The following is a 57,121-nucleotide window of genomic DNA, read 5'->3' on the forward strand; positions in this document are numbered from 1 at the left end:
AGGTTGGCTACATGATCCTCGGCATATCGGTCGGCACGGCAGCTGGCCTCAGTGCGGGCCTGTTCCATCTCCTGAACCATGCGATGATCAAGGGCGCGCTCTTTATGGCGGTTGCTGGTGTCGTGCTCACCTACAAGGGCACCAATATCCGTGACTTTGCCGGCCTTGGCCGCTCCGCTCCCTGGACGATGACGGCTTTCGCGATTGCTGGCCTCTCGCTCATCGGCGTGCCGTTGACAGCAGGCTTCCAGTCCAAGCTTCAGCTGGGCTACGCTCTCTTCGAGCATGGCTGGTGGTGGGCGGTGATCCTCGTCGTGTTCTCAAGCTTCCTGGCTGTGATTTATGTCGGCCGCATTCTTGAAGCGGTCTTTTTCCAGCCGCCGGTCAATCCGCGCAAGACGCATAAGGAAGCGCCCATCGTGCTGCTCGTGCCGCTCTGGATACTGGCGCTGGCCAACATCTATTTCGGTATCACGACCGAGATCCCGCTCGGCCTCGCCCGTGATGCAGCTGCGGCGGCCTTCGGACTGGAGGCGTTCCGATGAGCCCTGACATGCTGATCCTTGCTGCCCTTTGCCTTCCGCTGCTGATTGCTGCGGGCATTGCCGCCGCTGGGCGTTTCCCGAACGTGCGCGAGGGTGTGACCCTTATCGGCTCCGTGATCCTGCTGGGCGTGGTGATCGCGCTGGCCGTGGCCGTGTCGAATGGCGAGACGCCGTATCTTGATCTCGGTGCGGCGGCGCCGGGCCTGTCCTTCACGTTCAAGCTCGAACCGCTCGGCGCGCTCTTTGCGCTGGTCGCGAGCGGACTCTGGATCGTCAACTCGTTCTATTCGATCGGCTACATGCGCGGGAACCGCGAACGCAACCAGACGCGCTTCTACATCTGCTTTGCCTTCGCCATTTTCGGTGCGCTGGGCGTGGCAATGTCGGGCAACCTGTTCACGCTGTTCGTTTTCTATGAAGTACTGACGCTGTCGACGTATCCGCTGGTCGCGCACAAGGGCGATGCAGCGGCCAAGCGCGGCGGACGCATATACTTGCTGACGCTGCTCGGCACATCCATCGGCCTGTTCCTCACCGCCGTGATGTGGACATGGACGCTCGCCGGTCAGAACCTCGACTTCGTGCAAGGCGGCCTGCTGGCGGGCCTGAACATCAGCCCGGCCGTTTCGACGGCGCTGCTCCTGCTCTTTGCTTTCGGTATCGGCAAGGCGGCGCTCATGCCGGTGCATTTCTGGCTGCCCAACGCCATGGTTGCGCCAACGCCCGTATCGGCGCTGCTGCATGCCGTGGCCGTTGTGAAGGCTGGCGTGTTCACCGTGATGAAAGTGTCCATTTTCATCTTCGGCGAAGACCTGCTTCAGGCGACGCCGGGGCGCGAATTCATTCTTGGGGTCGCCTGCTTCACGATGATCGTCGGCTCGCTTGTCGCGATGACCAAGGACAACCTGAAGGCAAGGCTCGCCTATTCGACGATTGCCCAGCTCGCTTATGTGACGGCCGGAGCGATGATTGCCAACCAGGCCGGTTTCCTCGGTGGCAGCATCCAGATCGCGGCCCACGCTGCAGGCAAGATGACGCTCTTCATGTGTGCAGGCGCGATTTATGTCGCCACGGGCGCGACCAACATTTCCCAGATGCGCGGCCTTGGCCGCCGCATGCCGATGATCTTCATCGCCTTCTTCATCGCCTCGCTTTCGATCATCGGCATTCCGCCAATGGCTGGCGCCTGGGCGAAGTATGAGCTGATGCAGGGCGCCATCAATAGCGGCGACACCTATGTGCCGTGGATCCTGATCGGTTCTTCGCTGCTGAACATCGCCTATCTGCTGCCTATCCCGATCCTGGCGCTTATGCCGCCACCGGGCTCGCTTGAGCCGAAGGCGTTCAAGCGGCCCGGCGGTGCGCCTGCGCTGACCGTGGCGGCGCCGGTCTTCACCGCGGCGCTGTGCATCATCCTCTTCTTCCTCATGGGGCCGCTGGCTGATTTCCTCGCGCCCTCCGTTGGCGGCAGCGCTGCAGCCATCGTCACAGGAGTCCAGCCATGAGCAATGACACGCCTGAAACCCGCGACAAGTCCGGCCGTTTCCTCAGCCGTGCTGCCGAAAAGGCGCACGACCTGCACACCGTTTCCGACGAGGGTGTCCACCCGATGGCAAAGATCCTTTTTGGCTGGACCGAAGCCAAGAATATCGGCGCCATCATGTTCTGGGGCCTCGGCATTCTCGGCGCGGTCCTGATCGTCGCCGACGTTTTCGTGCACCGGCATGACTATTTCACCTTCGCCAATTCGACCGGTTTCTACGGTCTTTACGGCTTTGCCTGCTTCGCCTTTGTGGTGCTGATGGGCTGGCCACTGGGCAACCTGTTGCGACGTGGCGAGAATTATTATGGCGATGCTGGCGGCCCGCCCGCCGACGTTGACCCGGACAGGCCCCTGCCGTCTGAAAATGCACATCCGACTTATGAGGGAGACGACTGATGCCGGCCTTCCTGACCGCCCTGAACCCTGGCTGGCTGCTGATCCTTGCAGGCGTTGTGGCCATTTTCCTGCCCATGCGCCGCGCGCGTCAGGGCATTGCCATTGCCGCGCCGCTGATTGGCATCGCGCTCCTGGCCATGGCCGATCAGAATGTGAACCACCTGACGGCCAGCGTTATGGGCATGGACCTCGTGCTCTACCGCGTCGACGGCCTGAGCTTTGTGTTCGGCCTCGCCTTCCTGATCGCTGCGCTGCTGAACGCCATCTATGCCTGGCATACAGATGACCGCGTGCAGGATGGCATGGCACTGGCCTATGGGGGCGCGGCGGTTGCGGCGGCCTTCTGCGGCGACCTGATGACCCTGTTCATCTTCTGGGAGATCACGGCTGTAACCTCAGTCTTCATGGTGCTCGGGGCAGGGACGCGCGCGTCCTATTTCGCGTCAATGCGCTATCTTGGCGTCCAGATCCTGTCGGGCGTGCTGCTGCTGGCAGGCATCGCCTATGTCTACAAGGATACGGGCGGCATCAGCCTCAAAGTGTTCGAAAACCTGGCTGAGCCGGGCGCACTGCTCATCTTCATCGCTTTCGGTATCAAGGCGGCTTTCCCCTTCCTGCACAACTGGCTGCAGGATTCCTATCCGAAGGCCTCGGTTGTCGGCGCAGTTGTCCTGTCGGCCTTCACGACGAAACTTGCGGTCTATGCCTGTGCGCGCATGTTCCCCGGCCAGGATGCGCTGATCTGGATTGGCGCGATCATGACCTGTTTCCCGGTCTTCTTCGCCGTGCTCGAGAACGACCTGCGCAAGGTTCTGGCCTATTCGACGAACAACCAGATCGGCTTCATGATCTGCGCAATCGGCGTCGGTACACCATTGGCGCTTAATGGCGCCGTGGCCCACGCCTTTGCCGACATCATGTTCAAGGGCCTCCTGTTCATGTCCATGGGCGCCGTTCTTTACCGGACAGGCACGACCAAGGCCTCCGAGCTTGGCGGCCTTTACCGCTCCATGCCATGGACGACTGTGTTCTGCCTCGTCGGCGCCGTGTCGATTTCGGCCATGCCGCTCTTCTCTGCCTTCGTGACCAAATCGATGATCCTCAGCGCCGTGGCGCATGCCGGACTGCCGATCATCTGGCTGATGCTCATGTTCGCTTCCGCAGGTGTGCTTGAGCACTCGGGCATCAAGATCCCGTACTTTGCCTTCTTCGGGCATGACAGTGGACGCCGGGTGAAAGAGGCGCCGTTCAACATGTTGCTCGCGATGGGCATGGCGGCGTTCATCTGTATCGCCATCGGCATTCCGGCCATCGTTCCGGGCCTCGGCTATGAGTGGCTCTACAACCTGTTGCCATATCGCGAAGAGGCGATGTCGTACCAGCCGTTCACCTTCGAGCATATCCTGACGCAGATGCAGCTGCTCGTGCTCGCCACGTTCGCCTTTGTCGTGCTCAAGCGCTTCGGCCTCTACCCGCCCGAAAAGCCCGGCACGATCCTCGATACCGACTGGGCCTATCGCAAGGTCGGCTTCGGCATGGCCAAGTGGCTTGGCACGGTCTGGGGCAAGGTTGGTCCGGCCATGACGGCTGTGTTCTTCGGCATCACGGGACGGGCCTATAACCGGATCGAGGCAGCCTTCAGCCCACGCGGCGAACTGGCGCGTGGCGGCTTAACGGGTGCGATGGCGATCTGGACGGCAGCATTGCTGGGGCTTGTGCTTCTGCTTGCCTTTGTAACAGTCGGCTAGGTATCTATTGGCATCGCAAGTGCCTGTAGATAAATGCAAAGTTGTCTTTAGCCTGTCAGGGCTGCATTTTTAATATTTACTATTAGTGTTCTTCAGATACGCCAGAATATAGTCTGGCTGGGGAGATGCTGATGACTGATGCTCCAAAGAATACTGCACGGGATAGTGTGGTCATCGAACTTGCGAGCGAGATTGTGGCCGCTTTCGTTCGGAACAACTCGGTTTCGGCAGCCGAGCTGCCAGATCTTATCCGAAGCGTCCATGCGTCTCTTTCCGCACTCGGCACAACAGAAACCGACCAGAGCCGGCAGAAACCGGCTGTATCGGTGAAGCGCTCGCTCGGTGAGGATTTCCTTGTCTGCCTTGAGGACGGCAAGAAGTTCAAATCGCTGAAGCGCCACCTGCGGACCAAGTATGACATGTCGCCCGATGAATACCGGGAGAAATGGAACTTGCCACCAGACTATCCGATGGTCGCGCCAGGTTACTCCAAGCATCGTTCAATGCTGGCTAAAAAGATGGGCCTCGGAAAAGGCGAGAAAGCCTAGTTGTTGATCGCGAATACTGTTCGTTACGATACCGCAACGAAATAAATTTGTAAGACTGGTTAACAAATCCTGTAGTTGACTCTTGATCTGCGACTCCACTCGCGCGATAGGTGATTCTGTCGAATCACCTTGGGGGTGGCCCACGATGCCTAAAAAACCAGTATTCCAGGGCGTAACCATCGCCCAGCAAGCCTTGATAGATTACTGGAAGCAGCTGCGCGATGATGCCGGTTGCGTCCGGCGCGAGGCGATTGATCCCGGCGCGCTTCGCAGCATGCTAGCCAGTATTTCCATCGTCCAGTTTGACGAGTCCGGTGATGGACGGTTCCGGATCGCCGGTTCCCGTCTGCGGGACATTTTCGGCATGGAGGCGCGGGGTCGTCGGGTTGCCGATGTCATCGGCGAGCATGGCGATGCTTTCGCCCTCGGTCTGTCTGTCGCACTTGAACGGCGTGCGCCTGTTGGCGGTGTTATCGAGCAGTCCAACGGGATGCATGCGTGGCTGCGTTTGCCGCTCTTGGATTCCAACGGCGAGCTGACCATGGTGCTTTGCCATGACGAGATGTTGCCCAGCCGCCGCCTGATCCTGCCAAATAAGGACTCTGTCCACACTTCTTCCCCGCGCGCGGCCGCCTGAATCGCCTGCATTGCCTGATGTCGTCTTGATGACATAGGAAAGTTATCCTACACCTTCCGGAGCCGGGTAGTCTTCTGCCTGCCAACCAGAAGGAGACAGTGATGGCGAAATTCGATCCACAGAAAGACGAGGACCGCGCCTACCTGGCGGCGGCACTGACGGCCTTTGCGCTTGGCCTGAAGCTGGAGGCGGTGCTCTCGTCGGAGCGGGGCAGACCGATAGAAGCGCGCGCCAGGCATATCGCGATGTATCTCACGCACGTGGCGCTGGGCATGAGCCTCGCCCGGGTGGCGCGTGCCTTTGACCGCGACCGCTCAACCGTCGCCTATGCTTGCCACCTTGTGGAGGACAAGCGCGATGATGCGGATTTCGATGACTGGCTCGATCAGCTTTCGCTGGGCCTGTCGAGCGTTGTTCTACTGGGCATTGCGCCGCAACAGGCCTGTTCCGCTTCGCTCAGGCGGTGAGGGCCGCATGGGCGTCGTTGCGAATGCGCTCCAGCATGGAGGCGAGGCCGTTGGAGCGCTGGGCTGTCAGCGCGCCCGATACGCCGATCTCGTCGAGCAGGGCCTTGGCATCAAACGCCGCGGCCTCGGCAGGTTTGGCGCCGGAATAGAGTCTTATGAGCAGTGCGATCAGGCCGGAGACGATCATCGCATCGGATTCGGCCCGCACGATCAGCTGGCCATCTTCCATATGGGTGACCATCCAGACCTGCGAAGCGCACCCCCGCACAATCGTCTTTTCTGATTTTTCGTCAGGTGCGAGCGCCGGGTTGGCCTTGCCGAGATCGATAATGTGGGCGTAGCGCGCCTCCCAGTCTTCCAGCCAGGAAAACTCTTCGCGTATCTCTGCGGCAGCCGATTCAATGCTCATGTGCGTGAAATGGGGCATCGCGCGGCAAATGAAACCCCCCGGCGCCATGATGGCCACCGGGGGTCTGGTATTCTTGAGGGGTGTTCGGGCCTACTGGTAGACGCCGCCGATGCACTTGCCAACATCCGACAGGGCATGCTCGCCGATGCAGAACGGCACTTCATATTGCTGGTTCGCTGCGGCCACACATTGCTGAAGGTTCAGGTTTGCCATGTTGAGGCAACCCTTGGTCTCACGCTCTGCCATGGCTGAGTTGATCTGGCTTGAATTCGTCTCGGTGCTGGCACCTAGTACGCGATAGGCCGCCAGCGTGGCGATCTGGTCAGCAACAGGTTCCTTGCCGAACTTTACGCGCTTGCGGTTGCCGGTCAGGCCGGATGTGACAGCGGCCGGGAACTTGATGGCGCTGGCTGCGCCGGACACGTTATCCCACAGTGAAGGTGCGCCCGTGCTGCCAGCCTGAACGAGAACAGAGTCGAAGCTTGTGTCGTTCATGGCGGTCACGAGGCCCAGCTTGGCAGGAATGCCGGCCGACTGGCTCAGGTTCAGGCCGCGGGCCTTGGCGCCCGAATTACCGATCTTTGCCTTGGCCCAGCCAGAAGCCTGTAGGGAATAGGCTTGCTCCTTGACGTAAGCGGCCGCGCTGTTGAGGCGGCGGCTATCAGCTTCCGTAGCGGCCAGCGCAGAGCTGACGGCCGTGTCGCCGCCGCTGAGTGTGCGGGCATAACGCACGTCGTTACGCATGCCGCTTTCCAGCGCGTCACGTCCGTAGAAGCTTTCAATGTCGTGCACGGCGGCACGGTATTCCGGGTTTTGCGAAGCGATCAGCGCGGAATACGCGATCCAGCCTTTCGACAGCTGGTCGGGATTATGACCGCCCAGCGAAGTAAGGGCATGGTCGATGTCCCCAGCTGAAGACAGTGGTTTGTCTTTCACGTCTGTGACGTCCGACTGGTACGTGGCATAGACTGCGGCTGTATCCGAAATCGGATCGGTTGCCTGCGCACTTGCGCCTGCTGCCAGTCCCAATCCGACAAATGCCGCCCCGATCATTCTGATGGTTTTCATGGTCTCAACTCTCCCTCACGCGATACGCGATAGTCTTGCCCCATCTTCCCCACCGGGGGAACCTCACCTTGCCTGTCGAAAGCATTACAAATACAGCAAGGGATGGGAACCAGCTTCAGAATGCCTAATGAATCTCTATGGGATGTTAACGAGTCCCCCAGCATGACGCATCGCCGATTAAACTTGGTTAATGTTACATGGTTGGCGCTTATTGCGGCAGCTGCCCTGATTGCTGTGCTGCGCGGCGTGGGAATCATCCCGCTGCTAATCGGTTGCGCGATTGCGATTCTCCCAGCCTGCGTGGGCCTTGTCTTCCTCCGGCAGGGGCGGGAAGCATCCAGCTTTGCGCCGCCGCTCCTTGTAATCTGCTGGACGCTGCTCGCCGTGCTCGGCGTTGCGCTGACCGGCGGACCGTCCTCTCCTTTAACCATATTGTTCGCGCTGGCGCCGCTCGTCGCGCTTAACCTTTCAGACACGGACATGGCGGCTGAGGCGGCCATCTTTGGCGTCATTGCCTACTTCGCTGTGCTCATCATGGGGCGCTTCGGCCTCTTGCCGCCAGCCATGGCAGAGCACCTGCCGCTGACCGTTGCGATTGCCTTTGCGGGCCTTGCCCTGGCCGGGCTGCTCGTCTGGGTGCTCGTGCGGGACCGTTATGCGAATGGCGCAGCCGTGCAGGCGCAGCCAGAGGCTGAGGCCGTCGCGGAGACGCCGCCTGCGCCTCTGCCTGTCTTCCCCACAGCATCGGGCCTACTGCTGCTCGACATCGCCCCCGAAGGCCGCGTGCGCAATCTTTCGGGCGACCGCCTCGGACTTGCGACGCTGAAGACAGGCGCCGCGTTGAGCAGCCTGTTTGGCCCTGACGCCGACGTGGCCGCACTGCGCCCGGAAAGCGGCCTTGCGCAGGGCGAGATCGTGCTGGCCGATGGTCGCCTCGCGGCCTACACGGCAGAGGCGCATGATGGTGGCACGCACCTGCTGCTGCATGATATCAGTGCGGCGCAGCGTCAGAGCGACGAAGCCTCTCGCGCCCTCGAAACAGCTGCGGCCAAACTTCAGGACCGCACCGCCTTCTTTGCCTCGCTGGGCCATGACCTGAAAACACCCCTTAATGCCATCCTCGGTTATGCCGACATGATGCGCGCGCAGATCCGCGGTCCGCTACCGGATGCCTACAAGGACTATCCGGATATCATCCACGAAAGCGGACAGGACCTGCTCCTTCTGGTCGACGACATTCTCGATCTCGCCAAGGCCAATGCGGACCGCCAGCGCCTTGAGCCGGAACCGGTCGACCTCGTAGCCTCCGCTCAGTCCATCATCCGACAGCTCGACAACCAGGCTGAGCGCGCTGGCGTGAAGCTGAAGATGAAGGCCGACGCTGAAGTGTGGGCCGAAGCCGATGCCCGCGCCGTGCGCCAGATCTGGCAGAACCTGGTCTCCAACGCGATCAAGTATTCCGAGCGCGGCGGCACGGTGACTCTCGATGCCTTCGAGGCCGGTGGCGCGGCGGTGATCAGTGTCATCGACCGTGGCGCAGGCATGACGGAAGATGATCTAAAGAAAGTGACAGAGCCTTTCGCGCAGGGTGGCAATTCACGCGGCCGCGCGGGGACGGGCCTTGGCCTCGCCGTCGTACGGAGCTTTGCCGAGTTGCATGGCGGCCTGCTGAACCTCACATCGCGCCCCGGCAAGGGCACACGCGCCGAGGTGACACTGCCGCTGGCAGACCCGGCCGACATCGCGCCCCTTGAGGATGCCGCCCAATAGGCGCACCGTGGCGGCCTGCGGGCCAGCCGCACATCACAGAAAGGTCCGGGAATGGTCCGTCTGCCGTCAAAGCTCTGGGTCGAAGCCCTCATCCGAACCGTTGAGGTTGCCGGCTCCTCTGCGTTCGTCGTGCAGAAGGGCGACGCTGAACGGGGCGACACACTGATCAAGGTATCACGCCTCGATGGCACCGCCGTCGCCTACACGCCCAGTACCAATCTTGAAGGCGAGCGCGTCTTCCGCAATTTGCTCTCACAGGGTGTCGGCCCGGATGAGGCCAGCGTGGATGCCTATATCAGGCGTGCCCGCGACCGCGACAGCGACCTCTGGGTGGTCGAGATTGAAGACCGCGAGGGCCGTCATTTCCTCACCGAGGATATCGAAGACTAGTTTTGCCCCTTACACCGCGATTTCGCGGCAAGGCCGTTCAGGTAAACTCGCTGTTAACCCGTCCAAGGCAGCCTCGCCTCAAATCCACTGCCGGGGGCGTGCAGACCATGTTGTTCCTACTCAACGATACGATCGCCGAGATTGATATCCCGGAGATCCACCTGTCCAAACGCTGGAAAAGCCTCGGCTGCGGCGACCCGCACGGGATGCGGGCACGCGAGGCGCTGGAATTCGTCACCCGTGTCATCTCGGACCATGTGCGCGAGCACATGCCAATAGACGAAGTCCTGATCCAGGACCTTGGTTCACTGATCATCGCCAAGACCGGCGCCAACGCGGCGCTGTTCCCGGTGTTTGAGTCCAAAGTCAGCGAGCCCCGCCTGACCATCCTGCCGGAAGCCATCCTCAGGGCATTGAAGCAGCGTACCGAACAGGAAGGCACGCCGCCCAATATTACCGAGATCTGGCCGCTGGCGGCCTGACGGTTTATTTCACCGAAATGGATTTGGTCGTGATGACGGTGCGTCCGTTGCGCGCCTGCAATACGTAGCGAACCGTATAGGCGCCTGCCTTGTCCGGTGCCTCCAGCGTGATCGTCGGGCCCTCTGATGTGTAGCCGTAGGTCAGTTCCCCGCTTGTGTTCGTATAGCCTTCGGGCACCAGGTCGACATAGTCGCCCTGATTGGCTGGACCGGTCCATGAGACGTCGAAGCTCGTCCCCTTCTGAACGCTTGCAGGGATGTCCAGCGTCGCCTTGGCTGCAGTCAGCGTCAGTGGTGCGACTGCCTTCACGGAACGTCCCGTTGATGACTGCAACACATAACGAAGGTCATATTCGCCCGCTTCCCCTGGAGCCTGGATCGATAGCGGGTTTTCGGCTTGCACATAGGTGTAGGACTTCTCGCCACTCGTCTCCTTGTAGCCGCGCGGCACGATGTCGACATAGTCGCCCTGATTGGCGGGCCCGGCCCATGCGACCGAGAAGGTTTCGCCTACGGTCACACTTGCCTTGGATGGCGTCACGTCGAAGGGAATGTCCTTCAGCGTCAGCGGCACAGTTTTCAGTACCGTGCGCCCATCGGCCGATTGCAGCACGTAGCGCACGTCATACTCGCCCGCTTCGCCCGGCAGTTTCACCTCAATCGGATTGACGTCGGTGACGTAGGTGTAGGCCTTTTCACCGCTCGTCTGCTTGTAGCCGCGAGGGACGATGTCGACATAATCGCCTTTCGTTCCTGGCCCGGTCCAGTCGACAACAAGCGCCTTGCCGATAGCGACGGCAGGATTGAAGGCCAGCTCGACGCGGGTGTCGGTCACCTCCAGCGGCACGGTTTTCAATACTGTGCGACCATCGCTGGCCTTGGCGACATAGCGCAGCGCGTAGGCTCCCGGTGTGCCGGGCGCGCGTAGCGTCAGCGTTTCGCCGTCCTTGGTATAGGCATAGGCCTTCTCACCGCTCGTCAGTGTGTAGCCTTCCGGCACGAGGTCGACATAGTCGCCATCATTGTTGGGGCCGCGCCATTTGACCAAGACATTTTGGCCGATGCCGATAGAAGGTTCGGCCACAATCGCGACAGCCGCATCGACCACCTTGATGGTGGTGTTCGCGATCACGGTGCGGCCCTGCGGCGCGTTCCAGACATAGCGCAGTTCATAATCACCGGGCGTTCCCGGCGCGCGCATGGACACTGGGTTGCCATCCTCTGTGTAGCCATAGGACAGCTCGCCATGAGTCTTGGTGTAGCCCGGTGGCACGAGGTCGACATAGTCCTCCTTCCCGCCGGGGCCGTCCCAGGTCACTTCAAACATGGAGCCGATCTCGACACTTTCCGGGCCGGTGATCGTGGCCGTCGCGGTCGCCGCTTCCGGCGGGCCGGATTCGACAGCCTCGGCCACCGTGCTCAAGGCATCTGCCAGTTCGCCCGCGTTCGAGGCTTCTATATATTTGCCGCCCGTCTGTTCGGCGAGGCATGCGACCTGCCGGCCTTCATCCGCGCTGAGGCCAAAGCCGATCACATGGGCCGTAAAGTCCAACCCGCGCGCCTCCAGCGAGGCACCCGCCGCGCAGGGGTCTGCGTCACAGGTCTCGATGCCGTCGGTGACCAGGATGACGGTCGCCCGCGTCTCCTCGATCTTCATGGCATTGGCCGCCGTTTCCACGGCGGCCGTCAGCGGCGTCTTGCCGACCGGCACCAGCCTGTCGACCACGTCGGGCAGGGGTGTCGTGGCGCCGGGGCTGCGCAGCAGTTCGATGTCCTTGCAGTCGCCCTTGCGGCGGTGGCCATAGGCGATCAGGCCGGCCGATCCGATATCCGGATTGCTGGCAACCATTGTGCGCACGGCCTCGCGTGCGATATCACGCTTCGACTTGCCGTCGATCTGACCCCACATGGACCCTGAGGAATCCATGACGACCATGACTTTCATGGGGCCTTTGGGCGTTTCCACCACCGCATCTTCCGGTTTGGCGGGGGCTTCAAGGCTCACGGCGATGGGCTCGGCGCCGCTGTCGCTCTCAAGTGCGGTCTGTTCTGTAGCGATTGCGGGCTCTGAATCCGTGGCATTGGCGTCCGATGCCAGTGTTTGCGGCGCATCGGCGTCTGGTGCCTTGTCCTTGCTGCAGCATGTAAGCATCAGCGCTGCCGCAGCGCAGCTGGCGAGAATTATGTTTGAATAAGCCATGAAAAGCGTCCCCTTTATTCTGGCTGGTCTGTCCCCACGCACATCATACAACGCAATCGCGGCGTGCAAAGCCGCCTTCAACCCCTTCATTCCTGCATGCAAATCGGCTAGTGGCTGGCGGCTGAAACAGAATTGTCCGGAAATACCATGTCCCATATCGCCGAAGCCGCCCGCCGGCGCACCTTTGCCATCATCTCGCACCCCGATGCCGGCAAGACGACGCTGACCGAAAACCTGCTGCTTGCAGGCGGCGCCATCCGTGCGGCAGGCGAGGTTGCGGCGCGCGGTGCCCAGCGGCGTACGCGGTCTGACTGGATGAAGATCGAACGCGACCGAGGCATCTCGGTTTCGGCCTCGGTGATGACGTTCGAATACAGCGATCTCGTCTTCAACCTGCTTGATACGCCCGGCCACGAAGACTTTTCCGAAGACACCTACCGCACGCTGACGGCGGCCGACTGCGCCGTCATGGTGCTCGACGCCGCCAAGGGTATCGAGCCGCAGACGCTGAAACTGTTTGAAGTCTGCCGCATGCGCGACATTCCGATCATCACCTTCATCAACAAGATGGACCGTGAGGCGCTTGAGCCGATCGAACTGCTCGATGAGGTACAGGACAAGCTCCAGCTAGACACGGCGCCGCTCTACTGGCCTGCCGCCTCCGGTCAGCGTTTTGCCGGCATGAAAGATCTCACCACAGGCGAGTTCTGCCAGTTCGACCGCCGCCCGGGCGAGCCACCGCATATCGGCCCGGCCACACGCATTCCCGGCAGCGATGAGGACCTGCTCGGAAAGCTGGATGATCATGTCTATGCGGAGCTTGTCGAAGGTGTGGAGATGGTCACGGGCCTTCTGCCGAAATTTGATGAAGAGGCCTTTAATGCCGGCAATATGACGCCTGTCGTGTTCGGCTCAGCCCTGCGCCATTTCGGTGTCGCGGAACTCCTGAACACGCTTCGCGACTTCGCGCCGCCACCGCGCATCCAGAAGGCCGAGCGCAAAGGGCAGGTGATAAGTGTTCAGCCATCTGACAATGACGTCTCCGGTTTCGTCTTCAAGATTCAGGCGAACATGGATCCGAACCACCGCGACCGCGTGGCCTTCCTTCGCCTCTGCTCCGGCGAGTTCAAACGCGGCATGAAGCTGAAGAGCGCAACCGGCAAGCAGCTGAACATTCACAACCCGCTGATGTTCCTGGCGCAGGATCGCGAGATTGCCGAGACCGCCTATGCGGGCGACGTAATCGGCGTGCCAAACCATGGTCAGCTGCGCGTTGGCGACAGCCTCTCGGAAAGCGGCGACATCCAGTTTGCCGGTATCCCCAACTTCGCGCCGGAACTGCTGCGCCGCGCCCGCGTGAAAGACCCGATGAAGGCGAAACACCTGCGCAAGGCGCTCGAAAGCCTCGCCGAGGAAGGCGTCACCCAGCTGTTCAAGCCCGCCATCGGTTCCGACATGATCGTTGGCGCTGTCGGCCAGCTGCAATTTGAAGTCATGATCGAACGTGTGGCGGCTGAATACGGCCTCGAAGTCATGTTCGAAATGGCGCCTTATAACGTCGCGCGCTGGATGGCCTGCGATGATCCGGACAAGCTGGAAGAGTTCCTTGATCGGAACAAGTCAGCGTCCGGCACAGACCTTGATGGCGCGCCTGTCTATCTGGCGAAGAATGCCTGGGATGTCGGTTACGCGCAGGAAAAGAACCCGTCGATCCGCTTCACGGCTACGAAAGAGCGCTCGCTCTAGTGTCTTGGCGTATCGTCTTCCGGGGCTTCGCCCAGAAGATCATCCGTCGGCGTTTCGAGCACAGGCGCGAAGAAGGCCTCGTGCGTTGGTGAGAAGCCCGATGTCGCTGCCGGGTTGCGCTCCAGACGTCCGCCGCCGCGTTTCAGCTCGCAGCGCGCAGGCGTCTCGCCCACGATCGCGACAAAGCTCCACGCTTTGCACATGTCATTGTCGGCGCAGGCGCTCTGGCAGCTGAGCGCGTCTTCCGATGGCATCACGCTATAGGTCGCGCCAAAGCGGTAGAGGCCCTGTTCATAGCCGACGGGCGCCGGGGCGGCCACGGCATCGGCCTTCAGCGACATTGGCGCTTCGGCAAAGGCGGGCGCCACAAGGCAGGCGGCCAGTGCAAGCATTCGGATATGGCGCATCGGTCAAACTCCCAAGTCTCAGGCCTCGGAGGCTAGGCCTCGCCGGTTAAGGAAGCTTTTACGCTCAGCTGGTCAGCGCTTCGCGCTTTTCCTCGATTTCCAGCCATTCCATCTCGGCTGCCTCGGCCTCAGTTCGCGCCGCGCCGATACGTTCGGATTTGGCATTGAAGGCCTTCGGATCGCGCGAATAGAGGGCCGGGTCGGCGAGTTCTTTCTCGAGCTTCGCAATCTCCGCATGCAGTTTGGGGATCAGCGCGTCGATTTCTTTCTGGCGGTGCTCGTCTTTGAACGACAGTTTATTCTGCGGCTTGGGCTTGGGCGCCTCGGCTGGCTTGGCCTTGGCGGAGCGCGCGTCATCGTCGCCATTGCGGCGCACCTGCGCCAGCTGGTCCTGCGCGTCGGTCCAGCCGCCAGCGGTCTGCACCCATTTGCCTTCGCCCAGCGGGCAGAGGCAGCTCGTCACCGTAGAGTCGAGGAAGGCCCGGTCGTGGCTCACCAGCAGCAGTGTGCCCTCATAGGCCAGCAGCATGTCTTCGAGCAGGTCCAGCGTCTGCAGGTCGAGATCGTTGGTCGGTTCATCCATCACCAGCAGGGTGGACGGCTTGGCAAGGCCAATGGCCAGCGCCAGCCGGTTGCGTTCCCCGCCGGACAGCGCGCCGACAGGCTGGCGCAGCTGTTCGGTCTTGAACAGGAAGTCCTTCGCATAGGCCGCGATATGCCGCTGCTGTCCTTGGACCATCAGCGAGTCGCCGCCCGATGGCGCGAGCGCCTCCCAGATCGTGTCCTTCGGGTCCAGCGTGTCGCGCGTCTGGTCGAGGTAGGTCACGTCCAGCGTCTTGGCGTGGCGAATGCTGCCTGCGTCCGGTTCGATCTCGCCGAGCAACAGGCGCACAAGCGTCGTCTTGCCCGCGCCGTTCGGGCCGATAATGCCGATCCGGTCGCCGCGCAGGATCTTGATCGATAGGCCGTCGGCAATCACCAGCGGCCCGTTCGGCGTGTCGAATGTCTTCGACAGGTCTTTGACCTCGATCACCTTCTTGCTCATCGAGTCGCCGACGCCCGCGCTGAATTCGGCCGTGTTCTTGCGATCGTTCAGCGCCGCGCGCATGGCGCCATGCTGGGCGCGCATGTCGTGCAGCTTGGCGAGGCGGCCCTGGTTACGCTTGCGCCGCCCGGTCACGCCGCGCGCCAGCCAGTGCTGCTCGGCCTTCAGCTGCGTGGTCACGCGCTTCAGCTGGCGTTCTTCTTCCACTTCGATAGCCTCGGCCCATTCGTCGAACTTCACATATCCATCGGGCGATTTCAGAACGACGCCCTGGCGCAGCCACAGCGTATTGGTCGAGATATTCTCAAGGAAGCGCCTGTCGTGGCTCACCACCAGAACAACGCCATTGAACGCCTTCAGGCGGCCTTCGAGGTATTCGATCATCGGCACGTCGAGGTGGTTGGTCGGCTCGTCCAGCAGGATGACGTCGGGCTCGGCCGCAAAGGCGCGTGCCAGCGCCACGCGCCGCTGCTGCCCGCCCGAAAGCGTTTTCGGGTCCGTGCTGCCATCGACGCCGAATTCCATCAGCTCGGCCTCGGCCATATACTCATGTTCCAGCCCGTCGCTGACATAGGCCAGCACCGTGTCATAGCCGTCAAAGCGCGGCTCCTGAACAACGGTGGCATAGGTCGTGCCCGGCTGGCGCCACACCTGGCCGCTATCGGCCTCCAGCTGTTCGGAGATGATGCGCATCAGCGTGGACTTGCCCGCCCCGTTGCGCCCCACCAGCGCCGCCCGCTCGCCCTTGGACAGGCTAAGCGTCACCCCCTCGAACAAGGGCTTCGCGCCAAGCGACAGACGCACATCGGACAATGAAATCAGGGGAGGTTGAGCCATCCGCGCCAGATAGCGTGTGCGGGGGGGAAGGGAAAGGGGGCGTGTGTCGTGGGGGGAGACTGGGTAGTTCGTGCGCTCGTGCGAACCGGGCGGAGAATTTATTCTTGACTATATAGTCCAGAATGGCTAATTGTGTTCTATGGCTAGAAACAAGGAATTCGATTTTCAGAAAGCGCTAGATGGCGCCACAGAAGTATTCCGTGAATATGGGTTCGATGGAACATCTACAGATATGCTTGTGAAATCGATGAAGATCGGTCGCCAAAGCCTGTACGACACCTATGGCGATAAGTGGAAGTTATATTGCGCGTCCGTGCAGAATTATGCCGTTCAGGAGAGGCAGGCTCACCTGGAAGTGCTTGCCGGTGGGCGCCGTGCGATTGAGGGCATACGGGCTATGATTGATCGTGTTGTTGCAACCGCTGCGCTTCCTTGTCTGGGTGTGAACTCCGTGTGCGAATTTGGTCAGTCACATGCAGAGTTGAACAAGATTCACGCGGCTGCAGGAAGTATGCTGAGCGCGGCAATGATAAGACGAATCCAGGAAGCGCAATCTGAAGGAGATATGTCTCCTGACATTGTCCCGGAGCATGCGTCTTCCTTTCTCCAGTCGTCATTTGCCGGGATCCGTATCGCCGCACGAGGCGGCGCCGACCCGGAGACACTACGCGCTCTGGGCTCGCTCGCGCTGAGGGCGCTGGAATAGCACTTTTTTATTTGCTCAATATTGGAACGATCAGTCAAAAAAGGAATCGATTATGAAAGCGATGATTATGACAGGTACGGGCGGTCCGGACGTCATACAAATGGCCGACCGGCAATTGCCTCCACTAGCGGCTGGCCAGGTATTGGTCGAAGTTTCTGCTGCTGGCGTGAACTTCATGGATATAGGCGTTCGAAGAGGACTTGCGTGGACCGACGTGCCTGATCCGAAGGTGCTCGGCGTAGAGGGCGCTGGCCGCGTTATCGAGGTGGCTGAGGACGTCACGGATTTGAATGAGGGTGACAGGGTCGCTTGGGCCTATGCGCCGGGAAGCTATTCAGAGCAGGTTATCATACCGGCAGATATGCTTGTTCCGGTTCCGGACGGGATCGATGATTTCACGGCCGCATCCATAATGATGCAAGGCTTGACTGCCAGCCACTTTGCGACGGATTTCTATCAAGTCCAGCCGGGCGATTTCGCACTGGTGCACGCCGCGGCTGGCGGGCTTGGCTTACTGCTGACCCAAATAATCAAGCTTCATGGCGGCCAAGTCATTGGGAGGGTATCGCGTGCCGAGAAGGCGCCGCTTGTCAAAGAGGCCGGTGCTGATCATGTCATCATAGACCAGGACGGAGATTTTGCCCGAGAAGTACTTGAACTGACGAACGGTATGGGTGTCCACGTAGTCTACGATGGATCTGGTCCCAAGACATTTGAGGGGTCTATTGCTTCCCTTAGAACTAGTGGAACTTTTTGTTGGTACGGACCGGTTCTTGGCGGGCCAGGACCCATCGATATCATGAGCCTGCCGAAAAGCATCAAGATCGGATACGCTGTGTTTTCAGACCATATACCTACGCCACAGCGCCTTCGGGAGAACGCAGCGCGTCTGTTTCAGTGGATAAAGGCCGGGGATATTTATGTAACCATTGGCGCTACTTATCCGCTCTCGGAAGCGGCGCGCGCTCACGCCGACATGGAGGCTCGCATCACAATGGGAAAATTGCTGCTTCTTCCCCCTGCAAGTTCGTAATGTCGGTATGCCGAAGGTGCGGCGGGCGACGGCGGTTTCGGTATTAGTAACCAGTTTCGCCTTCACCTCGAGGTCCTGCTTCGCTTCCAGCAGCGCGCCGGGCTTGGTGGCCTTCCTATCAGGCAAGATAGATCGCCTTGGCGTTGACGAATTCCTTCATGCCGAAGCCGCCATGTTCGCGGCCATAGCCGGAATCCTTTACGCCGCCGAAGGGCATGTTCGGGTCCGCCGTGCCGAAAGAGTTGATGCGGACCATGCCGGTATCGAAATGGTCGCGGGCAAGGGCAATCGCCTTCTCCTCGTCCTTCGTAAAGATGCCGCCGCCGAGGCCGTAGCGGCTGTCATTGGCGATGCGCATCGCATCCTTGTCATCCCTGGCCTTGATGATCGAGGCAACCGGGCCGAACAATTCGTCGTCATAGGCGGGCGTGCCCGGCTTGCAATTGGCGAGCACGGTCGGCGGGTAATACTGGCCTTTGCCCTCTTGTGGCTTGCCGCCGCAGAGCAGGTCCGCGCCGCCTTCAACGCTTTTCGAAACCTGTTCGCACAGCGTATCGAACTGGTCCTTGCTGGAGACGGGGCCGAGCTGGGTATCGTCCTTCATCGGGTCGCCCATCTTCACGGCTTTCATGGCATCAACAAAGCCTGTGACGAAGGCATCGTAGTTCGCCTCGGTCACAATAAAACGCTTGGCCGAAACGCACGTCTCGCCATTGTTGAACAGCCGCCCCTGGACGCACGTTTTCACGGCGAGCGAAATGTCCGCGTCGTCGAGCACGAGATAGGCATCATTCGAGCCGAGTTCGAGAACGGTTTTCTTCAGGTTCTTGGCGGCCAACTGACCGATGTGACGCCCGGCGCCATCACTTCCCGTCATGGTGACCGCGCGCACCAGCTTGTGTTCGATGATCTTGTCGGACGTATCATGGTCAATCACCAGCACGTCGAAGAGGCCTTCCGGCAGCCCCGCCGCGAGGCAGACATCGCGCAGCAGCAGGCCGCTGCCGGTGCATATGCTGGCATGTTTCAGTACCACCGCGTTGCCCGCCATCAGGTTCGCAGCGAGTACGCGCACGGGCTGGTAAAGCGGAAAATTCCAGGGCTGGATGCTATAGATGATGCCAATCGGGGAATAGGTGACGATGCCGCGCTTCTTGCCGCCGCTATGCTTGCGCTCTTCATCGGCGAGCTCGGAGGGGCCGTTCTCAGCGGTGTATTCGAGAATGCGGGCGCACAGCTCGACTTCCATCTTGCCGTCGCGCAGCAGCTTGCCCATTTCCATCGTCATCAGGTTGGCAAACTTGTCCGCATTGTCGCGCATACGCGCAGCGATATTGCGAAGGCTCTGCGCGCGCTCGCTATGGGATTTGGTCTTCCAGTCCATGAACGCGGCATGCGAGGCTTCGAGTTTCCCGAGGGCTGTCTCGGCGCTCATCAGATCATAGGTCGCAAGTGTTTCATCTGTGGCCGGATTGGTCGTGGTAATATGTTTCGTCATGTATATGTCCTGAAAATTTAGTGTGGGGCGCGGGCAGGCGCGCTCAGCTGAGCAATGCGAGCAGCTTCTTGGCGGCCTCTGCCGATGAGGCCGGGTTCTGGCCTGTGACCAGTTTGCCATCTGTCACCACGAAGGAGGCCCAGTCGTCGCCCTTCTTGTAGTGTCCGCCATTCTCTTTCAGCATGTCTTCCACGAGGAATGGCACAACATCGGTGAGGCCGACGCCTTTCTCCTCAGTGTTGGTAAAGCCGGTTACGGTCTTGCCCAGTACGAACGGCTTGCCGTCCTTGCCTTTCGGATACTTGAACACAGCCGGTGCGTGGCACACGGCGCCAATCGGTCGGCCGCTGGAGGCAAAGGTTTCGATCAGCGAGATGCTGTCTCCATCGTTCGCCAGGTCCCATAGCGGGCCGTGGCCGCCGGGATAGAAGATCGCATCAAAGCCGTCGGCAGAGACTGTGCTGAGCACTTCAGTATTGGCCAGCGCCTTTTGCGCGTCGCTGTCGGCTTTAAAGCGTTCCGTTGCCTCGGTCTGCGCGTCGTCGGTATCGCTCTTTGGGTCGAGCGGCGGCTGGCCGCCTTTTGGCGAGGCCAATGTTATGTCGGCGCCGGCATCCTTGAATGCGTAATAGGGCGCAGCAAACTCCTCCAGCCAGAAGCCGGTCTTGTCGCCGGTATCACCCAACTTGTCGTGGGATGTGAGGATCATGAGAATTTTCATAGGAGCGTCGCCTTGTGTTCAATGAACACGGGCACCGATGTGTTTGGATGCGCGTGGATCAGTGATTGAATTACTGAACCACAACAACGAACCCATCAGTAACTTGTTCCAAGGCAGCGGCAGTCGCTATCCCTGCACCTCCTCCTCAACCTGTCCCAAGCGGTCCTTGCCGAAGAACATTTCGTCGCCAACGAAGAAAGTCGGTATGCCGAAGGTTCCGCGCGCGATGGCGGCTTCAGTATTGGCAACCAGTTTTGCTTTCACGTCGGGGTCCTGCGTCGCTTCCAGCAGCGTGGCGCCGTCGAGGCCCGCCGCATTCATCGCCTCCACATAGACGACCGGGTCGTCCATTTTCAGCCCGTCTTCCCACATGGCCTTCAGTCCAGCCTCGATATAGGTTGCCAAATCTCCGCGCATCTCGGCCGCCACTGCGCCGCGCATCAGTATCAGCGTGTTGACGGGAAAGTGCGGGTTGATCCGAAACGCACTTAGGCCATGCTTCTTCACAAAGCGCATCATCTCGATGCGGTCATATTCCAGCTTGCCCTTGACGTTGCCAAAAGCGATCATGGGCGCAACATTGCCCGTCGCCTTGAAGATGCCGCCTAGCAGGCACGGGATGTAGTTCACCGTCGCCCCAGTGCGCGCCACGATATCTGGCATCACCTTGTGCGACAGATAGGCATTCGGGCTGCCAAAGTCGAAAATGAAGTCGATGGTCTTGCTCATGGGGGCTTCCTCCTACCAGGTTTCTTTCCAGGGCCGCAGGTCCAACTCGTGCGTCCAGGCCGTGCGCGGCTGCTTGTGCAGCATGACGTAATTTTGCGCGATATGATCCGGGTTCAGAACTGCGTCCTCGTCGCGCAGCGCGTCGACATTCGGCACATTCTCGCGGATGAAATTGGAATCGATCGCGCCATCGATGATCGTATGCGCCACATGAATGTTCTTCGGGCCCAGCTCACGCGCCATCGACTGTGCGAGCGCCCGCAGCGCCGCCTTGGCCCCGGCGAAGGCGGCAAGATTCTCGCGCCCCCGTGTGCTAGCCGTCGCGCCGGTGAAGATGATCGTGCCATGCCCGCGCGCCAGCATCTTCTTCGCCACTTCGCGCCCCATCAGGAAGCCGGAGAAACACGCCATCTCCCACACCTTGTGATACACGCGCGCTGTCGTCTCCGTGATCGGGAAGCGCACATTCGCGCCGATATTGAAGACGGCGACATCGATAGGTGCGACATCCGCCTCAATCCGCTCAATGAGGGCAATCATGGCCTCTTCATCGCGCGCATCCATGGGCATCGCCACCGCATCATGCCCGTCATCGCGAATGCTCGCCGCCAGCGCTTCCAGCGCATCGGCATGGCGCGGCCGGCGCACCAGGCAGGCCGTCATGCCCTCGCGCGCAAAGGCCCGGCCAATTGCTGCACCGGTGTCATCCCCCGCGCCAATCACGAGACAGGCAGACTTGTCAGGCATGGAACATCCTCCCTTGTTTTTCGGTTGCTGAATAAGACCATTATTCATTTGGTTTTAATTTGCAACCAATATATTATAGTTGAATAGAAGGAGCCGCTCATGGCCAAACGCCACACGCACACATGCCCCATTGCGGGTGTCCTGAACATTTTCGGCGACAACTGGACATGGCTCGTTATCCGCGAGGCCTTCTACGGCGCCACGCGCTTCAGCGAGATCCAGCGCAACACGGGCATCGCCAAGAATGTGCTGAGCGCCCGGCTGGACGTGCTCGTCAACGAGGGCATTCTTGTTCGGGAAGACGTCGGCGAAAACGGCACGCGCTATGCCTACCGGCTGACGGCAAAGGGCGAGTCCCTCCATCCCGTCCTGCTCGCGCTTCACCAGTGGGGCAATGAACACGTCTACGGCCCCGACAATGAACCCGTCCTGCTGCTGGAGCGTGCCACCGGCAAACCCCTCCAGGCGCTCGCCCCCACGACCCGCGACGGCCGCCGCCTCACCCGCGCCGATATCGAAACCCGCCCCGGCCCCGGTGCCAGCAAGGCCACCGTGCGCCGGCTGGCAGAGGCGGGAGAGTAGGGCGGCGCATCGAAAGGACTGACTTTCCGCCACGTCACGCTAAACGTAATGTGAATAATTGGTGAAATTTCTCGTTGTCGGGGATTTTCGATACACCTCCTGCTTGTGAGCCGTTTCAGCGTGTGCTTTGAAATTTTGCACGTCCGGAGGAATGGGGCATGAATTTCGTCATCTGGCGCCGCGCAATCGCGGCCGTGATCTTGGCATCCAGCCTGGCCGCCTGCGGCGGCGGCGGAAGCGGCAGCGACAATGGTGGCGGATCGTCCAACGCGCCGCCGCGTTTCACGAGTCCGACTTCATTTTCCTTCGATGAGAACACCGCTTTCAGTTTCGACCTCTCAGTCTCCGATCCCGAAGGCGACCCGGTCACAATTACTGTTCTGCTTGGGGCTGACAGCAGCCTTTTCAGCTTTGATCCGCCATCGGGTGTTGCGTCGTCTGCTTGGGGTGCTTCCTTCGATTTCGAGCAGCCGTCTGACACAAACAAGGACAATGTATACGAGCAGATCGTCCGCCTGTCCGACGGGCACAATACCGTCGAAACGACCATAAAGGTAACAATAGTTGACGTTGACGAAGCGCCAGTCTTCACCAGTTCTAGCGAATTTAATCTGAATGAGGCGGCCACCGGCCCGGTATTCACATTCAAGGCGGAAGACCCCGAAGGCGCGTCAGTGTCACAATACAAGATCACGGAAGTCAGCACATGGAAGGAAATATCCGGGCGCCTTCTGGAGGCATTTTCCATTGACAGTTCGACGGGTGTTCTGTCCGTCAGGAAGCCGTTCGACGTATCTCTGGATGATCCAAATATTCCGCTTACTGTCGTTGTTGAGGCGAGCGATGGTAACATCGTCGGCAGTGGAAGTGTCGTGGTTCATCTCATCGAACAGCCCCCGCGCGTTGTTGCGGGCGTACGATTGTTTGGCCCTTACGAACGATGGCCAATTGGCGATTTCGCCAGTATGATCGGTGATATCGACGGAGACGGCATCGACGAAGTGTGGATAAACCGTCAGGTGGTCGCAATGCTTGATCAGCCTCCGCTCGAGACAGCCTATCTCGTCTGGGGCAAGACAATGCGTGAGCTGCTTCTCGACGATCCATCGGATCTGGACATTAATGCGCTTACGAGTGCGCAAGCAATCAGATTTACGCATGATCCCTATGGCAGCACTGGTTATGAAAAGCGCAGCCAGCTTGTGGCGACGAGCGCTGGTGATGTCGATGGCGATGGAACACAGGACATACTCGTCGGCTTCAGGGAAATGCGTGTTGATAGCTATTTGCCGGATGTCGAGGATGGCCCTATCGCCGCGATTGTTTTTGGCGACGCGGTGACAAAAATTTCTAACGGCGTCTATGATTTGCTCTCGCCGCCAACGCTTGGACAGGTGAACATATCGGGTGTTTCGCGACGCGACGCATTTGGCTTATCGCTCGGAGGCAGTGAATTCGATGGTGACAGCTATGGAGATATCGTCCTTGGCTCTCCGATAGAGACAAAAACCCGCGTCATTTTCGGCGATGCAATAAGCGCCGCGAAAGCGTCCGGGGACCTTGACGTCTCCCTTGCCCTCTCCGGAAGCACGATCCTCCTGGAGCAGTATCGCGATGTCGACTATACAGACATGAAGCGTGCGATCGGTGACAATATTGCAAGCCTGGCGGATATCACCGGTGACGGCCTTGATGAACTTGTACTAAGCGCAAGTGCTATCACTGTGCGCGATATCGAGGTCGCGGGAGGGTGGCGCTCACGGTCTGGACTGATCGTGGTTTCAGGCAGTGTGCTTCGCGATGCTAAAGCAGCGCACCTCTCCGAAATCAATGTGGCGAGCGGGCCCGTGCAAACTGGAATCGTGAAAATCACCGGTCAGAATGCAGCTGTTGGCGGCATTGCAACAAATGGTGATGTGGATGCCGACGGCCTGGTAGATATTGGTGTCGCTCACATTAACGGGAGACGCTATGACCGCATCGGCACAGTGATTTTCGGGGCGACAATAAAAGCAGCTATAGATGCAGGCGGCGGGGATATCTCGATGGATTTTACCGATCCTTCGGATGGCGTTGTCATTCACTTGCCCGATGAACATAAAGGCGTTGAGGACATTTGGTACCTTCCTTATGGAAGCATTGATTATGCTTACGCAGATACAGGCAGGGAGCCGTCTGTGAGCGTAGCTTTTGCGCCTAGCTTCACGGATGGACCCGGAGATGAATTTTTGATCGGACGCGGGTCAAATACGCCGCTTGACCGATTCATGGCTGGATCCGTGTTCGTCTTCCGCGATCGGGCTATTTCGGGGGCTGCGACAGCTAACATAAGTCTGTCAGATGACGCGTCGATCAAAAGCGCTGCACGGGTATTTCAGGGTATTTCCGTGCGAGCGATGCTTGGCAAGACTATGTTTGTCACTGATTTTGATGGCGACGGCATAGTGGATCTATCGCTTGCCAGCCCTTCGGCGGGCCCTAAAGCATCACCCTTGTCAGATTTTCATGCTGGCGCGTACTATATCTTGCTTGGCACGATTATGCAGGACGCTTTCACGTCCGATTCGTCCGGCTATGATTTGGCTTTATCATTGGCAAACAAAACGCCGGTGCAATGAAGCTGCTTAGGCATGCCACAGTTTCGGATCTACAGGGTCTGAAACGAACGCACTTCATCCGCGCCGAACACCCGCCACACGCCCTCGGCTAGGCCGTCGAGGGTCAGCGGGCCGAGTTGCGTACGGTGGAGCGCCTCCACATGGTTGGCGACGGCGGCGAACCTGGCCCGCACCAATTTCCGCGCACTTATCCAAACTAAAATCGAATAAGTTTTGAAATTTCTCGTTGTTGGGGATTTCGGGCACACGTCTTGCTTGAAAGCGCGTTCGGCGTGTGCTTTGAAATTTTCTAAGTCTGGAGGAATGGGGCATGAATTTCGTCATCTGGCGCCGCGCAATCGCGGCCATGATCTTGGCATACAGCCTGGCCGCCTGTGGCGGCGGCGGCAGCGACAATGGTGGGGGATCCGGCGGCGGCGGTTCCGGAGGCGGTGGTGGGGGTTCATCCAACGCACCGCCGCAATTCACGAGCCCCACATCGTTTACGTTCCCAGAGAACACTATTGTATCATTCACACTGGCTGTATCTGATCCTGAAGGCGACACGGTCACGATCCGCGATGATACCACGGGCGATGGCGCCCTTTTTACGGTGGATCCGACCACCGGGGGAGTGATAGCCAACACGTCCAACAATTCCTTCGACTTCGAGAATCCTCAGGACGGCAATCAGGACAACGTCTATGAGCAAAACATAACTCTGTCCGACGGTAAAAATACGGTTCGCACCGTGATTAAGGTCACTATCACAGACGTCGACGAGCCGCCCTATTTTACCAATGTGCAGGTGGTGGAGTTGAATGAGAACCAGACAGGGCCTTTGCTGACATTTACGGCTGTCGACCCTGAGGGCGCCGCTGTTTCCAACTACAAGATCGTGCAAGTTTCGAAGCTTGGCGAACCCGTTAATTCAGTACGCCTGATGGCGTCGTTCTCCATTGACAGCACGACCGGTGTGCTGACCGTCGAACAGCCGTTCGATGCTGAGCAGGAACGGCTTATCGATCCGATTAGCGTTGTCGTGGAAGCAACCGACGGTGTGCATGCAGGAACAGGTGGCGTTAACATTACTATTATTGATCTTCCTGCCCGCGTTGTTGAGGGCGTGCGTGTAATTGGAACTGACCAGGTATCTCCACTTGGCGATTTCGCGAACAGTGTGGGCGATATAGATGGTGACGGCCTTGATGAGGTCTGGATCAGCCAAAAAGTCTCATCTGATTTCTTCCAGAAGCCAATTGCCGAGACGGCGTATCTCATTTGGGGCAAGACCCTGCGTGACAAACTCGCCTTGGTTGCCGCAGATCTGGACGTGGATGAATTTACCAAAAGTCAGGCCATCAAGTTCACAAATGAGACATATGAGGAATTTGGCACAAAGATCAGTCAGCTGATTGCCATTCCGGCAGGAGACGTGGATGGCGATGGTACTCCCGACATCCTGATCGGATTTAGCGATGTGCGCGACGAGCGGTATGTGCCGGACACCACTGATGGTCCGATTGCGGCCGTTGTCTTCGGGGATTCTCTTATTGGGAATACAAGCGGCACCTACGACCTCCTGGCCCCCCCGGCGCTGGCGCAAGTCAACGTGTCAGGTGTCTCGCGGCGGGAAGCCATCGGGCTATCGCTCGGAGCCGGTGACTTCGACGGTGACGGGCGCACCGACATCGTCCTGGGTTCACCTATGACGAATGGCGGCCGTCTTGTTTTTGGAACAGCGTTCTCGCCCTATCGAGCCACGGGGGCATTGGACCTTAACCTAGTGTCTGCAGGTCAGACCCTGCTCCTGAAAAGTATTGATGCAACTGCCAATCGCATGATTGGTTCAAGCGTCGCTGCTTTGGCCGATATTACCAGTGACGGATTTGATGAACTTGTTGTCAGCGGACGGGATATTGCTCCTGACTACTTGAGCGGCGTCTACGTCGCTTCGGGGCAGTTGCTGAACGCGGCCAAGATTGCCAACGAGACGGAGTTCAATTTCGCCGATGCTATCAATGCTGCAGGCGTTATAGCCCTCGCAGGCGCGGACTTTTGGATTGACGATATCGACACAAAGGGCGACGTCGACGCTGACGGGCTGAACGATATCGCACTGGCCTATAAAGGCATTAACAGCAACCCCAAGATCGGGGCCTTGGTGTTCGGTTCTGCGGTGAGCGCGGCTATGGGAACAGGCTCAGTGGTGTCGCTGGATTTCATCGATGCGTCGAACGGTGTCTCTTTTGCACTGACTGACCAGATTTTCTCAACCACGACCGACACACGGACTTTGGTCAGGTTCGCCAGTAATTTTGCAGACGGGCCCGGCGACGAGCTCATGTTCGGATTCGGATGGGACAATCCGTTGAGGCGAAGAGAGGCCGGTTCGGTTCTGGTCTTCAAAGATCGCGCGATATCAGGTGCGGTGGATCCTCTTATCTCGCTATTAAACGATAATATTCCATCCAGTATCGCACGGAAGTTTATGGGAATTGCGGCAGATGCTCGGGTCGCGAATAACTTTTTTGCAGCCGATCTTGATGGCGACGGAATTGTCGACCTTTCTTTTGCAAGTGAGCAAGCGGGCGACAAAGACGTCTATGGATTTTCCGGCGCATTTTACACCTTGCCCGGTACCGTCATGCAGCAAGTGTTTGCGGGAGATTCAGGCACTTACGATCTGGCTACGTCGCTGGCAAACGAAACTCCGGTCGATTGAGAGGCGGATGTCAGGCTAGGATTCGCCCGCGAGACGGCTGACCTCTTCCGCCCCCAACACCCGCCACTTCCCCTCCGCAAGTCCGTCCAGCGCCAGCGGGCCGAACTGGGCGCGGTGCAATGCTTCCACATGGTTGCCGACGGCGGCAAACATGCGGCGTACCTGATGGTAGCGGCCTTCGGTGAGGGTGACGCGCGCGGTGCGCTCGCCAGTCACGTCCAGCTTTGCCGGTTTCAGCGGCTTGTCCTCGCCGCGCAGCACGAGCGTACCGCTGGCAAAGGCCTCGCCCTCATGCCCTTCAAGCGTGCGGGCGAGCGTCGCCTCATACACTTTCGGCGTCTCCGATTTGGGCGAGATCAGCCTGTGCAATAATTGTCCGTCATCGGTGAATATCAGCAGGCCGGTCGTCGCCGCATCGAGGCGCCCCACGGTCGACAGCGCCGGGGAGCGCGCCAGATAGCGCGGCGGCAACAGCTCATAGATCAGCTGCCCGCCATCGGCGCGTGAGCAGGTATAGCCCGCCGGCTTGTTCATCAGGATCACCATGCCGGGTGGCGGGTCCAGCGGTTCGCCATCAAAGGTCACGCCATCGAAAGGCGGCGCAAGATTCTTGCTGCCCGCTTCAATGCCCCCGATACGCCCGCGCCGCACAGCATTCTCAACGTCCTTGCGGCTGCCATAGCCAAGGCCAGCGAGGTATTTTGTTAGCGCACGGAGGTCTTTCATTTTTGGCGCTTCGGACGGTCCGCGCGGATGATCTTGTAGCCGCCGGCATCCTCGATGATCTCGAACTGCTTGAAGCAGGCCTTGATCGTTGCCTCATAGGGCAGGTGGCGGTTGGCAACCATATAGAGGCTGCCGCCCGGCTTCAGCGCGCGGGAGGCGGCCTGAATGAATGACTGGCCAAGGTTTGCCGCATCTGCCCGGCCAACATGAAACGGCGGGTTCATCATCACGAAATCATAGCGCGTCTCAGACACGTCGCGTGTCACGTCGGCCCAGCTGATCGTGACGTTTTCAAAGCCTTCGAGCGTCTTCTCGGCGCAGGCAATCGCGCGGTGCTCGGCCTCGTAAAGGTCAAGGTGCTTCACCTTCGGGCAATGCAACAGCACCTCTTTCGAGAGATAACCCTGGCCCGCGCCAAAGTCCGCGCCCATGCCCTTGATGTCTTCCGGAATGCACTCGGCCAGCAGTTCAGACCCCGCATCCACACGGTCCCATGAGAACAGACCCGGCCGGCTCCACATTGCGCCATCGGCCACCGGTTGCGGCTGGTCGGCGGCGACCCAGGCTTCGGCCAGCGTCTTGTTGAAGGTCGCGCTGTCCTTGCGCGCCCAAAAGGCCCGACACTTGTGCTTGCTCAGGCTCTCGGTCTCGCCCGCAATCTCGCCCAGCGTTTTCTCGGCGGTCTTGGCGCCCAGCGTGTTCGGCAGGCAGGCCAGCACGACGCCGCCCTCCGGCGCCGACAGCATCGCGCGCGCATACAGGCCGCGGGCCTCATCCTTTTGGCGCGGCGGCAGGATTAGCGTCAGCTCGGCGGGCGTGAACGTCTCCGTTCCGGCGGGCAGCAGGGTCAGGCCCATCGCCGCCAGCGCTTCATAAGGCGGCTTGAACGTCTGCTGGCAGGTCAGCCGGTCTTTCGGCAACAGCGGAATGGCCGGGCCCGGTTCGGCCCGCAGGAACAGGACGTCCCCCGTTTCCGGCACGGTTACACCACCGCCATCAAGGGCGAGCTTCAGGGTTTCGAGAACATCAGTATCCATCCGTCAGCCTGTTAGGCGGAATGAAGCGCCCTGAAAAGCCCGCACTTACTGCGGCGCTGACACGCCCGCCGCCCGGTTGGCCGCCGCCACGCTGAACGCCTGGCTCAGGCCGCGGTAGAAGGAGATGCGCTGCTCGGCTGCCTCGCTGATCACCATGCCGCTTTCGGCGCCGATCAGGCTTTCGGGCGGCTTGCCCTCGTGAACCACTTCCATCATGTCCGACCAAAGGTCTGCCGGCAGGCCGCCCCCGGTCACGCGCTTCATCGGGCTGTCATCATCATTGCCCACCCAGACCGCGCCAACATAGGCCGCAGTGAAGCCGACAAACCATGCGTCGCGCCAATCCTGTGACGTGCCGGTCTTGCCCGCCACGGTCCAGTTCTTGACCCTTGCGCGCCCGCCCGTGCCGATGGGCGCGTTCACCACGCGGGCCATCATGGCGTTCATGTCCTCGGCGAGGTCATAGGGGTACACGCGCTCGCGCTCGTATTCCGGACGCTGGTAAAGCACCATGCCGCGCGAATCCTCGATCTTGTCGATCAGGTACGGGTCCATGCGCAGGCCGCCGGATTCGAACGCTCCAAAGGCCCGCACCAGTTCCCACATCGTCACCGCCTGGCTGCCCAGCGCGATCGACGGGAAAGGCTCCATGTCGCTGGTCATGCCAAAGCGCTTCGCCAGTGCGATCACGCGCTCTTCGCTGCTCTCCTGCGCCAGCTGCGCCGCAACTGTATTGGTCGAACGTGCCAGCGCCTCGCTCAGCGTCATCGGGCCGAGATAGCCGCCGCCGTAATTGGTCGGCTGCCACTTGTCGATCGTCACCGGCTTGTCCACCATCACGTCATAGGGCGAGAAGCCGTCTTCCAGCGCGGCGGCATAGACGAACGGTTTGAAGCTCGATCCCGGCTGGCGCTTGGCCTGTGTCACGCGGTTGAATTCCGAAGTCGCATAGTCCGTGCCGCCCACCATGGCGATCACGCGGCCATCCTTGCCCATCACCAGGGCGCCCACCTGGCTGGCGCCCTGCGCCTTGCCGTCCTTGGCCATGCGCGCAATCAGCAGCTTCTCGATGGCTTCCTGCATCTTCGTGTCGATGGAGACTGTCACCACAAGGTCGCCCGGCAGCTTGGGCAGCATGGCCTTCACGCGCTCAGCGGAGGCATCGATCACATAGCCCATCTGCGTGTCATAGGTCGGCGCATCGATGATCTTCACATCGGCTTCGCGCGCGACATTCGCCTGTTCCTTGGTGATGAAGCCTTGGTCGACCATTTCCGACAGTACATAAAGCTGGCGCTCGCGGGCCCCGGCGAGGTTTTCGCGCAGGTTCAGTTTCGAGGGCGCCTTGGGCAGCGTTGCCAGCAGGGCGGCTTCCTGGATTTCCAGCTTTTCCGGTGGCTTGCCGAAATAATTGCGTGCCGCCGCATCGATGCCATAGAGGCCCGCGCCGAAATAGACGCGGTTCAGATACAGCGACAGGATCTCGTCCTTGCTCAGCTGTTTCTCCAGCTCGCGGGCCAGCTTCATTTCCTGCGCCTTGCGCTTCAGCGTCTGGCGATTGTCGAGCACGAGGTTCTTGATCAGCTGCTGCGTAATGGTCGAGGCGCCCGACACCGTCTCCCCGGCGCGCAAGTTAGAGAAGGCCGCGCGGGCAATTGCGGCGTCGTCGGCCCCGTCATGCTCGTAAAAGCGCTTGTCCTCGGCGGCGATGAAGGCCTGCGGCACATAGGCGGGCAGGGCGGCGACATTGGTGGCGCGGCCATAACGGGGGCCGCGCACGGCCACTGTATTGCCATCCCGGTCCACGAATTCCATCGCCGGTTCGCGGTGCGTCTCCCACAGCTCGGCCGTGTCGGGCAGCTTCGGCATGCCAAAGTACAGCGACTGCCATTTGTAAAAGGCAAACCCGCCCACGGCGAGCAACACGCCCAGCACGACAAGGATGATCCAGCCGCGCACGGTCGTGGGCAGCGTGAAAATCGGGGGGCGCGGCACCTTTATCGTGCGCGGCCCGTTCGGAGCAGGGGATCTAGCCATGTCAGCCTGTGGATCGAATCATGAGCGAAAGTCTACATGAAATTTGATTACGGCAGGGTGAAGGCATTGTTCATCTGGCACTGCAGCTAAGGGCATATGCGTATGGTAGCGCGCCGGGGCGGGCCTAATGTGAGGACGCGTATTTCCATCAAACGCCGGGGAGGCTGCTGTTTCGACAGGTCCGTCTGGCACAACTGAGGAGTGCCTTGTCCATGTCAGGACCTTTCCGCCGTTCCATCGCGTTAACGCTGCTTTTGCCCCTCATGACCGGGGCGTGTAACGCCGCGCACGATGATGCGCCCGCACCCATGGTCATCAAGACGGACCCCCAGTCGATTGCCGACGGTCGCAAGATTGCCGAGGCGCAATGCGCCAATTGCCACGCGCTGGATCAGGATCCGAAAATCCGCCCGCAGGACGCCCCGCCGCTGCGCTACCTCCTCGCGCAGTACAATCCCGACACGCTGTCCCAGGATTTCCAGAATGGCATCCATGTTGGCCACGAGATGATGCCGGACTTCGTCTTCGGCCCCCTCGGCGCCGAAGTCGTGCTCGCCTACATCGTCTCAATCCAGGAAGAACCGCCAAAGGCCGATCCCGCAACGGAATAGGCCCTACGCCATCCCCGGTCGCCACGCATCGCGTACATGCACGGGCAGGCGGCCCGGCTGCAGTGCGATCAGGTCATAGCGCCACCCATGCTCGGCATAGCGCGGGCGCCGGGCCATCCACACATCCGCCGCGCGGGCGATGCGTTGCCAGTTCGCTACCGTCACCGCGCCAAGCGCTGCATCGCGCTTCGCCCGTGCTTTTACCTCAATAAAAGCAACCACTTTGCCCTTCGACGCGATCAGGTCGATCTCGCCGACCGGCGTGCGCAGGCGCGTTTCAAGAATACGATAGCCCTTGAGGCGCAGCCACAGCGCCGCGCGCGTCTCGGCGGTGCGTCCGCGCCGTTCAGCCCGCTGCCGCGCGCCCTCAGCCATTGGCTTTCAGCTGCAGCGCCCGCTGGTAGACATCGCGCTTGGGCAGGCCCAGCGCATCGGCCACAGCATTGGCGGCGGCCTTGGTGGGCTGGTCCTTCAGCGCGTCCAGCAGGGCCGCGTCGAGGTTTTCCTGTGTGACTTCCGAGTCCAGTGGCGGACCAACCAGCAGCACGATCTCGCCCCTCGGCGCCCCCGCCTCGGCATAATGCGCGGCCAGCTCGGCCAGCGTGCCCCGGCGCGTTTCTTCGAACAGCTTGGTCAGCTCACGCGCCACGGCGGCTTGTCGGTTAGCTCCCAGCGTGGCGGCCAGGTCTTCCAGCGAGGCGGCAAGGCGCGGCCCGCTCTCATAGAATATCAATGTCCCCGGAACGGTCTTCAAAGCCTCCGCCGCGGCCCGGCGGGCGCCACTCTTGGGCGGCAGGAAGCCCGCAAACAGGAACTGGTCGCTCGGCAGGCCGCTCGCCACAAGCCCCGCCAGCATGGCCGAAGCGCCCGGTATGGGGAACACACGCACGCCTTCTTCAAGCGCATCATGCGCCAGTTTCCAGCCCGGATCGGAGACAAGCGGTGTCCCCGCATCGGAAATCAGCGCAATCTTCGCCCCCGCCTGCATACGGGAAATAAGTCCCGGTCGCCGTTCCGCCCCATTATGGTCATGGTAAGGGCTCAGCTTCACCCTAAGCCCATAGGCAGACATCAGTTTTCCGGCCACACGCGTGTCTTCGGCCAGCACTTCCTCGACAGCAGACAGGACATCCAGCGCCCTCAGCGTGATGTCACGCAGGTTGCCGATGGGTGTGGAGACAACATAAAGGCCGGGTTGAAGTGTCTGCGCCGGTTGCCCGCCGCGAAGGCTGCCCGTAGAGTCGCCTGAGGCGTGAATCGCTTCGGGCTCAGAAGGATCAGGAGATGACATTGCTTCAACCATTGCTCAGGAAGCTCAAAGCGCCAAGCCTTGTTCTGGCTTCCCTTCTGCTCGCTACGGCCTGTGCCACAGCGCCGGCCCGCCCGCCAGTGCAGATCGGCACCGGCGAACCGCGCGTCGATCCGGTCACCGGGGAGCCTATGACGCCCCGCGAAATCGACGAAGCCCGGGTCAATGAACTCAATCCGCCGAAGTCCGTTCGCGGCGATGGTGGCCTCACGCCGCCCTTCATGGAAGGCCGCGATGTCAAACGCGCCGCCGTGCTGCTGCCCTTCTCGCACCCCAATGCACAGGTCCGCGCCGAGGCTGAAAGCATGCTGGCCGGCATCGAACTCGCTTTGTTTGAATATGCCGGCGACAATTTCCTGATCATGCCGAAAGACACGGCCGGCAAGCAGTCGGTCACCGAGGCCCGCCTCGACGAGTCCCTGAAAGAAGGCGCCGATATCGTTCTCGGCCCGCTCTTCGGCGCCAATGTGAAGGCGATCAAGCCGGTTGCCAGCAAGCAGCAAGTGCCCATCGTCGCCTTTTCGAATGATCGCAGCGCAGCCGGTGGCGGGGCCTATCTCGCCTCGATCTCGCCGGAAGAAGAAGTCACGCGCGTGATGGAATATGCTGCCTCGCGCGGCGTGCGCACCTTCGCATTCCTCGGCCCGAACACCGAATATGGCAAGCAGGTCGAAGCCGCCATGCGCTATCAGGCGGCCCAGCAGGGCGGCGTAATGGCGTCATCCGCCTTCTATGACCCGTCAGGCGGCGCAGGCGCCGAGGCGCGCCAGATCGCCAGTGTGCTGAAATCAGAAGCCGGCCGAGGCAAGGTCGCCGTGATGATCCCGGAACGCGGCGTGAAGCTGCTCTCCGTGGCCCCGCTGCTGCCTTACAATGGCGCCCCGATGCAGAATGTCATGCTCATGGGCACCAGCCTGTGGGATGATTCCAGCATCTGGCGCGAGCCAACCCTGTCGGGCGGTGTCTATGCCGCGCCAGACCCTGCAAACCTCGTCGGCTTCAAGCAGACCTACAAGCGCATCTATGGCCGTAACCCCACTGACCTCGCTGCCGTGGCCTATGACGCCGCTGCGCTCTCGGTTCGCCTCGCGACGGATGACAACATTCGCTACAATGGCGTCACCGATCCCGACGGCTTCATGGGGGTCAATGGCCTCTTTCGCTTCCGTATCGACGGCACGTCCCAGCGCGGCCTTGCCGTGATGCAGATCAATGCATCCGGCCCTTCTGTTGTGGAAAAAGGCATCACGGCCTTCGGCCCGGGGTCCAGTTAAGCTACGCACAATCTGCAGCTATCCCTTGCGGGCGGGGCCGCTTCGCCCCACATGACTGCGCACGACAGGGAAATCGGGAAGACGGCAGTAGATCATGGCAAAACGTGACTATTATGAAGTACTCGGCGTTGCGCGCGACGCAGACGAAAAACAGCTGAAATCCGCCTATCGCAAACTTGCGATGAAGTACCACCCTGACCAGAATCAGGGAAATCCCGAAGCGGAAGCCCAGTTCAAGGAAGTCGGCGAGGCCTATGGCATCCTGTGCGATGCCAACAAGCGCGCCGCCTATGACCGCTACGGCCATGCCGCCTTCGAGAATGGCGGCGCCGGGGGAAACCCGTTCGGACAGGGCGGCGGCAACCCCGAAGACATTTTCCAGGACCTGTTCAGTCAGGTCTTCGGCGCAGGCGGCTTCGGCGGCGGGCGCCGTCGCGGCGGCCCGCAGCGCGGCGCAGACCTGCGCTATGATCTCGAGATCACGCTGGCCGAAGCCTATTTCGGCAAGGACGAAACCATTCACGTGCCCCAGGCCGTGCCGTGCAAGCCCTGTTCGGGCACCGGCGCCGCGCAGGGCAGCACCCCTGAGCAATGTGACATGTGTGATGGCCACGGCCGCGTTCGCGCGCAGCAAGGCTTCTTCACCATGGAGCGCACGTGCCCGCGCTGTTCCGGCAAGGGCAAGATCATCCGCAAGCCCTGCAAGGAATGCGGCGGCGCCGGTCAGGTCCGCGAAGAGCGCCAACTCTCGGTAAAAATCCCCGCAGGCGTCGAAAGCGGCATGCGCATCCGCCTCTCGGGCGAAGGCGAAGCCGGCACGGCTGGCGGCGGCAAGGGCGATCTCTATATCTTCGTTGATGTGGTCGAGCACGACATTTTCGAACGCGACGGGCCAAACCTCTATTGCCGCGCGCCTGTGCCCATGGCCACGGCGGCCCTCGGCGGCGAAATTGAAATCCCGACCATTGACGGTGGCCGCGCCCGCGTCGCCATCCCCGAAGGCGCCCAGACCGGCCGCAAGCTGCGCCTGCGCAACAAGGGCATGCCCTCGGTGCGGTCATCCGGCCAGACCGGCGACCTCTATGTCGAAATGTTCGTCGAGACGCCGCAGAACCTGTCAGCCCGCCAGAAAGAAATCCTGCGCGAATTCTGCGACTGTTCCGGTGCCGACTGCCACCCGGAAAGCGAAGGCTTCCTCGGCCGCATCAAACGCTTCTGGGGCGGCCACGAAGACGAGAAATACCCGAACTAGGGCTTAGCGGCACCCCTCCGCCCACTCGATCACTTCATCAATCAGTTCCTGGCGTGACCATGAAAATGAATGGTCGCCAGAGAGAAGGACGGCTGTCAGGTCGATGCCTTGCTCGGCTTCATAGGCCGCGACCAGCGGTTCAATCACGCTGTCGACCGGCACCGACGTGTCCTGGTCCCCGCCGATAATCAGCACCGATTTGCCTGCGAGCTTTGGCGCCAGCAGGCGCGTGTCGAAGGCCTCGCGGTTGGCCTTCACCTCGGCAATCGCGTTCGCGCCGGTCAGGCCTGCCAGCATTTGCATCGTGTCCGCATAGGCTGCAAAGCCGCCCGTCCGCTCCGCAGGTGCATCCGCCAGCGGCCCCATATTGGCCGGCGCGATGCCTGCCACGCAGGCAATCGTTTCGTCCCGCGCGGCTGCTTCCAGCGCCGCAAAGCCGCCCATGGAATGGCCGACAAGGATCAGCTTGTCAGGATCGGTACGCAGCTTCTCCGCATTGGCGCGCAGGTAATCGGTCGCCGCTGCAACATCCTCGATCACATGGGTGAAGCTGTACGTGCCCTCGCTGCCCCACGCGCCGCGATAGTGGAAGAACAGGACGTTGAACCCGTCACTGCGCAGGTCCTGCGCCAGGTCCAGATTGCGCTCATTGCCCGGAAAGCCGTGCAGCAGAACCACGGTCGGATGCGGGCCCGGGCCATCGGCCAGATAGGCATGCCCGTTCAGCCGGTCGCCATGGCTCTCGAAATTCAGCTCCACGAGCGAAGGCGGGAAATCCGCATCGAAGGCAGGCGCCGGATCAGCGGCAATCGTCGGTGCGCTCGCGCAGGCAACGAGCATCAGCGCGCTCAGCGATGCGGCGGTCGAGATCATGGTTTTCATACGGCGTCCCCTTTTGGCTTTCGGTCACTCTAGGGCGCCGCGCGCCTCCATGCCACGAAAAAGCCCGCCCCCGGCGGCCGGGAGCGGGCTGAATTTTAGTCAGGCGTAAAAGCCTAGATGCGTTCGATGATGATGGCCGGGGCCATGCCACCAGCGGCACACATCGTGATCAGGCCATAGCGGCCGCCGGAACGCTCAAGCTCGTCCAGCGCGGTGCCGATGAGGATCGAACCGGTTGCGCCGATCGGGTGGCCAAGGGCCATGGCGCCGCCATTGATGTTCACTTTCTCACGGTCAAGATCGAGATCGCGGATGAACTTCTCGGCAACGACCGAGAACGCCTCGTTGATTTCGTAGACGTCGATGTCCTTCGTCGTCAGACCGGCTTTTTCGAGCACTTTCTTCGCCGCAGGCACGGGTGCGTTCAGCATCAGTGTCGGATCGTCGCCCATGTTTGCCGTCGCAACGATGCGGGCGCGTGGCTTCAGGCCGTGCTTGTCGGCATAGTCTTTCGACGTGATCAGCAGGCAGGCTGCACCGTCAACAACGCCCGACGAGTTACCGGCATGGTGAACGTGGTTCATCTTGCCTTCGAGCTGTGGGTATTTCCGTGTCAGGAGGTTCCCGTACGTGTTGCCCTGATCGTCGACCGGGATGTCCATGTACATGTTGAACACGGTTTTCAGGCCGCCCAGCGTTTCCATCGTTGTCGACGGGCGCGGGAATTCTTCATGGTCGAGGGCCAGCGAGCCATCTTCATTGTAAACCGGCACGACAGACTTGTCGAAACGGCCTTCCTTGATGGCGCGGTCGGCGCGCTGCTGGCTTACATAGGCGAGGTTGTCGAGTGCTTCGCGGTCGATGCCTTCCAGCGTGGCGATCGCATCGGCGCAAACGCCTTGCTGGGTCTGTGGGTGGCTGGCGCGCAGGCGCGTGTTGCCGGCGTCCATGACAGGCGGTGTTTTCGGGTCAGCGGAGGCTGCCGTGTAGCTCATCATTTCGGTGCCGCCTGCGATGACGCAGTCTTCCATGCCCGACATGACCTGCGCAGCGGCAAGCGCGACAGACGTGATGCCCGAGCCGCAGAAACGGTCGAGCGTGACGCCGGAGGCTTTCACGTCATAACCGGCATCAAGCGCCGCCATGCGGCCAAGGTCAGCGCCTTGTGCGCCGCGCTGGCTGCTTGTGCCCCAGATGATGTCGTCAACGGTGGCCGTGTCGAGCTTGTTGCGCTCGGCGAGGGCTTTCAGCACGGTGGCTGCCAGTTGCTGGGGGTGGATGTGCGCAAGGGCGCCCTTGCCCTGTTTGCCAATGCCGCGCGGTGTGCGGCAGGCGTCGATAATATAGGCTTCAGCCATGTGGGTTTCTCCCGGTTTGCATCAATAGTGATTGCTTGCAGCAGGTTTACGCGCACGTAAGCGTCAATGGAAGGGATGACGTTGGGAGAAGGGCTGCTGAATGATGAAGGGCGCCCCCGTAGGGGCGCCCTTCTGAAGGATACCAGTGCAGGATACTGAAGGGGTGACAGTACCTATTGCAGCGACGCGAAACTGGTGGGGACGATTTCGGGTGTCGGGTATCCTTCAAAATAGGCGTCGAGGTTTACAACATCTGTATTCTCGACGGACTCAAGGACGAGTTTGTTGATGGCGGCAGCGACGAGATCGTCGACGCATTTGCGCTCCATGCGGGTTTTTGTGGCCACGCCAAGGATGGTGCCAGACTGGCTGCGGCAGACCTCGCGGGCGGTCTTTTCAATGGAGGCGTAGATTTCGCTGACGCTGGCATCAGGATTGTACGTAAAGGCGACGTCAGGCGTCTTGTCGGCCCATGCGGCCATGGCTGTGCCGGCAACGATAAAGGCGGCGAGAAAGGATTTGGTGATGTTCATTGGTTCGTCTCTTGAAAAATTTGTGCAGCGGAGTTGCTGTGACGCCGCTCTCTCACCGATCCGGACCAATGACCTGACGGTCACCGTATGGGTTTTTGATATTCACCTGATCGTTATCTGATCAAAACCTGATCACATTGAATCAAAAGAGATTTTGTTTCGCTCGTCGCAATTGCGGAATCACGTCGATCCTCTAAAACTCGGCTTTGGCGGGAATCTGACGATGCAAACGGAAACGGAATACCATCGCGGCCCATTCCGGGTTGGACTGTGCGAGGTCGATCCGGCGCGTAACCGGATCATCTACAGGGGGGATGCAACGCCTTTGGAGCCGCGCGTGATGGATGTCCTGTGCGCGCTCGCCGATTCAGGCGGGGAAGTCGTGTCGCGCGATGCCCTGATCGACCGTGTCTGGAAGATCGAGCATGGCGCTGACGAAAGCCTGTCGCGGGCGATTTCCCAGTTGCGCAAGGCATTCAAGCTGACCGGCTGTTGCGATGAACTGATCGAGACGATCCCCAAACGGGGTTACCGGCTCATACCTGACGTCAGTTTCGACGTGGAAGAAGACGTTCCGGCGGGTCTGGTAAAACGCAAGGATGCCGCGCCGCCGCCAGCCGAACCCGCGCGCGTCATCCCCGGATGGCAGGTCCAGCTCCGGAAACACTGGCGAGTGGTCATGACAGGCGCAGTGGCTCTCATCATCGTAGTGGCCGGTCTGATCCTCACGGCAGACCCGGGACGTCAGCGGGCCCCGGCGCGCGCCGTTCCCGAGCGGTCCGTCGCCGTATTGCCTTTCGTCTCCATCAGCTCAGACATCGAAGATGGCTATTTCGCCGACGGCCTGTCGGAGGAGCTGCTCAACACGCTGTCCGATATCCCGGATCTCAAGGTCCCGGGCCGCACGGCCACGTTTGCCTTCAAGGGCAAGACCCCGAAATTCAAGGAGATCGGTGAGGTTCTGGGCGTGGCCCACGTCCTGGAGGGCAGCGTGCGGCGTTCCGGCGACCGGATCCGTATATCGGCGCAGCTGATCTCGGTCGACGACGGCTATAATCTCTGGTCGGAATCCTATGACCGACACGCCGATGACCTCCTTCTGGTCCAGGACGATATCGCTCGCCGTGTCGCCAGTGCCCTCAACTCGCACCTGCCGGCCGGTGACGCGCCCCTGTTCGATGCCGGCACGCAAAATCCCGTCGCCTTCTCCGAATACGTCAAGGCACGCCAATACCTGAACAATCGCGGATGGGGCGTCGCCAAGGCGATATCCGGCTTCGAAGCCGCTATCGAAGCGGATCCCGAATATGCCCGTGCCTATGCAGGGCTCGCCGTGGCCCATACCGTCTCACACACCTATCTGAAATCACCCAAGGAGATTGCCTGGAAACGGGGTGAGACCTATGCCCGGAAAGCCACCGATCTCGACCCGGATCTAGCCGAGCCGTTTGCCGTGCTCGGGGGCATCGCGCTCGACCAGAACCGCTGGGAAGATGCACTCGACCATTTCGAACATGCCGAAGCGCTCGACCCGAAGGATACGACGGCCTTCCTGTGGCACGCGCAGACGCTGATGGAGCTTGGTTACCTCGAAAAGGCCGGTGAGACGATCGCCGGTGGTCTCGTGATCGATTCAGGTTCAGCCATCATGAACCTCGTGGCCGGCTATATCGCGCGAATGCGAGGCAATCTCGACACGGCGGATGCCCATTTCGAGACCGCCATTAATGCGGGCATGTCCTATGCCGTGTTTGATCGCGGCCTGATCGCATTTGCCCATAACGATCTCCCGCGCGCAGCAGACCTGATGGCAGAGGCGGCTGTGCTGCAGGAGACAATTGCTGTCGAGGACAAGCCGGCGCTCGTTGCCTATTACCTCACCATCATGCGGCACGAAGCCAGCGTCGACGCAGCCGCCACGGCATTCCCCACCCTTGCTTCGGATGATGATTTCCTGACGCCGTCCTACCTGCTGGCCGGCGAAAGCAGCAATGCGCTGCGCATGATCGCGCTCGACCCTGATGGCGACAAGGACACGTTTGGCAAGCTCTGGAGCGATATTGATCCCGGCCTGCGCCAGGATCCCTACATGAAAACGCTGGTCGAAGAGACCGGCGTGCTCGCCTACTGGCGCGTGCATGGCTGGCCTGACAAGTGCCACGCCGCGGGCGACACCGGCTTTGCCTGTGACTAGACCTTGCCGTCATGGCGCCGGAAAATGGTCCGTCATGCCGGGGGACCATCCCGGCATGACGGACCCTCGCCGCCAGGGTGGGAGGAAACGGTGGCGGCGGGTCTGGGGAAGCCTTTAGCGGGACACGATCTTGACGCGGGCAGGCTGGGCGTGGGTGTTCCCGGCCTGCGCGGGCGGGATCTGGTAATAGCCACCAAAGCCGACATAGACGATCGACGAGCCGGTATAGATGCGCGGGCCGTCCTTGAACTTCTCGTCCTTCGCTGGCGTGTAGGTCCAGGCCGAAGCCGGGCAACTCACCTGCCGCATGTGGTTAATGTCATCGGCTTTGCCGGGCCGGGCAGACGACACGCGCTCGTCGAGCCGGTCCTTCACGATGTCGGGGCAAAGTTTCGGGTCGAGCCGCCAGTCACCGGCAGAGGCTGTGGCGCCCGCGCCGAGCGCCAGCGCTCCGAGGCAGGCAGCTTTGAGGATGAGGGATGGGGCCATGGCGTGTCTCCTGTACGATACAACACACCTCTAACGAACGACGCCTCCGCCTCCGTCGCCAACATCTGTACAATGACGGGAGTTTAATGTGGCTCCTAGCCAAAGGCCCGATACGCATGGGTGATCGCAAGGCTGATTCCATGCAGTGCACGGTCGATTTCGCCGAGCGGGCCGATGATGTTGCGATGGATGCGGTCATAGCCATAGGCGTTTGACTTCGCTTCGCTGCCAGCCTCGGTCAGCTCCTTGAACGGCGTATCCTCGTCGCGCCCGCGCGGGAAGATCTTCACCAGCATCTCCACGGCGTCGCCGATCTGCATATCCAGAACCATGCGCAACAGGTCGCGCGTATTGGTGTCGTGACGCTCGGAAATGCGCGGCAATTGCCCCACCAGAACAAAGGCATGCATCATCAGCGCCTGCCTTATGGCATGCAGCGCGTGCAGGTCGAGCCGTCCTTCATGGCGCTCTTCGGCGGAGGGCGCATCGTCGAGCTGGGCCAGAAGGCGGTCAAAACGGCCAAGGTCGATCGACAGCAGGTTGGCAATCCGGTTGATCGAGATCGCGGTCTCGTCATCGCGCAGGCCATAATACACGGCGCGGTATGCGCCCGCCCGCTCAGGGTCTGCGAGCCGCGAATGCGCGATCCACACGCTCGGGTCGAACACATTGGCATAGGCGCGCAGCGCCGGCAGGCTGGTCACCACGCGGGCATTCAGCGCCAGCAGGATCAGGCTGTGCATGCGCGGGCTCGTATTGATCAGCTGCACCAGCCTGTCATTCTCGCGTTGCAGGGACGAGCCGATGCCCGCCGCCGTGTTCGCCGGAATGCCCAGCTGCTGCAGCGTCGCATTGTGAGAGATCGCCCGCAACGCGCGCGGACCGGTCGGCCCGCCCGTGCGGCGCTTCTGGCGCGACCCGGCTTTCACCACCAGCCCGGCGGCAAAGTCGCCCAGCAGTCGGCCATAGTCAGGGTTAACGAACAGGCGCTCATGCCAGGCCCTGAGGGACCGGTAGAAATCCCAGACAAGATCGGTGCGCGTATAGAACGGGTCTTTCGACGTGTCCGGCGGAAGCGACAGCGAGCGGCGGCACCAGGCGGCATAGGTCGTCTCGGCCATCACCGGATTGGCAAAGTGCAGGAAGCCATCACCGCCCTGAAAGCTAACCTCATGCATCAGCGGCAGGTTGCGCGCCGCCGCGCCATTGCGCGTCCACGGCGTCAGCGCATGGTCGAACCGCTGGCCGAAACTGCCGGGCCATGCGCCGCGTCCCATGGACTCGCCATGCGTGTTGAAGATCAGCAGCGCCACATCGGCCTTCTTCGCGGCCAGCGCGCGGGCGATCAGATTATGGATGCGCTCAATCGCCATGTCGGCGGCGACCTGCCCGATGAAGCGTCCGGCATCAGAGAAGCCAAGCTGGATCGAGAGATAGCCGCGCTCTTTCACATAGCGCAGGAATTCAGGCTCTTCGAGCAGGCGCTCGATGAATCGGCCGCCGGTTTCCAGCGCCTCCGGTGTCTCGAACAGCGGAGAGATGTCGAGCTTGTCGGCCACGCCATATTGCCGGGCGAGGTAAAGCGCGCCCATCACGGTCGCCGGGTTCTCGCTCTCGGCGATGAGGAAGCGGATCACCGAGCCGGAATCGATATGTTTCAGAATCTGCGCGCACATCATGAACTGGCGCCGCGCGGTCGACTGCTCAAGGAAGAGGTCAGCGAAGTTCACATCCACCGGCTTGGAGTTGCGTGCCTTCTGCGACAGCTGCGCGAGGGCAAGGCGGCCCAGCTGGCGGTCCTCGGTCTCAAGCCCAAGGTCGCGGTTGATGACGGTGCGCACCTGCGCAGCATTGACCCGCAGGTGAATGCGCGCCGTGCCGAGCTGAAGCGACTCCACTTCTGCCCGGAAGGCGATCAGGTTGGCCGCCAGCGCATCGTCGGCTTCGGGGATAACGCCGTCCAGAACAGACGTGATCTCGGTCGCATCAATGATCATGCGCTTGCTGTGATTGCTCAGCGCATTGGCAGCGGCGACCAGCTTCTCCGGGTCGGTCAGGTCCTGGTCAAACAGTTTGGCGTCACCCGCCGTATCCTTGGCTGCGCCGCGCAGGCGCACGATCAGCCGCGCGAGCGGGGCGATCTTGGCGCTGCCCGACATGGCCTCCAGCCGCTCGCCATAACGGGCCAGCTGGTCGGCCTTTTCGCGCAGGCGGAAGGTCAGCGACTGAGACCAGTGAATATCGGTGCGCCCGTCAAGGTCATAGCCGACCCAGCTCGCCAGCGTCGGCAGGAAGGGCCGCAGCTCGCGCCACTGGTCCGGAAACGCCTTGCGCGCCACGTCGAGGATGACGCTGGCATAGACCTGCTGCGCCCCGGCGGCGTTCAGCAGGGCGTCCTGCACTTCGTCATGCTCGCCGTTCAGGTTGATGCCCTTGTTCCACTCGCGGCCATCCTCGCGGATATGTTTGAGCAGCGCCGCGCGGGTAGACTTGTTGGGCCGGGTCACATGCGCGGTGAAGGCCTGTCGAAGGGCCCGGGAAAGGGCAAAGGTCGGGTGGGCCGTAAACACGATGCCGCCCGTGTTCTGCTCGACGCTGGCCTTGAACGCGTCGAAGCCCTCTGCGGCCAGCACGTCCAGCCTGCCGCGCACATCGGCCCAGGCGGCCTTGGCATCGGCGTCATAATGCTGCTCGCGAAACCGGTCGGCCCGCTCGCTGATCAGCGTCAGGTGCAGGTCACCGGCAAAGCGCGAAAGGTCAGCAATACTGGTGCGTCCGGCCTCAACATCCTGGAAAAGCGACTGGGCCAGCGCGAAGACCGAATTGGTCATCGGATCGACTGCAATGCGGGCTGATTGGGCCCGCAGGAAGTCTTGAGCGGCGGCGAGGGTGAGCGGTGTCTCGGTTGCGTTCGTCATAGGTCCAGCACAAAGCCTCCTTTGAGACCGTTGTCAAAGCGGCCCGACGTCAGACGAGCCCTGCAATTCAGCAAGGCATTGAATGTTATTCCACGCAAGATTGTCCTTATGGAGTGGTACATGAAAACGATATGTCGTATCAGTAATGTGCCGTTACAGGGGCAAGTGTAGATGCAGATTCGCGCAACAGGCATGATCCTGGCTAGCGTGGCCAGCCTCGGCTTGGCCATGCTGCCTGCTATTGCGCAACCGGCTGCCACCAGCACGGAAAAGGTGCTCATTCCGGCGGCGGAAACCTCCCGCGTGGTCGAACCTGCGCCTGCGCCCCTCACCAGCCCGGTGCCCGCCGCCAATCATAATATCATCACGCAGCCAGAGGTTTGCCGCATCCGCACAGGCGACGAATGCCTGCACACGGCCACCGCCTGCCTGAAGGCGCGTGCCATCGGCCATCTCTATGAAGTCGAATGGCGCGCTGGTGCCCCGGTCGTCGTGCGCGTGCAGGACGGCATGAGCGATGCGCAGGAAAAAGGCGCACGCGGTTGCGCCGCCGATCTCCAGCAATGCCTTGCGGGAAAGTGCTGAGCGCCTAGCGCCGCCCGAAGAATTTCACCGCGCCAAGCAGGCCAGCAATGGCTGAGCCGAGCCCGCCCAGCAGCACGAACAGCGGATTGGCCTGGTCGGCAAAGGCAATCGCCCGGTTGAGGCCCGACACCTGCACCGTCACCGTATCGCGGAACGTGCGCAGCGGCACCACCGAATCCTGGTCGATGGCATAGATCTCGAACACAAGGTCATGGTCGCCTGCCGACAGCGGCATCACCGACCAGCGCCAGACATTCTCGGTCAGCGGCGACAGTTTCTGGATGCCGGGCGACATTTCGACGATCTCGAAATTCGCGCCGCTCACGCGGGCTTCCACCCGCTCGGACACTTTGGCCTCGCCGGTTACGATATTGCCGCCCCGGTTTGGCAGGGCATCGACCGCCGTGTCGTCGCCCGTCGCATCAAGGGCGAGGGTCACGTCAAAGGCGCGCTTGTATTCGGCCGTCTTGGGGGTCTCATGTGCCACCGGAACGGTCTGAAGACTCTCCATGAAAGCCTCGGCATGGGATTTGGACGGCGGTGGCGGCGCCGCGACGCCTGCCGCTTCGGCAATCGCATCGGCCGCATCGCCCACGTCGGCGAAGGCGTCTTCAGCCACGTTCTCGGCAGTGTCAAACGCGTCCTGCACGGAGGCGACGCTGGCCGTTTCGTCGTCAGAAAACTCCGATGGTGACAGCGAACGCGACTTTGCCATGGAGCGGGCTTCAGGGGCCGGGGCCGTCGCCATTGGGGCTTCTTCCATGGCCTCAGGTGCCGCTTCCATGCTGGCCTCAGGCGCAGCTTCCATGGCCAGTTCGGGTTCCGGTGCCGCTTGAACAACCTCCGGCATAGGCGCCTCGGCCATTTCGTCCATCGTTAGGGGGGCGCCGGCTGTTTCCATGTCCATGGCTGCGGGCTCTTTAAAGCTCTTCATGACAGCCGCGCCGCCAAATACAGCCGCCGCTATGCCGCCCAGCAGAAGGAGTATGGAGAAAAGTCTAAGCATCGCGCGCGCTCCCGATTGGCGATTCAACCCGTTAACTCTAGCAGAGTGTCACGCGGCTGGGAAACGATCCCGACTCGCTTCGTAAAACGCAATTGCGGCAGCATTGGACACGTTCAGGCTTTCCATTTCCGGCGCAATCGGGATGCGCGCCAGCTCGGCGCAGGCCTTGGCCACAGCCGGGCGCAGGCCCGATCCCTCGGCGCCCATCACGATGGCCAGTTTCGTCGTGCCCGAAACAGCATCCGCGAGGCTACGGCGGCCTTCCCCGGCAAGCCCCACCGTGTGGTAGCCAGCGTCGGCCAGCTGCTCCAGCGCCCGGGCAATATTCACCACCCGCGCTTCAGACACTGTTTCCACAGCGCCCGCCGCGCTCTTGGCCACCACACCGCTCACCGGCGGGGCATGGCGCGTCTGCAAAACAAGGCCCTGAAACCCGAAAGCGGCCGCCGAACGGTAGATCGCGCCCAGATTGTGGGGGTCAGACACCTGGTCCAATACGCAGATATGGCTGATTCCGCGGTCAATCAGGTCTTCCAGGCTCGCCGGGTTCAGCGGCGCGGCCTTCAGCGCCAGGCCCTGATGCACCGCGCCAGCAGGCAGTCGGTTGTCCAGATCCTTGCCGAGGATGATTTCCGGCGTGATTCGCGCCGCACCGAGCCGTGCCGCCGCGTTTTCGGTCGCCAGCAGCATGTGCAGCGTGCGCGACGGATTGGCCAATGCAGCGGTCACCGCATGTGTACCCCACAGCCAGCCTTCGCCGTCTCCGCCGCCACTGCGCTCGCGCGGGCGGTCCTGCCGTGGGCGCGGCGATCCGTCCGCTCCGGCAGGTGCTTGTGTGTTTCGGCGTTTTGGATGGTTGCGCGCCATTTCTTTCGTCCCTATAAGGCCGTCTCCTGAAGCGGATGAGGGCACGTAATTGACGTGCCTTTAGGCGGTTCGGGGCGACGGCGTCAATTATCGTAAGTCGCAGGCAGCCCTTGGAGGGGTGGCCGAGTGGTTAAAGGCAGCAGACTGTAAATCTGCCCGCATAGCGTACACAGGTTCGAATCCTGTCCCCTCCACCACTGTTTGTGTTATGGTCGAGCGACGCGTCAGGCGCGGGTATAGCATAATGGTAATGCACTAGCCTTCCAAGCTAGCTATCTCGGTTCGATCCCGTGTACCCGCTCCAGAATCGTCTCGGTTTCATTACAACCCGGCCATGAATCGCGCCGCTGAAGCCTTTGATTTAACTTAGGTTATGGCTTTGCCGAATTTCCCATAAAGCGTGCAACGAAAGCCTTGGGGCGGCGTAGCTGAGAGATGCGGCCCGCCCTGCGCCGCCTTTTCCAGCGAAAGGATTTCCCCATGCCGATGAAGCCCGGAGCCCCCCTCGACAAGGGCGGTGCGCCCCATCAGACCACCAAGGACGGCTACGAAGCCATGACGACCCAGCAGGGCGTCCCCGTCCGCGATGACCAGAACCATTTGAAGGCCGGAACGCCCGGCCCGATGCTGATGGACGACTTCCATTTCCGGGAAAAGATGTTCCATTTCGACCATGAGCGCATTCCGGAGCGCGTCGTTCATGCGCGCGGCTATGCGGCCCATGGCTTTTTCGAGCTGACCGACAGCCTTGAGGAATTCACCAGCGCGAAAGTGCTGACGGAAACCGGCAAGAAAGTGCCACTGTTCACGCGCTTCTCCACCGTTGCCGGCAACAAGGGTTCGCCGGACCTAGCGCGCGACGTGCGCGGCTTTGCGGTGAAATTCTACACCGATGAAGGCAACTGGGATCTCGTTGGCAACAATATCCCCGTCTTCTTCATCCAGGACGCGATGAAATTCCCGGACCTGATCCACTCCGCCAAGGCCGAACCGGATCGCGGCTTCCCGCAGGCGCAGACGGCGCACGACAATTTCTGGGACTTCATCTCCCTCTCGCCCGAAGCGATGCACATGGTCATGTGGATCATGTCCGACCGGACCATTCCGCGTTCGCTGCGCTTCATGGAAGGCTTCGGCGTCCACACGTTCCGCCTGATCAATGCCAAGGGCAAATCCTCGTTCGTGAAATTCCACTGGAAGCCAAAGATGGGCATGCAGTCGGTCGTCTGGAACGAAGCGGTCAAGATCAACGGCGCCGACCCGGACTTCCACCGCCGCGACCTCTGGAACGCGATCGAGATGGGCGACTTCCCCGAATGGGAACTCGGCGTCCAGATTTTCGACGACAAGTTTGCTGACAGTTTCGCCTTTGATGTGCGCGATGCGACCAAGCTGATCCCCGAAGAAGACATCCCCGTCCGTATCATCGGGCGCATGGTGCTCGACCGCCGCGTCGACAATTTCTTCGCCGAGACCGAGCAGGTCGCCTTCTGCACGGGCAACGTGGTGCCGGGCATCGGCTTTTCCGACGACCCGCTGCTGCAGGGGCGCAACTTCTCCTATCTCGATACGCAGATCAAACGGCTCGGCGGACCGAACTTCACGCATATTCCCATCAACGCCCCCAAATGCCCCATGCGCACCTTCCAGCAGGACGGCCACATGGCCATGAAGAACCCGGTCGGCCGCGCCAATTACGAGCCCAACAGCTGGGGCACCAAGGATGGCGGCCCGCGCGAAGACCCGGACAATGGCTACCAGCACTTTGCCGAGCCCATCAACGGCAAGAAGGAGGCCCTGCGGCCGGAATCCTTCGCTGACCATTACAGCCAGGCGCGGCAGTTCTATATCAGCCAGACCGAGATCGAGCAGGCCCATATGGGCGACGCGCTCGTTTTCGAACTGAGCAAGGTGGAGAAGGCCGAAATCCGTGAGCGGATGGTGGCCCACCTCGTGAATATCGACAAGGGCCTCGCCGATACGGTCGCGGAAGGTCTCGGTATCAAGACGCCGATGGCCATGAAGGCCGCCCGGCCGACCATGCAGGACCTGAAAGCTTCCGATGCGCTCAGCATGCTCAAGAACCCGCCAAAGAGCTTTGCCGGTCGCAAGCTCGGCGTGTTCCTGTGCGACGAGGCTTCGGCAAAATCGTTCAACGCCGTGAAAGACGCGGTCGAGAAGGCTGGCGGCACGGTCGCCGTCGTGGCGCCGACCATCAATGGCGTAGACCTTGATGACGGCACGCACGTCCCCGCAGACGAGAAGATCGATGGCGGGCCGTCTGTGCTTTTCGATGCGGTGGCGCTGATGCTGACCGAAGAATGTGCCGATGACATGGCGAAGAAGCCACCGGCGAAGGACTTCCTCAACGACGCCTTCGCGCACTACAAATATATCGGCTACACGCCTGACTCGATGAAGCTTTTCGAAGCCATCGGCATGGCCGACCACATGGATGGCGGCTGTATCGAACTGGGTAAACCCGCCAGCATCAAGAGCTTCGTTTCAGAACTCGCCAACCTGCGCTTTTGGGATCGCGACGGCGCCTGATCGCGCCTTTGCCTCGGCAACAGGACCAGACCCGCCAGCCTCATCGGTTGGCGGGTCTTCCATTTGCGCGATGGCTATGTAGCGCTGGGATGTAGGCGTGACACCGCTGAAGGGATAGCAGGTCGTCAGGGCAAGCGTGGGGGCGCCTGTGCCGCCGGGCCTGAGCAGGCTGGCGTTTGCGTCCACGATACGGGTCTCTGTGAGCGTGTAGATGTGCGGCGTGCCATTAGGGCCGGTGAGGGTGATCGCGTCCCCAATCTCGGCGTGCTGCAGGAAGGCGAAATGGCTGTCCCGGTGGCCGGCAAGCAGCGTCAGGCCGGGCTGGCCGGGCGCAGCGGAGCCATCCATCAGCCCGGGGCCAAAGGCCAGGGCCTGACCGCTCGTGCCGGTGAGCACGATGGCTGAGGCGTGGAGACGGGGCAGCTCCAGCTTTGCGGCGGGCGTCACGTCGGCCCAGGGCCACGGGCGAGCGTTTGTGGCGCCGTCCAGTGTTGCCTCCCATGCGTGCGCGAGCAGGATCTGGCTGAGCAGCGCCTTGGCTTTCAGGTAGGCGCCATTGCCCATCAGGAGCAGGCCGGTGAGGAGGAGGGCTGAGGTGAGAAAGGCCCCCCTCCGGCCCCGGCGGGGCCACCTCCCCCATGTGGGGGGAGGACGCTTGGCGGCTGCGTCACATGGCATGGCGCAACCGAATGCGGCGGAAGACGAGTTTCACCATGAAGCCGAGCAGGACGAGGATGATGCCGGCGAGCAGTTTCAGGTCTGACAGTGTGCCCGTGTTCGGCAGCGGGACGCCGCGATCGACCTGCATGGGGGCGTTCATCTTTTGCGCATCAGGCTTGCGGATGGCGAGGGCGTCGACGGGGATCATCGGCGCGTCGGAGCGGATGCCTTCATGGCCGAAAACCTTGCCGAAATCCCAGCCTGCGGGGAGGTTCAGCGGCACTTGCGCGCTGTCCAGCTCAGCCCCGTCCGGGCGGCTCGGGGTCACGTCAACGGCGACCAAGCTGGTGAGGCGCGAGACGAGATGGTGGGCGAGGGCGACGCTGAGGATCTGGTCGTCGATCAGGTCCGGCAATGTGTCGGCCCGGGCGCGGTCGAGTTCCAGCGAGGCGATTTTCTTGCGGGCCCAGAGTTTGGAAATCCCCTCGCGTTTTGCGGCTTGCTTGAGAGGGAGACCGACTTTCCAGGGCTGGTCGCCGTTGAGGCCGGAGACCCAGACCAGTCCATCCTTTGCGGCGGCATGGGCGGCGATGACGAGGGTCTCGCCGGAATAGACATCCGGCAGCGGCGAAGGCCAGGCTTCGACCTTGGTGCCGTCGGGCCATGTGGCGGCGAGGCTGGTGATGGCGGGGCTTTCGAGCCTGGTGAAGAGGGCGCCCATGCGCGCGGCGACTTCGTCGATATCGCCGATGTATGTATAGCTGCCCTGGCCGAGTTCGGCGGCGCGGGACATGAAGAAACTGTTGGGCGCAGAGCCGATGCCGACGGTGAAGATGCGTGCGTCGGCGCGGTATTGGGTGATGGTTTCAAACAGTTGTTGCTCGTTGCCGATGGCGCCGTCGGTGAGGAAGATGACCTGACGCAGGCGACCGTCGCCGGTGCCATGGTCAGCGAGGGCTTCACGCAGGGCGGGCAGCATTTCGGTGCCGCCAGTGGCCTCCAGATTGTTCACCCAGCGTGTGGCGCGGGCGCGGTTGGTTTTGCTGGCATCAAGGGGGTGATCGAACAGGGCGTGGGTCACGGAATTGAACTCGATGACGTTGAATCGGTCCTCGGGTTTCAGACGGGCAATGGCGAGGGCGAGGCTGTCGCGAGCCTGCCGGATCGACTCGCCGCCCATGGAGCCGGATGTGTCGATAATGAAGGTGATTTCGCGGGGTGGGGGCGGGGCGGACTGGGCGGCGACGGGGGGCGTGACCATGAGGAGGTAATAGGGCTCTCCACCGATGGTTTCTGTAAACAATGCTGCGCTTGGGGCCTTGGAGGCCTTGGGGGTCCAGGTGAGTTCGAAGTCGCGATTGGCATAGGTACTGCCGGAGGACAGGGTGAGGTTTGCGGCGCCATTGCCGGACCATTCCGTGTCCATTGGATGGTAGGTCGACTCCAGTTTGCCGACCGGGAAGCCGGCATCGAGGGAGACGTTCAGCGTGAGCGGGTTGGCATTGCCAAGTTCGGGGTTGAGGACGGGCGGGGAGATGCGGTCACGATCCGGCACGGGGTCGACGACGGCCCAGCCCTCTTCGCCGAGGGCGGCGGTGAGGATTTCGGGGGCGGGCATGTAGCGCGGGGCGACGGTCATGGGGAAGCGGAGGGAGAAGGTGTCGTCGGTGAGGTGGACGGTTTCCTGATACTCGATCTGGACGATGATGGTCTCGCCGGGGCCGATATTGGCGACGGAATTAGTGAAGAGGTTTGGCCGTTCCTGTTCGAGCAAGGCGGTCTTCTTGCCTTCGGATTTGGCCTGTTCGTAGATGGCTTTCGCCTTCTTCTTCTCTTCGATCATGCCTTCGATGAAGCGGTCTCCGATTTGCATACGGAGCGTATCGACGGCGCTTTCATCGGGCAGGGGGAAGACATAGACGCCTTCGACCCAGCCATCGGTCGTGTTCTCGAAGCGCTGGGTGACGCGGGTGCGGGCGATGGGGCCGGAAATGTCGATCTGCACATCCGTCAACAAAGACGGGGCCTGAACGTATTTTCCTTGGGTGGATGACTTGAAGAGCAGCGTGCCGGTGGTGGCATCATTCGGCGTGACGAGGCGGGGTTCCTGATCGGCCCAGGCGGCGCCGGCGGCAAATGCCGCCGCTGTCAGGGCCGCGCCGAGCCATTGACCTGAACGGGAGAACAGGGGACTCCAGTCTGAGACACGGGCACGGATCCTGACGGCGGCGAACATGGGAAGCTCCTTTCATTGCGGATTTGCAATGATTGGAAGCTGCGCCCCGAATAAGGCAGGAAAGGTCTCGCTTTCAGGCAGGCCCGGTACGTGTTCGGGGCCATTTCCCGATGGGATTGCGGCGAGCCTGTGCCGCAATAGGCGGCCTTCCCCATGGATTTGAGGTGGGGGAAGGCCGCTGGAGGGAGGCGGTTAGTAGGTCAGGCGGACGCCGGCCTTGGCAGTCCATGAGTAGGTTTCGTATTGCAGGAGGCGATCGGTGCCCGGACCTTTCTGGAAGGCCAGGTAGGGCTCGTCATTGAGGTTCACCCACTCAACGAAACCCTGGACGTGATCGTTGAAGCGATACTTGGCCGAGGCGTCGATCTGGAGGTGGTCCTTGATATAGCGGTCGCTTTCAGGGTCGCCGCCAAGTTCGTCGAGATACTCGTCGCGATAGGCGGCTGTGAGGCGCAGGGACAGGCCTTCCTTCTCGTAGCCGAGCATCGCGTTCCAGGTGTTCTTGGCTGCTGCAGGCAGGTTGATGGAGCGTTGGCCGCCGTCACCGTCTGGCACGTCGCCTTCGGCGTCCGTGTAGGTGTAGTTGAAGCCGACAAGGGTCCCGTCAAGCAGGCCGGGCAGGAAGTCCAGCGCCTGCTGATAGTTGAACTCCACGCCCTTGACCTTGGCCTTGTCGCCATTGATGGCGATGGTGGCCTCATCATAGGCGATGCCACGATAGACGCCGGGCACGTCAAGGTTCTGATCGACGATGAAATCCTCGATATCCTTGTAGAACGCGCCAATCTGGATCACGCCGCCGGGAGCGAAATAGTATTCGGCGCTGATGTCCGCATTCCATGCGTGGTACGGATCCAGATCGGGGTTGCCGAATTCGCCTTCGCGCTCGTTATCATCGTTCTGCTCGATCAGGAAACGGGGTGCCAGTTTGCCGATGCCGGGGCGCACGATACTGGCGAATACACCGCCGCGCAGGATGATTTCGTCGTTGACCTGATACTTGACGCTGACGCTTGGCAACCAGTCAGTATAGTCCTTCGAGGTCGAGAAGGGCGTGATGACATTGGTGTCTTCGTCGAGCACTTCGCCGTTGAGGGTGGCGCCCTCTTCATAGGTTTCGAGCGTGTTGCCGTTCAGATCATCCTTGGTCTGCTCGACGCGCACACCGCCGATGACTGTCAGATCGCCCGTCTCGTAACGGCCCTGGAGATAAGCGGCGTAGATGTCTTCCTTGACGTCGTAGAAGGCCGCAGCCGTTTCATACTCGGTGTCGAAGGCGTTGAGTTCGAACAGATCCCGGTTGGCCGCAAAGAAGGCACGCACCTGGCCGAGGTCTGGCAGCGGACCAAGGTCAGCGAGACCATAGCTCTGGCCGCCGGCAACATCGGCGAGCGTGTAGTCATCGGCGCCGTCAAAGCCGTCATAGACCAGGTCGGTCAGGTTGTAGTCCTTCTCGCGCAGGCGGGCCTTTACGCCGGCCTTCAGTTCGAAGTCGCCCGAGGCAAGCGCAAACCGACGCGCCGCATCAAACTTGCCCGACCATTCCTTGTCGGTCGACATGCCATCGATGCTTTCGATCTTATCGAACTCATATTCCGACGGATCGAGGAACAGGTCCTGGCCGCTGGTGATCGTGTATTTCGTGGTTTCGATATTGGCATAGTCGAACGTCACGCCGAGGCCATCTCCCTCGAACTTGCGCTCGAAACGGGTCGGGTCAACCGTATTGGTTTCGTGCTCTTCGGCTTCCGAATAGGCGATCAGGTAATCGAACGACCACTTGTCGAGCTGGGTGTCACCACCGATCTGATAGGACTGGATTTTCTGGCTTTCGAAACGGTCTTTCAGATCGCGCTGGACGGTGATTTCCCCGTCGGCATCGTCGAAGAAGGCCGTCGTGCCGGTGCCGCTGGTGGGCGCTTCGTCCATTTCGAAGGTGAGTCGGCCGCGCTGTTCGGTGTCGTCGAACTGGCTGTATATGCCTCGGGCAAAGAGCGTGGTGGCATCAGTCGCTTTCCAGTCGAAGGACAGCGAAGCGCCGAGGCGCTCGCGCTCGACATCATAGTCGCGATACTCGACGGTGTCGGCGTAGACCTGGCCGTCGTCTTCGTCCCAGCCGTCCATTTCCATATTGTCTGTGGACGTCTTGCGATCATAGTAGGACAGGCCGCCGGCAATGCCGAACGTGTCGGAGACCGGGATCGAGAAGTCGATCGAGCCCTTGGGCGATGTCTCGCCGTTCAGGTCATTGTAGGAGCCCTCCAGAACGGTGCTTATATAGAGGTCTTCGCGGTCGAAGGCCTTGGTCGTGTTGATCTCGATGGAGGCACCGATCGTGTCGGCGTCCATTTCCGGGATCAGTGTCTTCTTCACCTCGATGGATTCGATGAGTTCCGAGGCAACAACATCGAGTGCAACGGCGCGCGTATCAGACTCCGGCGACGGCAGGCGGACACCGTTGAGCGAAGCGGCGTTCAGTGACGGGTCAAGCCCGCGCACGGAGATGAAGCGGCCTTCGCCCTGGTCGTTCAGGATGTTGATGCCGGTGAGGCGGCGAGTGGATTCGGCGACGTTCTGGTCAGGGAACTGGCCGAGGGCATCGCGGGTGACGACGCTCTGGATCGTGTCGGAGGCGCGCTGGCGGGCGATGGCGCTTTCCATCATGGCGCGCTGGCCAACGACAAGCACGGTGTCGAGGCGCGCGTCGGCGTCAACTTCCGTGACCTGAGCATTGGCGGCTGACGGAAGCCGCGATGCGGGCGGCAGCAGGCGATGCGCCGAAGGAGGGAATGGGGGATGGGAGGGAGCCGGATGAGGATGCAATCTGGGCACGACTTGAGGCTGTCGAGCAGGAACGTGGGCTGGGCGACGCTGGATTACAGGGTGCGGGCGATGGCGATGCGGATGGGGGTGAACAGTCTTCCGGAGGAGATAAAGGCCTACCTGAGACAAAATCCGTTCGTGTTCGAAGCAAGGGATACGCAGGTGCCGCCGGAGGGGGCGTGGCGGACATGGTTGTTCATGGGCGGACGTGGCGCTGGCAAGACGCGGGCGGGGGCGGAATGGGTGCGCATGGCGGTGCGCCGGGGATGCCGCCGGGTGGCGCTGGTGGGGCCGGCCCTGTCGGATGTGCGCGAGGTGATGATCGAGGGGCCGAGCGGCCTGCGCCATCTTGATGGGGCCGGAGGGGCGCCTGTGTATGAGGTGTCGCGGCGGCGGCTGGTCTGGCCGAACGGGGCCGAAGCGTTCGCCTTCTCGGCGGAAGACCCGGACAGTTTGCGGGGGCCGCAGTTCGATGCGGCCTGGTGCGATGAGGTGGCGGCGTGGGCCAAGGGCGAAGCGGTGTGGGACACTTTGCAGATGGGCCTCAGGCTGGGGGCGTTCCCGCGCTGCGTGGCGACGACGACACCGCGCCCTGTGGACCTCGTGCGGCGGCTGGTGGCGGACGGGGGCAGCATGATGACGCGCAGCACGACGCGGGAGAATGCGGTGAACCTTGCGCCGGGCTTTGTCGACATGATGGAGGCGGCCTATGCGGGATCGGCCATGGCGCGGCAGGAGTTGATGGGCGACCTGCTGGAAGACCCCAAGGGCGCGCTGTTCCTGCGCAGCATGATTGATGCGGCGCGCGTCTATGCGGTGCCGGAGATGGCCGACATTGTGGTGGCGGTGGACCCGCCGGCGACGAGCGGGCCACGGGCCGATGCGTGCGGGATCATTGCGGCGGGCGTGGCGGAGTCGGCAGGCTTTGGGCGGCGCTGTTTCGTGCTGGGCGATGCCTCGGCGGCGGGGCTGCGGCCGGCGGACTGGGCGGGGCGCGCGGTGTCGCTGGCCGAGGCGGTGGGGGCGAGCATGATTATCGCCGAGGCAAACCAGGGCGGCGAGATGGTGCGCCAGACGCTGGAGAGCGCTGGCTGCCGGTTGCCGGTGCGGCTGGTGCATGCGCGGCTTGGCAAGCGGGCGCGGGCGATGCCGGTGGCGCTGCTGTACGAGCAGGGGAAGGTGGCGCATCTCGGCCTGCTGGCGACGCTGGAGGACCAGATGTGCCGGTTCGGGGCGGAGGGCTTTACCGGGTCGCCGGACAGGGTGGACGCGCTGGTCTGGGCCGTGTGGGCGCTGATGCTGGAGCGGACAGGAGGCCCGCGCATTCGAGCGCTTTAGGCGAGAGCGGCGAGGCCGGTGCGCAGGCCCTTGATGGCGCGTGGCGGGAGGCCTGCGTCGATGTCGGCATGCGTCTGGCGCCAGATGGGGACGGCGGCGGCGAGCGTGCGGCGGCCTTCATCGGTGAGGGCGAGGCGGCGGCTGCGCTTGTCTGCGGGATCGGGCGTTGAGGTGAGGAGGCCGCGCTTTTCGAGGGGCTTCAGGTTGGCCGTGAGCGTGGTGCGGTCCATGGCGAGGAGGCTGGCGACGGCGCCGATGCTGGGCGGCTGTGGCCGGTTCAGCGACATGAGGAGCGAGTATTGGCCGGACGTGATGCCGAGGGGGCGGAAGGCCTCGTCAAAGCGGCGCGAGAGGGCGCGGGCGGCACGCTGCGCGGCGAGGCAGAGGCAATGGTCGCGGACGTGGAGCGTGGTTTCGAAGGGTACGGCGTGGCTGTTTGACATGGTCTATATATGTTGATATCAACGTAAATGTCAAGACCGGGGACGCAAGAGGAGACACGCCATGCCCGAGACCGCCAATGCCGCTATCGAGCTTACGGGCTATAATTGGGTGCCGGACTTTGCGAAGGGCCATGTGCGCGATATCCGCGCGCGCTGGGCGCTGGAAGAGGCTGGGATCGACTATCGGATGCGGCTGTTCAATGCGTCCGAGGAGCGCCCCGAAGCCTATCTGAAGGAGCAGCCTTTTGCGCAGGTGCCGGCGCTGAAAGAGGGCGATATCCAGATGTTCGAATCCGGCGCGATCATGCTCTATATTGCGGAAAAGAGCGACAAGCTGATGCCGCGCGACCCTGTCACGAAGGCGCGGGTGACAAGCTGGGTGATTGCGGCGCTGAACAGTGTCGAGACGTTCGTGAT

At 61.5% G+C, this 57,121-nt stretch carries 49 protein-coding genes and 2 tRNA genes (2 of these 51 cut by a window edge); 26 read left to right on the plus strand and 25 right to left on the minus strand.

Translation table 11 applies throughout. From position 1 onward, the window contains the following. The 7 genes from HOC_RS06970 to HOC_RS07000 all read left to right on the plus strand — a co-directional run. Positions 1–545 carry the end of a monovalent cation/H+ antiporter subunit D family protein gene (locus HOC_RS06970; RefSeq protein WP_035537040.1) on the plus strand. The gene continues 991 nt to the left of window position 1, outside the view, so the window shows 545 of its 1,536 coding nt (coding positions 992–1,536); its start codon lies beyond the left edge, outside the window; the stop codon is at positions 543–545. After that, the gene (locus HOC_RS06975) at positions 542–2,050 is read left to right on the plus strand and encodes a proton-conducting transporter transmembrane domain-containing protein (protein WP_051624606.1); all 1,509 of its coding nucleotides are present in this window, start codon (positions 542–544) and stop codon (positions 2,048–2,050) included. Before HOC_RS06970 ends, HOC_RS06975 begins: the two co-directional genes overlap by 4 nt. Then, complete coding sequence (locus HOC_RS06980; protein WP_051624607.1) at positions 2,047–2,484, plus strand: hypothetical protein; 438 nt, start codon at positions 2,047–2,049, stop codon at positions 2,482–2,484. Before HOC_RS06975 ends, HOC_RS06980 begins: the two co-directional genes overlap by 4 nt. Next, entirely contained in the window at positions 2,484–4,232 is a 1,749-nt protein-coding gene (locus tag HOC_RS06985) for a Na(+)/H(+) antiporter subunit D (RefSeq protein WP_035537042.1), read from the plus strand. Before HOC_RS06980 ends, HOC_RS06985 begins: the two co-directional genes overlap by 1 nt. 131 nt (positions 4,233–4,363) lie before the next feature. Then, positions 4,364–4,780 carry a Ros/MucR family transcriptional regulator gene (locus HOC_RS06990; protein ID WP_199285875.1) on the plus strand — a complete coding sequence of 139 codons (417 nt, stop codon included), beginning with the start codon at positions 4,364–4,366 and terminating at the stop codon, positions 4,778–4,780. Positions 4,781–4,925: 145 nt separating this feature from the next. Continuing rightward, positions 4,926–5,417 carry a PAS domain-containing protein gene (locus HOC_RS06995; RefSeq protein WP_084146182.1) on the plus strand — a complete coding sequence of 164 codons (492 nt, stop codon included), beginning with the start codon at positions 4,926–4,928 and terminating at the stop codon, positions 5,415–5,417. A gap of 101 nt (positions 5,418–5,518) precedes the next feature. Next, positions 5,519–5,884, plus strand: a complete 366-nt coding sequence (locus HOC_RS07000; protein ID WP_035537047.1) for a helix-turn-helix domain-containing protein — start codon at positions 5,519–5,521, stop codon at positions 5,882–5,884. On the opposite strand, the gene HOC_RS07005 is transcribed toward HOC_RS07000, so the two are convergent. After that, complete coding sequence (locus HOC_RS07005) at positions 5,874–6,293, minus strand: SufE family protein (RefSeq protein ID WP_035537121.1); 420 nt, start codon at positions 6,291–6,293, stop codon at positions 5,874–5,876. The two genes, HOC_RS07000 and HOC_RS07005, sit on opposite strands and share 11 nt — an antisense overlap. 90 nt (positions 6,294–6,383) lie before the next feature. Next, positions 6,384–7,361, minus strand: coding sequence for a hypothetical protein (locus HOC_RS07010; protein ID WP_035537050.1), 978 nt, complete (start codon positions 7,359–7,361; stop codon positions 6,384–6,386). Positions 7,362–7,544: 183 nt separating this feature from the next. On the opposite strand from HOC_RS07010, the gene HOC_RS07015 reads away from it, so the two are divergent. The 3 genes from HOC_RS07015 to HOC_RS07025 all read left to right on the plus strand — a co-directional run bounded on the left by HOC_RS07015 (position 7,545) and on the right by HOC_RS07025 (position 10,003). Then, the gene (locus tag HOC_RS07015) at positions 7,545–9,131 is read left to right on the plus strand and encodes a sensor histidine kinase (RefSeq protein WP_162174814.1); all 1,587 of its coding nucleotides are present in this window, start codon (positions 7,545–7,547) and stop codon (positions 9,129–9,131) included. 51 nt (positions 9,132–9,182) lie between these two features. Continuing rightward, a complete protein-coding gene (locus tag HOC_RS07020) occupies positions 9,183–9,521 on the plus strand; it encodes a DUF1491 family protein (protein WP_035537053.1) in 339 nt (112 codons plus the stop codon). Positions 9,522–9,628: 107 nt separating this feature from the next. After that, positions 9,629–10,003 carry a hypothetical protein gene (locus HOC_RS07025; RefSeq protein ID WP_035537054.1) on the plus strand — a complete coding sequence of 125 codons (375 nt, stop codon included), beginning with the start codon at positions 9,629–9,631 and terminating at the stop codon, positions 10,001–10,003. Between the two features lie 4 nt (positions 10,004–10,007). Here HOC_RS07025 and HOC_RS21120 read toward each other — a convergent pair whose 3' ends face one another. Beyond that, a complete protein-coding gene (locus HOC_RS21120; protein ID WP_051624608.1) occupies positions 10,008–12,203 on the minus strand; it encodes a vWA domain-containing protein in 2,196 nt (731 codons plus the stop codon). A gap of 147 nt (positions 12,204–12,350) precedes the next feature. Here HOC_RS21120 and HOC_RS07035 point away from each other — a divergent pair, with 147 nt between their 5' ends. Next, positions 12,351–13,949 carry a peptide chain release factor 3 gene (locus HOC_RS07035; protein ID WP_035537056.1) on the plus strand — a complete coding sequence of 533 codons (1,599 nt, stop codon included), beginning with the start codon at positions 12,351–12,353 and terminating at the stop codon, positions 13,947–13,949. Here the strand turns inward: HOC_RS07035 and HOC_RS07040 are convergent. After that, positions 13,946–14,356 (minus strand): PAN domain-containing protein, encoded by a 411-nt coding sequence (locus HOC_RS07040; protein ID WP_084146184.1) that lies wholly within the window; start codon positions 14,354–14,356, stop codon positions 13,946–13,948. The genes HOC_RS07035 and HOC_RS07040 overlap by 4 nt on opposite strands. A gap of 64 nt (positions 14,357–14,420) precedes the next feature. Beyond that, the gene (locus HOC_RS07045) at positions 14,421–16,238 is read right to left on the minus strand and encodes an ABC-F family ATP-binding cassette domain-containing protein (protein WP_035537058.1); all 1,818 of its coding nucleotides are present in this window, start codon (positions 16,236–16,238) and stop codon (positions 14,421–14,423) included. Positions 16,239–16,377: 139 nt separating this feature from the next. Here HOC_RS07045 and HOC_RS07050 point away from each other — a divergent pair, with 139 nt between their 5' ends. Both HOC_RS07050 and HOC_RS07055 read left to right on the plus strand, forming a co-directional pair. Further along, a complete protein-coding gene (locus HOC_RS07050; RefSeq protein WP_035537060.1) occupies positions 16,378–16,944 on the plus strand; it encodes a TetR/AcrR family transcriptional regulator in 567 nt (188 codons plus the stop codon). Positions 16,945–16,996: 52 nt separating this feature from the next. Beyond that, positions 16,997–17,977: a quinone oxidoreductase family protein gene (locus tag HOC_RS07055; RefSeq protein WP_035537062.1), complete on the plus strand. Its 981-nt coding sequence runs from the start codon at positions 16,997–16,999 to the stop codon at positions 17,975–17,977. Positions 17,978–18,095: 118 nt separating this feature from the next. Here HOC_RS07055 and HOC_RS07060 read toward each other — a convergent pair whose 3' ends face one another. The 4 genes from HOC_RS07060 to HOC_RS07075 all read right to left on the minus strand — a co-directional run bounded on the left by HOC_RS07060 (position 18,096) and on the right by HOC_RS07075 (position 21,672). Next, on the minus strand, positions 18,096–19,475 hold the full coding sequence (locus HOC_RS07060; RefSeq protein ID WP_035537063.1) for an NAD-dependent succinate-semialdehyde dehydrogenase: 1,380 nt from the start codon (positions 19,473–19,475) through the stop codon (positions 18,096–18,098). Between the two features lie 43 nt (positions 19,476–19,518). After that, a complete protein-coding gene (locus tag HOC_RS07065) occupies positions 19,519–20,196 on the minus strand; it encodes a type 1 glutamine amidotransferase domain-containing protein (RefSeq protein WP_035537064.1) in 678 nt (225 codons plus the stop codon). Between the two features lie 126 nt (positions 20,197–20,322). Then, positions 20,323–20,925: a 2-hydroxychromene-2-carboxylate isomerase gene (locus tag HOC_RS07070; RefSeq protein ID WP_035537065.1), complete on the minus strand. Its 603-nt coding sequence runs from the start codon at positions 20,923–20,925 to the stop codon at positions 20,323–20,325. Positions 20,926–20,937: 12 nt separating this feature from the next. After that, positions 20,938–21,672, minus strand: coding sequence for an SDR family oxidoreductase (locus HOC_RS07075; RefSeq protein ID WP_035537066.1), 735 nt, complete (start codon positions 21,670–21,672; stop codon positions 20,938–20,940). Between the two features lie 99 nt (positions 21,673–21,771). Between HOC_RS07075 and HOC_RS07080 the strand changes: the two genes are divergently transcribed. The 3 genes from HOC_RS07080 to HOC_RS07090 all read left to right on the plus strand — a co-directional run bounded on the left by HOC_RS07080 (position 21,772) and on the right by HOC_RS07090 (position 27,576). Continuing rightward, positions 21,772–22,254, plus strand: a complete 483-nt coding sequence (locus tag HOC_RS07080; protein WP_035537067.1) for a winged helix-turn-helix transcriptional regulator — start codon at positions 21,772–21,774, stop codon at positions 22,252–22,254. Between the two features lie 158 nt (positions 22,255–22,412). After that, positions 22,413–24,872, plus strand: coding sequence for a cadherin repeat domain-containing protein (locus HOC_RS07085; protein WP_035537068.1), 2,460 nt, complete (start codon positions 22,413–22,415; stop codon positions 24,870–24,872). A 310-nt stretch (positions 24,873–25,182) separates the two neighbouring features. After that, positions 25,183–27,576, plus strand: a complete 2,394-nt coding sequence (locus HOC_RS07090; protein ID WP_035537070.1) for an FG-GAP repeat protein — start codon at positions 25,183–25,185, stop codon at positions 27,574–27,576. 15 nt (positions 27,577–27,591) lie between these two features. Here HOC_RS07090 and HOC_RS07095 read toward each other — a convergent pair whose 3' ends face one another. From HOC_RS07095 to HOC_RS07105, 3 genes are read right to left on the minus strand one after another with little or no spacing between them, the layout of a single operon-like run. Continuing rightward, on the minus strand, positions 27,592–28,302 hold the full coding sequence (locus HOC_RS07095) for a pseudouridine synthase (protein ID WP_035537071.1): 711 nt from the start codon (positions 28,300–28,302) through the stop codon (positions 27,592–27,594). Beyond that, on the minus strand, positions 28,299–29,339 hold the full coding sequence (locus HOC_RS07100) for a class I SAM-dependent methyltransferase (protein ID WP_035537073.1): 1,041 nt from the start codon (positions 29,337–29,339) through the stop codon (positions 28,299–28,301). Before HOC_RS07100 ends, HOC_RS07095 begins: the two co-directional genes overlap by 4 nt. 45 nt (positions 29,340–29,384) lie before the next feature. Next, positions 29,385–31,376 carry a transglycosylase domain-containing protein gene (locus HOC_RS07105; RefSeq protein ID WP_084146187.1) on the minus strand — a complete coding sequence of 664 codons (1,992 nt, stop codon included), beginning with the start codon at positions 31,374–31,376 and terminating at the stop codon, positions 29,385–29,387. A 212-nt stretch (positions 31,377–31,588) separates the two neighbouring features. Here HOC_RS07105 and HOC_RS07110 point away from each other — a divergent pair, with 212 nt between their 5' ends. Continuing rightward, entirely contained in the window at positions 31,589–31,987 is a 399-nt protein-coding gene (locus HOC_RS07110) for a c-type cytochrome (protein WP_156950411.1), read from the plus strand. Positions 31,988–31,990: 3 nt separating this feature from the next. Here the strand turns inward: HOC_RS07110 and HOC_RS07115 are convergent, their stop codons facing one another. Both HOC_RS07115 and rsmI read right to left on the minus strand, forming a co-directional pair. After that, positions 31,991–32,362 carry a YraN family protein gene (locus tag HOC_RS07115; protein WP_035537078.1) on the minus strand — a complete coding sequence of 124 codons (372 nt, stop codon included), beginning with the start codon at positions 32,360–32,362 and terminating at the stop codon, positions 31,991–31,993. After that, complete coding sequence (rsmI, locus tag HOC_RS07120) at positions 32,355–33,278, minus strand: 16S rRNA (cytidine(1402)-2'-O)-methyltransferase (RefSeq protein ID WP_084146188.1); 924 nt, start codon at positions 33,276–33,278, stop codon at positions 32,355–32,357. The genes HOC_RS07115 and rsmI overlap by 8 nt, the downstream gene beginning before the upstream one ends. On the opposite strand from rsmI, the gene HOC_RS07125 reads away from it, so the two are divergent. Then, the gene (locus HOC_RS07125) at positions 33,272–34,570 is read left to right on the plus strand and encodes a penicillin-binding protein activator (RefSeq protein ID WP_084146189.1); all 1,299 of its coding nucleotides are present in this window, start codon (positions 33,272–33,274) and stop codon (positions 34,568–34,570) included. The two genes, rsmI and HOC_RS07125, sit on opposite strands and share 7 nt — an antisense overlap. Positions 34,571–34,664: 94 nt before the next feature. Then, positions 34,665–35,822 carry a molecular chaperone DnaJ gene (dnaJ, locus tag HOC_RS07130; RefSeq protein ID WP_035537081.1) on the plus strand — a complete coding sequence of 386 codons (1,158 nt, stop codon included), beginning with the start codon at positions 34,665–34,667 and terminating at the stop codon, positions 35,820–35,822. Positions 35,823–35,825: 3 nt separating this feature from the next. Here the strand turns inward: dnaJ and HOC_RS07135 are convergent, their stop codons facing one another. From HOC_RS07135 to HOC_RS07145, 3 genes are all read right to left on the minus strand, one after another. Beyond that, positions 35,826–36,704 (minus strand): alpha/beta hydrolase family protein, encoded by an 879-nt coding sequence (locus HOC_RS07135; RefSeq protein ID WP_051624610.1) that lies wholly within the window; start codon positions 36,702–36,704, stop codon positions 35,826–35,828. A gap of 113 nt (positions 36,705–36,817) precedes the next feature. Beyond that, a complete protein-coding gene (locus HOC_RS07140) occupies positions 36,818–38,062 on the minus strand; it encodes an acetyl-CoA C-acetyltransferase (RefSeq protein WP_035537083.1) in 1,245 nt (414 codons plus the stop codon). Between the two features lie 173 nt (positions 38,063–38,235). Further along, on the minus strand, positions 38,236–38,595 hold the full coding sequence (locus HOC_RS07145; protein ID WP_035537085.1) for a hypothetical protein: 360 nt from the start codon (positions 38,593–38,595) through the stop codon (positions 38,236–38,238). Between the two features lie 223 nt (positions 38,596–38,818). Between HOC_RS07145 and HOC_RS21125 the strand changes: the two genes are divergently transcribed. Further along, positions 38,819–40,789 carry a winged helix-turn-helix domain-containing protein gene (locus HOC_RS21125; RefSeq protein WP_051624611.1) on the plus strand — a complete coding sequence of 657 codons (1,971 nt, stop codon included), beginning with the start codon at positions 38,819–38,821 and terminating at the stop codon, positions 40,787–40,789. A gap of 114 nt (positions 40,790–40,903) precedes the next feature. On the opposite strand, the gene HOC_RS07155 is transcribed toward HOC_RS21125, so the two are convergent. Then, entirely contained in the window at positions 40,904–41,278 is a 375-nt protein-coding gene (locus HOC_RS07155) for a hypothetical protein (protein ID WP_051624612.1), read from the minus strand. A gap of 95 nt (positions 41,279–41,373) precedes the next feature. Continuing rightward, complete coding sequence (locus HOC_RS07160; RefSeq protein ID WP_035537089.1) at positions 41,374–44,196, minus strand: phosphoenolpyruvate carboxylase; 2,823 nt, start codon at positions 44,194–44,196, stop codon at positions 41,374–41,376. 171 nt (positions 44,197–44,367) lie between these two features. Here HOC_RS07160 and HOC_RS07165 point away from each other — a divergent pair, with 171 nt between their 5' ends. Next, on the plus strand, positions 44,368–44,781 hold the full coding sequence (locus HOC_RS07165) for a hypothetical protein (RefSeq protein WP_035537090.1): 414 nt from the start codon (positions 44,368–44,370) through the stop codon (positions 44,779–44,781). 4 nt (positions 44,782–44,785) lie between these two features. Here HOC_RS07165 and HOC_RS07170 read toward each other — a convergent pair whose 3' ends face one another. Together HOC_RS07170 and HOC_RS07175 are read right to left on the minus strand one after the other, a co-directional pair. Then, positions 44,786–45,787 (minus strand): hypothetical protein, encoded by a 1,002-nt coding sequence (locus tag HOC_RS07170; protein WP_035537091.1) that lies wholly within the window; start codon positions 45,785–45,787, stop codon positions 44,786–44,788. Positions 45,788–45,835: 48 nt separating this feature from the next. Then, a complete protein-coding gene (locus HOC_RS07175) occupies positions 45,836–46,654 on the minus strand; it encodes a TrmH family RNA methyltransferase (protein ID WP_035537092.1) in 819 nt (272 codons plus the stop codon). Between the two features lie 112 nt (positions 46,655–46,766). Between HOC_RS07175 and HOC_RS07180 the strand changes: the two genes are divergently transcribed. The 3 genes from HOC_RS07180 to HOC_RS07190 all read left to right on the plus strand — a co-directional run bounded on the left by HOC_RS07180 (position 46,767) and on the right by HOC_RS07190 (position 49,204). Further along, positions 46,767–46,851 (plus strand) — tRNA-Tyr (locus HOC_RS07180). Positions 46,852–46,884: 33 nt separating this feature from the next. Beyond that, positions 46,885–46,958 (plus strand) — tRNA-Gly (locus HOC_RS07185). 176 nt (positions 46,959–47,134) lie between these two features. Further along, positions 47,135–49,204 (plus strand): catalase, encoded by a 2,070-nt coding sequence (locus HOC_RS07190; RefSeq protein ID WP_035537130.1) that lies wholly within the window; start codon positions 47,135–47,137, stop codon positions 49,202–49,204. On the opposite strand, the gene HOC_RS07195 is transcribed toward HOC_RS07190, so the two are convergent. The 3 genes from HOC_RS07195 to HOC_RS07205 form a co-directional block, all read right to left on the minus strand. Next, positions 49,160–49,882, minus strand: coding sequence for a class GN sortase (locus HOC_RS07195; RefSeq protein WP_084146190.1), 723 nt, complete (start codon positions 49,880–49,882; stop codon positions 49,160–49,162). The two genes, HOC_RS07190 and HOC_RS07195, sit on opposite strands and share 45 nt — an antisense overlap. After that, positions 49,872–52,100 (minus strand): marine proteobacterial sortase target protein, encoded by a 2,229-nt coding sequence (locus HOC_RS07200; protein WP_051624614.1) that lies wholly within the window; start codon positions 52,098–52,100, stop codon positions 49,872–49,874. The genes HOC_RS07195 and HOC_RS07200 overlap by 11 nt, the downstream gene beginning before the upstream one ends. A 192-nt stretch (positions 52,101–52,292) precedes the next feature. After that, positions 52,293–54,932: a TonB-dependent receptor gene (locus tag HOC_RS07205; RefSeq protein WP_156950412.1), complete on the minus strand. Its 2,640-nt coding sequence runs from the start codon at positions 54,930–54,932 to the stop codon at positions 52,293–52,295. Between the two features lie 60 nt (positions 54,933–54,992). On the opposite strand from HOC_RS07205, the gene HOC_RS07210 reads away from it, so the two are divergent. Then, a complete protein-coding gene (locus HOC_RS07210; RefSeq protein WP_156950413.1) occupies positions 54,993–56,261 on the plus strand; it encodes a DNA-packaging protein in 1,269 nt (422 codons plus the stop codon). Here the strand turns inward: HOC_RS07210 and HOC_RS07215 are convergent. After that, a complete protein-coding gene (locus HOC_RS07215; RefSeq protein ID WP_035537093.1) occupies positions 56,258–56,704 on the minus strand; it encodes a MarR family winged helix-turn-helix transcriptional regulator in 447 nt (148 codons plus the stop codon). The genes HOC_RS07210 and HOC_RS07215 overlap by 4 nt on opposite strands. A 61-nt stretch (positions 56,705–56,765) precedes the next feature. On the opposite strand from HOC_RS07215, the gene HOC_RS07220 reads away from it, so the two are divergent. After that, a protein-coding gene (locus HOC_RS07220) for a glutathione S-transferase family protein (RefSeq protein WP_035537094.1) crosses the window boundary here: on the plus strand, positions 56,766–57,121 show its 5' portion. It continues 319 nt past the right edge of the window; the window shows 356 of its 675 coding nt (coding positions 1–356); the start codon lies at positions 56,766–56,768; the stop codon falls past the right edge of the window.

The sequence above is a fragment of the Hyphomonas oceanitis SCH89 genome (assembly GCF_000685295.1).
Classification (GTDB): domain Bacteria; phylum Pseudomonadota; class Alphaproteobacteria; order Caulobacterales; family Hyphomonadaceae; genus Hyphomonas; species Hyphomonas oceanitis.

Bases quoted from the DNA above. Each gene is read 5' to 3' on its own strand.
- HOC_RS06980 (WP_051624607.1), top strand. From the start codon at position 2,047: ATGAGCAATGACACGCCTGAAACCCGCGACAAGTCCGGCCGTTTCCTC.
- HOC_RS07050 (WP_035537060.1), top strand. From the start codon at position 16,378: ATGGCTAGAAACAAGGAATTCGATTTTCAGAAAGCGCTAGATGGCGCC.
- HOC_RS07190 (WP_035537130.1), top strand. From the start codon at position 47,135: ATGCCGATGAAGCCCGGAGCCCCCCTCGACAAGGGCGGTGCGCCCCAT.
- HOC_RS07200 (WP_051624614.1), bottom strand. From the start codon at position 52,100: ATGTTCGCCGCCGTCAGGATCCGTGCCCGTGTCTCAGACTGGAGTCCC.
- HOC_RS06975 (WP_051624606.1), top strand. From the start codon at position 542: ATGAGCCCTGACATGCTGATCCTTGCTGCCCTTTGCCTTCCGCTGCTG.
- HOC_RS07125 (WP_084146189.1), top strand. From the start codon at position 33,272: ATGACATTGCTTCAACCATTGCTCAGGAAGCTCAAAGCGCCAAGCCTT.
- HOC_RS07195 (WP_084146190.1), bottom strand. From the start codon at position 49,882: ATGCCATGTGACGCAGCCGCCAAGCGTCCTCCCCCCACATGGGGGAGG.
- HOC_RS07035 (WP_035537056.1), top strand. From the start codon at position 12,351: ATGTCCCATATCGCCGAAGCCGCCCGCCGGCGCACCTTTGCCATCATC.
- HOC_RS07140 (WP_035537083.1), bottom strand. From the start codon at position 38,062: ATGGCTGAAGCCTATATTATCGACGCCTGCCGCACACCGCGCGGCATT.
- HOC_RS07005 (WP_035537121.1), bottom strand. From the start codon at position 6,293: ATGAGCATTGAATCGGCTGCCGCAGAGATACGCGAAGAGTTTTCCTGG.
- HOC_RS07080 (WP_035537067.1), top strand. From the start codon at position 21,772: ATGGCCAAACGCCACACGCACACATGCCCCATTGCGGGTGTCCTGAAC.
- HOC_RS07065 (WP_035537064.1), bottom strand. From the start codon at position 20,196: ATGAAAATTCTCATGATCCTCACATCCCACGACAAGTTGGGTGATACC.
- HOC_RS07020 (WP_035537053.1), top strand. From the start codon at position 9,183: ATGGTCCGTCTGCCGTCAAAGCTCTGGGTCGAAGCCCTCATCCGAACC.
- HOC_RS06990 (WP_199285875.1), top strand. From the start codon at position 4,364: ATGACTGATGCTCCAAAGAATACTGCACGGGATAGTGTGGTCATCGAA.
- HOC_RS07105 (WP_084146187.1), bottom strand. From the start codon at position 31,376: ATGGCTAGATCCCCTGCTCCGAACGGGCCGCGCACGATAAAGGTGCCG.
- HOC_RS21125 (WP_051624611.1), top strand. From the start codon at position 38,819: ATGCAAACGGAAACGGAATACCATCGCGGCCCATTCCGGGTTGGACTG.
- HOC_RS07215 (WP_035537093.1), bottom strand. From the start codon at position 56,704: ATGTCAAACAGCCACGCCGTACCCTTCGAAACCACGCTCCACGTCCGC.
- HOC_RS07075 (WP_035537066.1), bottom strand. From the start codon at position 21,672: ATGCCTGACAAGTCTGCCTGTCTCGTGATTGGCGCGGGGGATGACACC.
- HOC_RS06985 (WP_035537042.1), top strand. From the start codon at position 2,484: ATGCCGGCCTTCCTGACCGCCCTGAACCCTGGCTGGCTGCTGATCCTT.
- HOC_RS07135 (WP_051624610.1), bottom strand. From the start codon at position 36,704: ATGAAAACCATGATCTCGACCGCCGCATCGCTGAGCGCGCTGATGCTC.
- HOC_RS21120 (WP_051624608.1), bottom strand. From the start codon at position 12,203: ATGGCTTATTCAAACATAATTCTCGCCAGCTGCGCTGCGGCAGCGCTG.
- HOC_RS07175 (WP_035537092.1), bottom strand. From the start codon at position 46,654: ATGGCGCGCAACCATCCAAAACGCCGAAACACACAAGCACCTGCCGGA.
- HOC_RS07165 (WP_035537090.1), top strand. From the start codon at position 44,368: ATGCAGATTCGCGCAACAGGCATGATCCTGGCTAGCGTGGCCAGCCTC.
- HOC_RS07095 (WP_035537071.1), bottom strand. From the start codon at position 28,302: ATGAAAGACCTCCGTGCGCTAACAAAATACCTCGCTGGCCTTGGCTAT.
- HOC_RS07145 (WP_035537085.1), bottom strand. From the start codon at position 38,595: ATGAACATCACCAAATCCTTTCTCGCCGCCTTTATCGTTGCCGGCACA.
- HOC_RS07040 (WP_084146184.1), bottom strand. From the start codon at position 14,356: ATGCGCCATATCCGAATGCTTGCACTGGCCGCCTGCCTTGTGGCGCCC.
- HOC_RS07100 (WP_035537073.1), bottom strand. From the start codon at position 29,339: ATGGATACTGATGTTCTCGAAACCCTGAAGCTCGCCCTTGATGGCGGT.
- HOC_RS07210 (WP_156950413.1), top strand. From the start codon at position 54,993: ATGGCGATGCGGATGGGGGTGAACAGTCTTCCGGAGGAGATAAAGGCC.
- HOC_RS07160 (WP_035537089.1), bottom strand. From the start codon at position 44,196: ATGACGAACGCAACCGAGACACCGCTCACCCTCGCCGCCGCTCAAGAC.
- HOC_RS07110 (WP_156950411.1), top strand. From the start codon at position 31,589: ATGTCAGGACCTTTCCGCCGTTCCATCGCGTTAACGCTGCTTTTGCCC.
- rsmI (WP_084146188.1), bottom strand. From the start codon at position 33,278: ATGTCATCTCCTGATCCTTCTGAGCCCGAAGCGATTCACGCCTCAGGC.
- HOC_RS07045 (WP_035537058.1), bottom strand. From the start codon at position 16,238: ATGGCTCAACCTCCCCTGATTTCATTGTCCGATGTGCGTCTGTCGCTT.
- HOC_RS07010 (WP_035537050.1), bottom strand. From the start codon at position 7,361: ATGAAAACCATCAGAATGATCGGGGCGGCATTTGTCGGATTGGGACTG.
- HOC_RS07000 (WP_035537047.1), top strand. From the start codon at position 5,519: ATGGCGAAATTCGATCCACAGAAAGACGAGGACCGCGCCTACCTGGCG.
- HOC_RS07170 (WP_035537091.1), bottom strand. From the start codon at position 45,787: ATGCTTAGACTTTTCTCCATACTCCTTCTGCTGGGCGGCATAGCGGCG.
- HOC_RS07055 (WP_035537062.1), top strand. From the start codon at position 16,997: ATGAAAGCGATGATTATGACAGGTACGGGCGGTCCGGACGTCATACAA.
- HOC_RS07085 (WP_035537068.1), top strand. From the start codon at position 22,413: ATGAATTTCGTCATCTGGCGCCGCGCAATCGCGGCCGTGATCTTGGCA.
- HOC_RS07025 (WP_035537054.1), top strand. From the start codon at position 9,629: ATGTTGTTCCTACTCAACGATACGATCGCCGAGATTGATATCCCGGAG.
- HOC_RS07070 (WP_035537065.1), bottom strand. From the start codon at position 20,925: ATGAGCAAGACCATCGACTTCATTTTCGACTTTGGCAGCCCGAATGCC.
- HOC_RS07090 (WP_035537070.1), top strand. From the start codon at position 25,183: ATGAATTTCGTCATCTGGCGCCGCGCAATCGCGGCCATGATCTTGGCA.
- dnaJ (WP_035537081.1), top strand. From the start codon at position 34,665: ATGGCAAAACGTGACTATTATGAAGTACTCGGCGTTGCGCGCGACGCA.
- HOC_RS07155 (WP_051624612.1), bottom strand. From the start codon at position 41,278: ATGGCCCCATCCCTCATCCTCAAAGCTGCCTGCCTCGGAGCGCTGGCG.
- HOC_RS06995 (WP_084146182.1), top strand. From the start codon at position 4,926: ATGCCTAAAAAACCAGTATTCCAGGGCGTAACCATCGCCCAGCAAGCC.
- HOC_RS07060 (WP_035537063.1), bottom strand. From the start codon at position 19,475: ATGACGAAACATATTACCACGACCAATCCGGCCACAGATGAAACACTT.
- HOC_RS07115 (WP_035537078.1), bottom strand. From the start codon at position 32,362: ATGGCTGAGGGCGCGCGGCAGCGGGCTGAACGGCGCGGACGCACCGCC.